Origin of the sequence: Paenibacillus sp. FSL K6-2524, assembly GCF_038005525.1 — a bacterium.
In the GTDB taxonomy this organism is placed as follows: domain Bacteria; phylum Bacillota; class Bacilli; order Paenibacillales; family Paenibacillaceae; genus Fontibacillus; species Fontibacillus anaericanus.
In genome coordinates this window covers 177,501-235,171 of record NZ_JBBOSP010000001.1, presented here as the reverse complement: position 1 = coordinate 235,171, position 57,671 = coordinate 177,501, and the positions used below count along the sequence as shown (strand labels likewise).

Genomic DNA, 57,671 nt, shown 5'->3' with positions numbered 1-57,671 from the left:
TTTCGTTGATAATGGCGTTAACCACCGAGAGAGATGCCGTATAGGAATCCAGGAACCCCGTAGATTTGCATTGCGCCAATAACGTCAGATCAGCTAACTTCGCAAAAGGTGAGAGAATGGAGTCGGTAAGCACGATAACCGTCGCCCCTTGCTCCTTCGCTAATTTGGATACTTTCAATGTTCTAGTACAATATCTTGGGAATCCGCATGCAAACACGACATCATTCTTTTGAATATAAGATGCGTATTCCGCAACCCCTCCTTGAGGAATCAATTCACAGTTCCCTAACATGTATTTCAGAACAAAACTGAAAAAGGAAGTTACGGATAAACCCATTCTCCACCCAGCAACCCATATCCGATCAGCTTGCAGTAGCGACTTGACCACCTGATGAATCTGCGCCTTATCCACCTGCAGCATCGTTTCACGAATATTCTCAATCTCCTGTGTGAAGTGCTTCTCTAACCACGTTTCCTCTTGCTGACTTGTTGATTGGACAAAATTGTTAACAGCACGTTGATCCCTAAGGACAAATTGCTGGATATCTTGATGCATTCCAGAAAAGCTTGGGTACGAAAGGGCTTGGGCTAACCGATGAACTGTAGCCTCACTAACCCCCGATTTCATCGCGATCTTATGTGCTGATTGCAACGCGACTTCCTGCATATGATTTTGAATATAATGAGCTACTCTTTTTTGCCCCGAACTTAAAGTTTCAAATTGCTCTTGTATCCTATCCTTAATCGTCGCCATCCTGACTGCTCCAAACTATTTAATTTCAAGGGGAACCTGAGAGTGCCCCAAGTAAGAGACCACGTCTTGGATGTTAGGAATTACATGCTGGTAGTCTAGTTCTTCGATACCCTGTTTCTCATAAGGATTAATCAGCAGACAGTTCATGCCAACCTTCTGACAACCCCTAACGTCATCGTAATAATTGTCACCTATATACAAGGACTGTTCCGCTGTTACCTTGCCTTTAGCGAAAGCCAATTCAAATATCGCCGAATCAGGCTTCTCAATCCCTACTTCCGAAGAGATAATAATTTCATCGAATTCCTCTAAAAGTCCGTTTCGCGCAAGTACTTCACGTGCTGTATGATTCCAGTTAGAAATCAAACCCAGTTTGTAACCCAGTTCTCTTAAATGATGAAGCGTTGATTTGGTAAAATCGAAAGCTTGCCACTGTACCGGTTGTTCCTTTGCCACAGCCAGCTGAACCCGGATTACCTCTTCAATTGGTAGCGAAAGCTGTAAGAAGTAATTTAAAGTTCCCGTGTACCAGGGCATAAACACCTTGCTGTCCTTGCCCAGAACTCCTTGATACTCCCTCATAAATAATTTATCTGCCCGATGATATGCCATCGTAATTTCATCCAATGTTCTGATGGCGTCAAACCTTTCCAGCGTCTTCTGATAGACCTCTTCCCGATTTGTCTTGACCAAGGTGTAGCCTAGGTCGAACCATAAGTACTGAATCATAGCTGCGTCCACTTCTCCCATTCGTAGGATTTCCTTCATACTTATCAAAATGTTATTTTCCCTTCACATTCATCTTAGATATAAAATATTTGTCGAAAATTAAATTAATTTGTGCTTTTCGTAAAGCTCTTAAAATTCAAAATAAATAAAAAAACATTAAATCTACATGAGATTTAATGTTTGAATTATGAATATTCAGTGCGAGAAAGCAACCGTGCATAATAATAAAGAAGCTGCCTCCATGTAGAAAGTCTACTTAGAGCACAGCTTCTGTCGTTTTTATCTACTTGCGTTTTCCGTCAGTAGGGTCAGACTTTAAAGTCAAATGGATTAGCCCCTGCGGGTAGCAACTCTGTAAACGGGAAGTAAAATTCAGCGAAACCGTTAACGTAAGGTACATACTCATACAACTGGAAGAAGATGACGACGCCATTGTCCTTCAAGTAGTAAGATGGGTTAGGACCAATCGTGGTGAAGTTGCCAAAATAACCTTCGGTTTGCTCAAACTGTTTCTTAATTGAAGGATCCACGATATTCCGATACTGCGGGTTCGCACGAAGCAGTTCATCAAGTGGCACTAGCTTGCCATCACTCAGACGGAAGTTAAGCCCTTCCCGGACGCTATTGCCATGTGCTCCTCCGGTGTAGGCATAAGTCTGCTCCAAAATGCTCAGCATGCCATCTCTATTGTAAGTTACGGTGTAGTTGCCCAGATACTCATACTTGCTCCCATTGGGCGAAGGCTGGCTCGCCTTGGCCTCCTTAAGCGCATTTTCCACAAAAGTGTCCGCCTTAGACTTTAGTAACGTATTTATTCGTTTTTCGGCTGCCTTGTTCCGCAAACCGCTAACCTGCGGATACTGTACATTAATTGTTGCCTCAGGAATTGATTTAATAATCGATACAGTGCTCACCTTAATATCGTTCATACGGTGTGGCACTAAATCCAATGTCTTTGTCGCCGCGTTCCACTGAGAAGTATATCCTAGATGGTCGGTCAGCACCTTAACCGAAACATAGGGCTTGCCGCCAATTTCCTTCCACTCATACGGGAAAATTTGCGTACTTCCGTTGACCGTTGCTTTCGCCCCGCCCTCTCCAGGTTGAAGTTGCACGGTTACATTTTGTCTTCTAATCGTATAAGCCTTGTTGTTAGCATCATATTTAACCGGGAGCTTTAATCCTTTATGGATTAACTCCAGCGGAACCAGCACCCCTTCTTCACCTTGAATTCCACGCTGCTTCAGTGGCTTACCTTTTACAGTGACGTTCACTGTCTGGGTTGCACCAGGCTCCTGCTGCTCCGTTCCCACTGTCGGTGAAGCTCCCGCAGGAATAACTAACAAACTTCCTAGCAACAAAACTGCCATCCAGATCGCTAACAATCTATAGATCATCGTAGTCCTCAACTTCATTCTCTTCGTTGTCCCCCTTCAATTGTATACTCCAATTATTTCCCGTCCTTCATAAAATAATGCTTCCTACAGCCGGAAGTGGCAATTCGTAAGCATGTACTCATCACTAAAATCCTTACAACTTAACAAAAAACCGACTTTGCCATCCCTTTAAGGACGGCGAAGCCGGTTCTATTCAGTGAAATATTAAATTACTCTCGACCGCTCTTTAGTTCAGTCCAGAAGCGATCATAGACTTGTAGCATCTCGCCTACATCACCTAGCCATTCGGTGCGAGAAAGTTCCTCTTCCGATAGGTTAATCATCTTGTCATTATTGTATTCTTCAGTGTGAAACGGTGTTGCCTTCGTATTAGGGTCACTGTATCCGATGGATTCATAATTTTTCGCGCTGACTTCAGGGTCAAGCATGTAATTAATGAATTTCTCTGCTAGTTCTTTATGTTTCGAACCTTTAGGAATAGCGTAGTTATCTGACCAGATTGTTCCACCCTCTTTAGGGATCACAAAAGCAACATCAGGGTTGTTCTGGGCTATGACTGAAGCATCCCCGGACCATACCGTAGCAATCCAACCCTCTTCTTGAATCATTTTCTGCTTGATGTTATCTGTATCAAAAGCTAATACACTCGGCAGTAAAGTTTTCAAGTCGTCTACAGCCGCAGTAATTTGTGCCTCATCAGTAGTACTGTTCGACAGTCCTGCTTTTTTAAGCGCCATACCAATCATCTCACGGTTATCATCCAGTAAAATGACTTTGCCCTTATATTCAGGATTCCAGAGATCTGCCCAACTACTGATTTCTTCCTTCACATACTTCGTATTGTAAGCAATTCCTGTCACACCTGACATGTATACAAGAGAGTATTTATTATCAGGGTCAAAAGAAGGATTCTTATACGTGTCTGAGATATTCGTCCAATTCGGAATATTGTCCTTATTCAGCGGCTCCAGAAGATCCTGCTTAATCATCGTTGCCACCATATAATCGGACGGCTGGATCAAATCATAGCCATTACCTCCGGCTTTGATCTTAGCTAGCAAATCTTCGTTGTTGGCAAATACGTCATAATTAATCTTTACATCAAACTGTTTCTCAAATTCCTTGAGAACTTCCTCGTCAAAGTTATCAGCCCAACTGTAAATATTTAGCGTCTCTTTAGACGATCCACAACCAGACAACAACGTAAGCACCATCATTACTGCTAGCATAAGGCCAGCCCATCTCATTTTTTTCAATTCTTTATCTTCCTCTCTTTCCTAAGCGTGTCCCTTTAAAAAGGAAGCACGGATTGTTTTTTCTGCCCTTTACCTCTATTTAACATAAATTGTGCCAAGAAAATCAAGGTTACGCTAACTAATATTAGGATTGTACACAATGCGTTAATTTCCGGGGAAATACCTCTCTTCACCTGGCCATAAATATAAATTGGCAATGTAGTTGAACTAGGTCCACTTACAAAGAAACTGACCATAAAGTCATCTAACGACAAGGTGAACGCGATGAGTGCCCCAGCAATAATCCCAGGGAATATCTGCGGTAGTGTTACATAGCGAAAAGTCTGCCATGCCCCTGCGCCTAAATCACTCGCTGCCTCTTCCAACTGATTGCCCATTCCGATCAACCGAGTGGTGATAACAACGTGCACGTATGACATGCTAAATGTTATATGGGCGATGATAATTGTAATTTTGCCAAGTGGCATTTGAAATTGGTTAAACAATACTAACAAAGACAAACCCATTATAATGTCGGGGATAATAATCGGCAGATATAGCAGACCGCCAAATCCCACCTTCATCTTTTTACCCAATTTTCGTATAGCTAACGCAGAGATCGTACCCAGTACTGTAGAGACTAAGGTCGAAACAACAGCAATGATCAAACTATTGCTAAGCGCCTCCATCACATGTCGATTGCCGAACAAAGAGATATACCAATCGAATGTGAACCCGCTCCAATCAGCAGCAAGCCGAGAACTATTAAAAGAATAGGCGATAATAAAAGCAATCGGTACATAAATGAACACCATCATGATTAAGGAATGAATTCCAAGAAGTGGGTGATTTTTACTCTTCATTACCGCCCCTCCTTTGTTTTCATATGTTTAGATGTCAAAGCCCGATTAAATAAGGCAATCATAATAAGCGACGTAATGACGAAAATCACAGAAAGCGCGGACCCAAACGGCCAGTTCCTCGCTCCTAGAAATTGACTTTGAATAATGTTACTAATCATGGAGGACTTGGATCCGCCCAAAATATCAGTAACAACAAACATACCTGTAGTTGATACATACACCAGTACCGAACCCGTCATAATACCTGACTTGGTTTGGGGAAGTGTAATATGCCAGAACGATTTCCATCTTGACGCTCCAAGGTCGCTTGCTGCCTCGAGCAACTTCTTATCCATCTGATCCAGTGCCACATAAAGAGGCAACACCATAAATGGAATAAAAGTATAGACCATTCCGAGTAGAACTGCGCCCTTCGTATACAACATCTGCAGCGGCTCTTGGATTAGACCAAAGTCGAGCAATACATTGTTCACGACTCCTTGTGTACGTAACAATAGCACCCAAGCATAAGTGCGGATCAGGAAATTGATCCAGAAAGGAATCGTAATCAACACGAGTCCCCATGTTTGCATTTTGGGTCCAGCATTTGCAATGTAATAAGCCAGCGGATAACTGAGTAGAAGACATAGACCCGTCGTTAACACTGACAATACGATAGTATCCCAATAAATACCCAGATACAACGGATCAAAGAACCTGGAATATGATTCCAGATTGAAATCTAACACCACATTGCCGAGGTCGTCACGCCCCATGAAGGAGATTCCCACTACGATTAACATAGGAACGACCAGAAACAGGCACAGCCATAAGATTACCGGCAATACACTCAGGTTCGATTTCTTCATGATCCGATAATCACCTCGTCTTCCGACTTCCAATCCACCCCAACTCTTTCTCCAACTTCCCATGGGCGATTGTCATTGAAGTCAAATAGTATCGAGACCGTCATCGGTTCATTATCGAGTTGTACGACTAACTTATGGACACTTCCTAGGTAATGCACGTCAAGCACTTCACCGGTGCGTTTAGCACCCTCAACATCACGTAGTGCCCGCAGCTTCTCTGGCCGAATCGCAAACATCTTACCGTCACGAGAGAAAATATTATTCTCCCCTACAAATGTAGCTGAGAACAGCGTAGTTGGATTTGCGTAGATCTGGCGTGGTGTGCCGATCTGCTCCACTTGTCCGCTATTCATAATTACGATCCGGTCGGATAGCATCATCGCTTCCTCTTGATCATGCGTAACATATACAAAAGTAATACCTAGACTCCGCTGTAATTGCTTCAACTCGGATTGTAAGTTCTTCCGTAATTGCAGATCTAACGCACCAAGCGGCTCATCTAACAGTAAAACCTTAGGTTTATTCGCAATTGCACGAGCAATTGCCACACGTTGTTGTTGTCCACCGGACAATTGGTGTGGGTAACGTTTTGTAAGTGAATTTAACTGTGTCATCGTGACAGCTTCCTGAATACGCTCCTGTTGTTCCTTCACGGGCATCTTCTTCATCTTTAGTCCGAAGGCAATATTATCTTCAACCGTCATATGCGGAAATAAGGCATAATGTTGAAAGACCAAGTTCAGATCCCGACGATTCGGAGGTAGGTCTGTCAAATCTGTACCATCTAGTAGGATTTTTCCATCTGTCGGTTGCTCAAATCCCGCAATCATACGAAGAATCGTAGTCTTGCCGCAGCCGCTTGGACCCAGTAAGGTTAGGAATTCCCCTTCCTTTATGGTAAGTGATAGTGGATGCACAACGACTTGTCCCGCAAATCGCTTCTCAACCTGGACGAGTTCAATCATGTATGCCCCAACTCCTTTGAATGTATTTGATGTGTGTTTTAAATTATTTATATGAACATCCATACTATGATCTATTTTAAGAAAAAAAAACCATATCCATTGGTATGGCTTTTGCATGTCGTAGGTTTCATTTTTTGCATATTTACTATACCTTGTTTCGGCACGGGTTACAACACTTTTCTAGGTACTTCGACATGAATAGGGAGGTATTTGGACATGATGTGAAATAAAAAACAGAACACTCTCCCATTTTATTCAAATGAGGGTTCTTATTATACATTTTATTCCCCAATTAATCGATTGCGGCCGGAAGCAATACCCGAAATGAGTAAGAAACAGGTTATAACCAGTAATACGATCAGCGGTACATTCCATCCATTACTCAAATCGTGCAAATAACCGAATAATGTAGGACCTAGTGCGGCTAATAGATAACCTACAGATTGGGACATACCCGATAACTCTGCGGCATCACGCGCATTAGAAGTTCGCAGTCCGAATAATGTCATCGCTAGGCTGAATGAACAACCTGCACCGATCCCGATTAAAATCGCCCAAAGAAGAACTAAATGATTTCCCGAAAGCAGCCCAACAATACCAGTAAAAAAGAAAAGCCACGTCACGATCATTAGAGAAACTTGATTTTTCATGCGTGCAGCCACAATAGGCATAATAAAAGTAACAGGAAGTAAAGCGAGTTGCATCAAGGAAAGTATCCAGCCGGAGGAATCCGCGCTTATCCCTTGAGTTTTCAAAATATCCGGAAGCCAAGCAATAACCACATAGAAAATCATTGATTGCAGTCCCATAAATACAGTCACTTGCCAAGCAAGCGGAGACTTCCATAAATTCGTTTGTTTTTCGTTCGAGGTCATGATCTTCGCTTTTTGTTGCTGACCCCTTAGTTGGGGAATCCAAAAGAGAAGGGTTACAAATGCTAAGATCCCCCATATCCCCAAAGAACCCTTCCAACCTAATCCCATTTGGTTAGCAAACGGTACACTGATCCCAGATGCAATAGCACCACTAAGATTCATCGCAACCGAATAAACGCCAATCATTATGCCAATTTTCAAGGGATACTTTGCTTTGATTAAACTAGGCATTAATACATTGCAAATAGATATCGCTAACCCCAAAATAAATGTCCCGAGCAATAATGATCCAATATTCCATGCCGAACGAATCACAATACCTATAATCAACAACACTAACGCTCCAAACAAAACAGGAGACATTCCAAACCGGCGTGCTAATTTGGGGACCAGCGGTGAGAGTAATGCGAATGCGATTAGCGGAATCGTCGTAATCAATCCAGCTAATGTATTCGATATACTTAAGTCAGCCCGAATCGTCTCAATCAGAGGGCCTACTGAAGTCAAAGGGGCTCGTAAATTCGCTGCAATTAAAATAACCCCAATGAGCAGTAGCCATCCTGTAGAAGTTGAAGTTGCTCCTCCTTTAGGCGCAAGCTTATTATATATAGAATTCATTAAACTTCCTCCATCTCAGTTGCTCTTTTCAGCTCATCTATAAAAAACTGTACAACCCTTACTGCCGTATCAGCATCTTGTGCGACTATGGCATCTACTAGCTCATCATGCTGTTTCGGTGGGAGGTTGCCCGCAAATTGCTTCTTTAAAATAGCAGTAATCGAATCCTGCATGGCATCCGTTATATGCTCATATAAGTCAATTAGCATTTGGTTTCTGGTTGATTCAACAATGGTCTGATGCAGCTTAATGTCTGCAGCTACATATCGCTTTAAGTCTCCATTTACGCTAGAAGAATTGCACTCCTGTTGATAAAAGCGAATTCTCTCTACATCCTCTTCCGTCCGCCGTTCAGCAGATAACTTCGCAGCCTCTCGCTCCAGAGCACCCCGAACCTCAAGCGTATCCAACAAGCTTGATTTGCGGGCACGTCGTTGAATAGCCACCCCAAGTGTGCTGTTAGAAGATACATAAGTACCGTCTCCCTGCTTCGTCACTAACACTCCGGCATGACATAACGCCCGTATCCCTTCACGTAATGTATTACGGCTAACTTGCAAATCATTGACTAAATCCGGCTCAGGCGGAATTTTTGCTCCTACCATCCAAGAGCCCGATTCAATCAAAGATTCAATTTGTATGATGACTTGATCAACAAGGCTAAGACGCGTCGTTTTTTGTAACATGATTCAAACCTCCAAACATAGGATGACTGGCGAGGTAGTTATCTTATCATAGTTTATTTAATTTGGAAACCGTAAGGTATTGGAAGATCTTGCAACATAAACATACAAAAAGACCAAGATCACCGCCATTGAACATGTTAGCGATGTCTCAGTCTCACTTTTGTGCCTATAAGTAGGCTACTTCATTTCATAAGTTACACTTAAAGTCGTATTTACTTTGATTTCGCCTGCCTCAATCTGAGTGCTTGCACCCCCGGTATCCATTGCCATCTCTTTCATCACATAATTCTGATTGTATACCGCTGGTCCACTACTCGATTGAGTCACAGTCAGTACGATACCCACTTGGCGATTTGCAGCCTTGGCAATAGCAGATGCTTTCATATTGGCATTAGCCATCGCTTTCTGAATCACTTGCTCTTCAAACTGATCTGGATTCTCCGTAGCAAACTGTATGTTATTAATCACATTGGCCCCTGCAGTCGAAGCGGCGTCAAGCAATTGCCCAATTTTATCGAGATCACGGTAAGAAACTTGAAGTGTATGCTGGGCAGTGTAACCCTTCACCTTCTGTCCTTCCTTTTCGGTATATGTGTAATTTGGCTGCACATAGAATTGTCCTGTTTGAATGTCCTTCGCATTGATTTTCCATGTATCTTTGAGCAATGTGTTCAGCTTAGCGATTTTAGCCGCATTGGCACTTTGTGCTTCCTTTGCAGTTGCAGCTTCTGTCTGTACACCAATGGATAGGTAGGCAATATCAGGTTTAACAGATATCTCTCCGCTTCCTACAACATTAATTACATTCTTCTGTACCTCATCGGCATACACTGCATTGGACAAATTAGACGACCCCATTAGTACTGTTCCTCCAACAAGCATAGTACCTGCAATTAGAACTGCGCCAACAGGCTTTAGCCAGGTTTTCATTGGTCATACCCTCCATTTATTGATAAGTTTAACTTCTAAACGAAAACGCTGGACAAATGTTGCAACACTGGTTCTAAAATTTTAAATAAATTAAAAAGGAATAGCTCCAGTTGATAAATCAACCGGAACTATCCCCTTATAATACCTGCAAAGAGAACGATTATTGGTTCTCCAATTCCTCTTTGCTGACTAAACTTATTAAAGCGTTTGCAGCCTGTTCCGCATCCGCGCCTTCTGCACTGATATAAATTTCAGTTCCAGTGCTAATAGCAAGGCTCATAATTCCCATGATGCTCTTGGCATTAACTTTTTTATCATCTTTCTCAACGAAAATCTCAGATGAGTATTTATTCGCTTCTTGTACGAAAAGCGCCGCCGGCCGGGCGTGAAGTCCCGTCTTTAAACGAACGGTTACCGGGTTTTTAACCATGAAACCTTACCCCCTATTACTAATTCAATGAAATCAAAATTCACATCATAGACACTATTATTTATATCAGTATAACATACACAGACAGTAACACACTAGCAAAAGAGATTAGACGCCGCGAATTTTTTCCGCAAGCTCATCTATTTTGCGTAGTCGGTGATTGACTCCTGACTTACTAACCGTTCCCTTCAGTAGCTCGCCGACTTCCTTGAGATTCATATCAGGATTCGCCAGCCGCACCTCAGCTACCTCTCTGAGTTTATCGGGTAAATTTTGCAGACCCATTTGTTGCTGAAGTAACTTGATGTTGTCAATCTGCCGAACCGCTGCACCGATGGTCTTATTCAGGTTAGCTGTCTCACAGTTAACAATTCGATTCACGGAGTTGCGCATATCACGCATGATTCGTACATCCTCAAACTTAAACAATGCTTGATGGGCTCCGATAATGCTCAGCAACTCGATGATCTTCTCGCCTTCCTTGATATAGAAAATAAAGCCCTTCTTACGCTCAATACAACGAGCATTCAGATGAAATTCATTAGCTAGATCAACTAGAGCCTTACAGTGTTCTTCATACATCGAGGCGATCTCTAAATGATAAGAAGAACCCTCTGGATTATTAACAGACCCCCCCGCCATAAACGCACCCCGAAGATATGCCCGCTTACAACAGTTTCTCCGGGTCATCTCGCTATTAATCCCAGATGTAAAAATAAATCCTTCCGATACGATGTCCAGTTGTTTAAGGATCTCCTGAACACGAACCGGAATCCGCACAATATATACATTATTCTTCTTCAAGCGCATCTTCTTACGGACTAGTAGTTCGGTATGAACCTGAAAATGTTTCTTGAGTAACGAATATATTCGCCTTGCAATCGCGGCATTTTCCGTAGAGATGTCCAAGATAACCTTCTTGTTCGACACTTGAACCGAACCGTTCATCCGAATGAGTGCGGACAACTCGGCTTGCTCACAGCAAGGCTCAGCTTCGACCATGGTTAATTCTTTTTTGGTTTGCGCCGCAAATGACAAGGAACTCACCTCTTTCGTAAAATCCAGTTGTCCACCAATTGATAAATGTGATGGCTTAGTTTGTCAGCATCATGTCTTAAATACCGACGGAATAGCACTAACGTATCAGCGATAACTTTATAGCCTCGGCTTGTAACCACATCCAAATCATTTTGGACAGGTTTCGCGCCCTTTTCCGCATAAAAATCCTGAACCTGCGGTGGAATTTCGCCATCATTGACGATGACATAATCAAACAAATGATGTCCTACATGATCATAAACCGCCTGCAAGTGATCACTGACGGTATAATCATCTGTCTCTCCCGGCTGGGTCATCACATTACACACAAAAATCTTGATTGCTTCCGTATTCTCTAGAACGGCCTCTGCCAACTTGGGTACCAGCAAATTCGGAATAATACTAGTATACAGGCTACCGGGCCCAATTAGAATCGCATCGGCATCACGAATCGCTTCAACCGCCTCCGGTAAGGGCTCGACTTCCTTCGGTTCTAGAAAGATCCGTTTGATCTTGCCTTGAGCTTCCGGTATTTTTGATTCGCCCGTGATAATACTTCCGTCTTCCATCTCTGCATGTAGCACGACTGCCTGACCTGCCGCTGGGAGGACACGCCCACGAACGGCAAAGACGCGGCTAAGCTCCCGGACTGCCGTGACGAAATCGCCTGAAATATCCGTGATTGCCGCTAAAATTAAATTACCCAAACTGTGTCCTGCTAGTCCAGAACCGGTTGAAAAACGGTAACTTAGCATATCGGACAATAGTGGCTCAACGTCCGCAAGCGCAGTTAGCACGTTGCGGATATCACCAGGAGGCGGCATCTGTAGCTCATTCCGCAGTATCCCAGAACTACCACCATCATCAGCTACTGTGACAATGGCTGTAATATCAAGTGGTTTTTCTTTGAGGCCGCGTAACATGACAGATAGGCCTGTTCCCCCACCCATCACAACAATTCGTGGAATTCTTCCTTCTTTTGTCCGATTCATGAATTAATAATTCACCTCTTAGTGCCGGTCTCGATCGGAATCCCTATGACTTACTCGAACCGTTTCCGTTTCGCTTGTTCCGAGCATCCGGCCTAAATATTCGGCGACCGCTACTGAACGGTGTTTACCTCCCGTACAACCGATCCCAATAATGACCTGGCTTTTACCCTCTTTATGATACTGGGGCAGTAGAAAATGCAGCATGTCGAGTAACTTAATTAAGAATGCCTGCGTCTCTGGCCACTTCATAACATATTCATATACATCATTGTCTTGTCCTGTGTTTGGTCTTAGCTGTTCAATATAATGAGGGTTTGGCAAAAACCGGACATCAAACACTAAATCTGCGTCAATGGGAATACCATATTTGAACCCAAAGGAGGTAATATTGACTGATAAAGTGCTGCTCTCCAAATGCGAGAATCGGGAAATGATCTTTTCCTTGAGCTGAGCTGGCTTCATATTACTAGTATCAATCACCTGAGTAGCTGATACCTTAAGCTCATCCAGCAATTTACGCTCCAAAGTGATACCATCCAGCGGCATACCTTCCGGTGCAAGTGGATGCCGACGACGACTCTCCTTGTATCGTTGTACGAGGATCGAATCCATCGCATCAAGAAACAGAATTTCACAGTTAATTGTGAAGTGCTCCTTCACATACCCCAACGACTCCGACAAGGCCGTGAAGAACTCCCGACCGCGCAGATCGATGACCAATGCTACTTTTGCGATTTTCCCTTTGGATTGTTCAATCAGTTCAGCAAATTTAGGAATCAGTACCGGAGGTAGGTTGTCTACGCAAAAAAAACCAAGGTCTTCCAAGCTTCGTACAGCAAGAGATTTACCTGCACCTGACATCCCCGTAATAATAATAAGATTAGATACTGAAGAAACTGTAGTGTCTTCCTTATCCGGCATTCATTTCCCTCCTCGCAAAGTTCTCCTATTCCTATATATATCTATATCCTTCTACGAACGAATAAATAATCCAGCAGCGCCAACCATTCCGGCGTCGTTACCTAACATTGCAGGAACTATCTTCAAGCCCTTAAGAACGGGTTCCGGTGTAAGTTTCGCACACACACTACGGATCTCATCAAACAAGATGTCACCCGCTTTGGAAACCCCGCCACCGATAATGAAAATTTCTGGATTGAGCACGACAGCGACAGCCGCCAGTGACTTGCCGATATAGAATGCCGCACGGTTAACAATACGCACCGCTGCTTCATCGCCAGCTTTGGCTGCATCAAATACATCCTTCGCCATGATGTTCTCTACCTGTGCAAGCGAAGTACGATCACCACGTGCTACAGCGTCTTTGGCCATGCGAATAATACCGGTTGCCGAAGACACGGTCTCTAAACATCCCATTTGGCCACAGCCACATTGGATGGCTTCCAGATCAGGGACAACGGACATATGACCGAGCTCGCCAGCCAAACCAGAGAAACCTTGATATATGCTACCATTTATAATAATACCACCACCAACGCCAGTACCAAGCGTGTAGCACACACAATTGTCGATGCCTTTACCTGCACCACCCCAAGCTTCTCCAAGTGCTGCAACGTTAGCATCATTATCTATTTTGATGGGCTTGCCTAAACGTTCCTCCAGAATCTTACGAATGTGAAGATCTCGCAAACCTACATTCGGCGCTAAGATAATTATCCCTTCGCGTACGTTAGTAAAGCCGGCAACACCAGCACCGACGCCTGCCACTTGCTCCCAATCAAACGGAGATTGTTCCACAATGAGACGGACATATCGCTCGATATTGTTAACGATCGCGTCAGGACCCTTCTCGGTCTCGGTTGGTCCCTCATAGGTATGAAGAAGATGTCCTTCTTCATCACAAATACCGACTTTAATCGCTGTCCCGCCTAGGTCAACGCCAATGTAGATTTTTTCAGACATTTCACAAGCCACCTTTTTCATTAATAATTTGTTTATTCCTACGTACCAACTATAAGCGAACCCTCCCATTCGGTCAATAGAAGACGACAATCAGAAACCCAGTAATCATAAGGCTTTAAGGGAATGATCTAGATCACATATAGGCAAAAAAACACCCCCTAAATCTCGCAAAGAGCGAGCATAAAGGCGGTGTATTCGGTGCTTAAGACATGATCCGTTTCTGTCCTTCTAGTGCGCGAATTGGGGCGATGTTCTGTGTAAATTCCAAGGTCCCCATATATTGGTCGTCTTCGCCACGAATAGCAAAATATCGGATATAGATAAATTTATCCCCCATCGCGATCCAGAAGTCTTCCGCATCTTTTTTGCCTGACTTAAAGTCAGCCAGCAACTCATTGACGATATGCACACTTTGAGGTGGGTGGCAATTCTGAACCGTCCGTCCGATCACCGCTTTAGTACGAGCGAAAATCCGTTCTTTACCATGTGAGAAATAACGAACTACATCATTCTCGTCGATAAACGTCAAATCTATCGGTAGGTGATTCATTATTCCTTCCAACTGCGCTAAGGATAATATTCCCGTATCAAACTTGATGAAGCCTTGGCGTAACTGATCAGCGTCACCCGCTTGTTCTGCTTCCTCTGAGCTCACTGTTCCGAGATCAGGCGAAGAGGCGCGCTCTGGAACCCATTTCGCCTCTGGAGTTGTTAGGCAAAAGCCAATTTCGTCGCTCTCCTCTGCAATCTTTACCCACTCGTCCTCAGTCAATTTACCTAGCGCCATCGGAATTAGAATATTCTCTTCTTTAAAGACCATTTCATTTACTTCCGAAATAATCCGAGTCAAGTCCATACTAAGGGTCTCTTTGTCACCATCATATTTCATTAGTTTACCTTTGACTTCCTTAATCATCGCGCGGATCGCATCATCGACACCCCACATGACCTTCGTCGGACCGTATATACCGTACTTCTCCAAATAAGGGAACAATAAGTTTTCTTTGCGGCTATAGTGCTTGTCGATATCCAATAGTAGATTTAAATCCTCTATCAATTTATAAATGATTTCGGCATTATCATCCTCACGGAACTTGTCGCTATGCAGTTCTAGCTTGAAGTTGACCAGTCGCTCAAGCTCACGGTTCTCCAACTTAAATGTGTGCACTGGATGACCCGGTTGTTCCTCCGGCTTCGAAGGGCGATGAATCTCTTCAATCGATCCTTTGAAAATTGCGGTATGCACGGAGCAAAGTCGCTGCACTTCGGATACCGGAATCCCCTCTTCCTCCATCAGCATGTGCTCCATGGCCGATATTTCCTCGACTGTCACATCGCCTACAGCTTCCTGAAACCGCGCCTTCACCTCTTCAACGCTCTTCCCTGCATGCAGATCCTTCATAATTTCCTTCAACATCTCTTGGCGGCGTCCTTGTTCTGGCACCGTATATTCACGGTTATTAATTAATTCGCTCATGATTGTTCCTCCTAAAAGTTTTGTTAGCGTTACTTCTATGAATATGGTTCGGACAAAACTTACTTCGTAAGCATAAACCTAGTTTTGTTAGCGTTACTTCTATGAATATGGTTCGGACAAAACTTAAAAGCTCATTCCTCTATCTCATACCCTCGCACGCGAAATATCGATTTGATGTGTTCAAGATCTATTTTTTTAAGCTTAGCTCCTTTGGGAATGGTCATGAAACGTCCAGCGCTCTGCAGCATCCCCGGTTTGGCCAACTGTTCAAAACCCAGCTCCACCATGATGTTCATAATCTCAGGATCGGCTGAACACAGTTCATATACGGTTTTACGCAAATCAATGAGTTTAACCATAGAATCCCACCTGACTTTATTGATAATCTTTCTCAATCAAAAAGTAACACAGACAAGAACACGACCTTGTGATTACAGTCACAAGTATAAGAATGTTTGTAAAAGGGAGTTTATTTTTAGACATAAATTTGCAAGAATGATAGATGTGAAGAATCGGAGGGATCAAATTATGACTAATACAAGTTTGCTATATATTGAAGACGACCTTGAAATCGGTGACTGGGTCTGCAGGAATCTACAGGAACGTGGATACGGTGTAACTTGGCTAACCAGTGGGGAGCGTGCTTTGGAAGAGGCTTCTTCTAACCAGCTCGTCATCTTAGATGTCATGCTTCCAGGACTAGATGGATTCACTGTAGGGCAACGACTTAAGAAACAGTATCCTTTGCTTCCCATTCTGATGCTATCCGCCCGAACTTCTATAGATGATAAGTTACAGGGGCTGCAATTCGCAGATGATTATTTAACCAAGCCTTTTCATCCTGATGAATTGATTGCACGCATTGAGGTGTTACTAAGGAGAACAGGATCTCCATCACCTGAACCGCTCAAAATCAAACATCTACTTTTTCATGAGAAGGAGAATAGGATTGTAAATCAAGATACGGGCGAAGAGATCATTTTGACGGGTAAGCAATTTAATATTTTCAACTATCTACTACGTCATTTGGGACAAATTATGACGAAGGAGCAAATTTACGAGGCAGTATGGGGAGACACTTATCTGGACGGAGACAAAACTTTGATGGTACATATTCGCCATTTGCGAGAAAAGCTTGAACACGATCCCGCTGTTCCCGAGATTATTGAGACTATCCGGGGTATCGGCTATCGGGTAAGACCATGAGATTAAGACCATTTCAAAAGTACCGAAGCTCACTGCTAACCAGGTTTATCCTAATTATTGCTGTAGCCCTACTGTTCATACCTGTACTCATTCCGATCAGCCTTATTGCCTCTTGGGGAGTGAATCGTATCCTTTATCCCATGCCCAAGGTCGAAAGAAACCCTGTCTATCAATCCGGGAAAGAATTGGAGTCTCTATGGCACAAGGAAGCCCTAGCGCTCTCCACATCGACACCTGAAGAAATAAATAAACGGTTAGAAGAACTAAAGACCATGTACCCCGACGCATCTCTCTTCTGGGTCGATCAGACAGGAACAACTCGCCTTCAATTACCACAACAAGAAACGTTACCTTTGAAATGGTCCATATCGGATGCAATCACCTTTATGAAACAACGAGTTGACGCCGATCCATTTACAATCGTGGCCTTTATCGATGGAGAAGAAGAACCTGGGCGAGGGTTCATGGTGTTTGAACTGCCTCGTAAGTTTATGAATATAGTTTCTGAGGATCGGCCAAGTGATACCCGTTTCTTATTTGGTTTCTTCTCATTAATGCTCATATTCTTCATTCTCTTATCGTACTTCTTCTTCCGAGACATCCGGCTCCGACTACTGCGACTCGAAGCCGCTATGACGCATACTGGGGAGAACGGGGTTCCCGCTCTGATTCAGGAGGGAAGACCCGATGAAATTGGGCGCTTAGAGACTGCATTTAACCACATGGTTGACGAACTGAATGACAGCCAGAAACGGGAGCAAGAGGAAGAAAATCTTCGCAAAAGCTTAATCAGTAATCTATCACATGACCTGCGGACGCCACTTACGGTGCTGGCCAGCCATCTTTATTCCATTTCCAAAGAACCACTGTCAGAGCAGGGACGACACTCTCTCTTCCTCATGGAGACGAAGATTGGAGATCTGGATGGTCTGATCGACCACCTACTTTCCTATAACTTACTCGCCAGTGGCCGATACGCCTTGTCACTAGAGAGGCAAGATATACTGCGAATCGTACGAGAAAGTGCAGCAGCCTGGTATCCTGTATGGGAGAAGGCGGGCATCGGGGCCGATATCAACCTCCCCGATGAACCTCTACATTGGAACGTAGATGGACAAGGACTACGCCGCGTACTGGATAACTTGTTTCAGAATCTCGTTCGCCATGCTAGCGGTGGTTGTTATGTCGGAATTAGCTTGACCAAGTGGCGAGGAACAGTAGCACTCGTTATATCCGACCAGGGTCCAGGTATGAGAAGTACTTCCCCTGCTAAGGGCGCTGGGCTGGGGCTTCCCATCGTCGACCTTCTACTGCAGGAGATGGGGCTTATCCGGGACACAGAGTCTTCGAGTGAGGGGACAACGATCTATATTTATCCAGTCTAGCGATTAATAGTTGCCGACGTTCTATTTTGTCTGATTACTCTGTTTTAGAGGGAAAAACTTCCGTTAATTTTTGCGGAACTCTGCTCCCTTCCACTTTAGCTGGAAATCGTCCATCTATTTTTACTGGATTCGAAGATTGTTGCTCCCAAGCACCAAATCAGAAGGATAAATTCCAGTTAAGTTATCACAAAGTGGTCTGTATATCTCGTTTACTGGAGAAATTCCTGTTATTTTCATTTCCCCACTATACCGTGGGATACAAACCAATAAAGTCACGATTACCTACAGTAGAAACCTGTAGGAATCGTGGCTTTTTTACGATTTGGCAAGATTCGGTACGATTTTCTTACTTCGCACCTACGCTGACACGCTAGAGTTTTTTAAACTAAATTTAAACTTGGGCTACCCTTGTTTTTAAACTTAGGACGATATGATGCTTATCGAGGTGATAAATTGTGAGTGAAATAATCATTCAAACTGAGAATTTAACCAAAAAATATCGCGGACGCGCCGCAGTAAACAATTTGAATCTACAAATCTCCCAAAGTGATATTTATGGATTCCTCGGACCCAACGGAGCTGGTAAAACAACTACTATCCGCATGCTGCTTGGCCTAATCCAACCCACAGAAGGATCAATACGAATTTTTGGTCGTGAACTGCGCAAAGACAAGCTTGAGATCCTTAGAAAAATTGGCTCTCTAGTGGAATACCCTTCGTACTATGGACATCTGAGCGCAATCGACAATTTGGAGGCTATTCGCCGAATTCTGGGTACGCAAAAGTCACGAATTGATGAAGTATTAGAGATCGTCTCTTTAAGTAAGGAGGCTCGCCGTCCAGTCAAAGGGTTCTCTCTCGGCATGAAACAGCGGTTAGGCATTGCCGCCTCCCTGCTAGGTAATCCAGAACTCCTTATATTGGATGAACCAACAAATGGCCTTGACCCTTCGGGTATTCAAGAAATCCGCGAGCTTATCAAGAGTCTACCAGGACAACACGGTATCACCGTGTTAATCTCCAGCCACTTACTTGGAGAAATAGAGCAAATGGCAAATACGGTAGGTATTATCTCCGAAGGAGAGATGGTATTCCAAGATACGATTCAGAACCTACTCCTCCAATCCCAACACAATATGGATCTGGTCGTCTCGGAACCGGAATCAGCCCTATGGTTGGCTCGTGATCTTGGATTCGGAGCAACTGGGACACTGCGGGCAGGTGCGCTAACCTTCCCTGGTATGCAAGACCCAGAAGTCGCTCTTCTAGTCAAACGGTTAGTAGAGAATGGACATGAAATCTATCGAGTCGAGCAAAAGAAGAAATCGCTGGAGGACATCTTCATGCGGGTAATTGGGGAGGGGAAGACGGGATGATGATTCGCTCATTATCAGCGGACTTCCTGAAGATTCGTAGGAAAGGAATTTGGTTCCTAGTCTTTCTAGCCCCACTTGGTCTCGTAGCCATGCAGGCGCTCAATTTCGGACTCCGCTTCGATTATATGAAGAAGCAATATGCTGATGATCTCTGGGGAGGATTAATTGATAATATTTCATTTTTCGTTCCCATCACTCTTTATCTCGGTTGTACACTCATCGCTTCGCTAGTAGCAAATGTCGAGCATCAAATGAGCTCTTGGAAACAACTGCTTGCCCTGCCGATTTCGCGAAGTGCAGTCTTCAGCGCCAAGTTCACCCTATGCTTTATTCTACTATCTATGTCCTGTATACTCCTGTCACTTGCAACGATTATACTCGGCCTAGTCTTTGGCTTTGGGTCCTCCTTCCCGCTGACAGATACGATCAAACTGGGTTTCTTCCCTTATTTCGCGGCGCTACCCATGCTAGCCCTACAGCTCTGGCTGTCGCTAAGCTTCCGCAATCAAGCCTTGCCTGTCTCATTAGGAGTAACTGTTGCCCTTGTGTCCCCATTCGCCGGCAACTTGTCTGAATGGTTCCCGCTCAATTGGCCAGTAATGGGTTATGCGAGCCCCGACAAGGCATGGTTTATTTCAGCCGGACTTTGTCTTGGATTCATCATTATGTTAATCGGATTGGTTCACTTCAATCGAAAGGATGTGGATTAAGTTGAGGACTTTTCTAAGAATACTGTCTGCTGAATCGTTGAAAATGTCCAAGTCACATCTTTGGCTCGTGACCATCGTCAGTCCCCTGATCGCTATGTTTGCAGGGTTCCTGCAGGAACAGATGCCCCCCGAAGGGATGGATCCATGGCCGAATCTAGTCGCTAGTATGTCATTCGTCCATGGCATGTTCTTCTTGCCAATTATGGCTGGTTTGTTCTCGGCATTTATTTGCCGTTATGAGCACACGGGTGGAGGTTGGAAGCAACTACTTGTCCTACCCGTCTCACGTACTGCTGTATATTTGGCCAAATTCACCGTTGTCATGACTTTGCTAGCCCTATGCCAACTGTTCCTTCTGATCTGTATGTTATTTGTAAGCTGGTCTTTAGCCATTTCTTATCCGATACCATGGAGCATGATCTCCATTAGTATCATTGGCGGCTGGATCGCCTGTATGCCGCTTGCAGCACTTCAACTTGGTGTCTCACTGGGTTGGGCCAGTTTCGCGGCCCCGTTAGCACTCAATGTTTCGCTAACTATTCCCAATATGCTAATCCTAAACTCAGATAAAATTGGGCCATTCTATCCATGGGCACAGCCCCTTCTTGCGATGTTACCACACGGACAAATGGATTTTGGAGCCTTTAATATTCCACTTGAAAGTCTAACTATCACCATACTTGGCAGCTTTACGCTATTCTTTACCGCGGGTCTCGTTTACTTTCGTCGCAAAGAGATCTAGGACTTCACACTTCATCATGGGAAAAGGAGAGGTCATTCCGTGCTGAATGACCTCTCTTATTTCACCTGACCTATGGACAGGCTAACTTTATAATTTCCAAACTGCAGCAAGCCGTCTAGAAGTTCGTTTAACCGGGCCAGCGTGTCCACTCGGACTGACATCCAGTAGCACCCTTCCCCACTAACACGATGCACTTCTGTCACACTATCTTTGTCGGCGATATAGTCCTGAAACGCTTGATGGGCCAAGCCTGACTTCATGAATACCGTCACAAAAGCACGAACCACTAACCCAAGACGCTCAGGATTCCAACGCAAAGTATATCCTTCAATTACGCCTAGATCCTCCAACTTACGCACACGTGCCCCCACCGCCTGACCCGTCAAGTGAACACCTTGTCCGATTTCTTTATATGAAAGATTTGCATCCTTCAGCAATAACTGCAAAATAGCCAAGTCCGTCTCGTCAATCATGGGATGATTCATCATTTAAGTAATACTCCTTTCATGACGTAAGCAAATCGCCGTTTTTCTTTTCAATAGGTTACTTTAGCCATATTACTATTCTGTTATGATTGTAGCATACAGTTTTTAGGAGAATAGGAGTGTGTATTCAGTGAAATTTCAACTTGTAAGGCACGCTACACTTTGGCTCAATTATGGTGGTTATAATATCCTCGTTGACCCGATGCTCGGAGAAGCCGGAGTATAACCTCCGATCGTAAAAACGCCAAATAATAAACGAAATCCGCTCATCTCACTGCCCTTTCCCATCGATTATTGGTTGAAGCCTGATATTATAATCGTAACTCATCTACATAACGACCATTGGGATCCAGAAGCAGTTGATAAATTACCCAAATCAACCCCGATCCTATGCCAGCCCGGTAATGAGAAGGCGCTTCAAGCTGTTGGATTTCAAAGTGTTACTCCGATTACTGATAAGCTGAAAGTTCATAGTATTCTTCTGACTCGCACTAACGGGAAGCACGGAAAAGGAGTAATCAGGAAGCTCACGGGTAATGTTTCAGGGTTTATTCTACAAGCAGAGGGCGAACCTAAGTTATATATTGCCGGAGACACCGTTTGGTGTAGCGATGTTCGCGAAGCTTTGGATGCCCATCACCCAGACATCACAGTAGTTAACGCTGGTGGTGCACGATTTGTAATGGGTGAGCCCATTACAATGGATGATCATGATGTAGTAACCCTATGTCGTTACGCACCGGACACAAAAGTTATCGCCGTACATATGGATGCCATCAATCACTGTCTTGTCACACGTTCTGATTTGCGTGAGCGCCTTGAAATGGAGAAGCTAGCCGATCAGGTATTCATTCCTGAAGATGGGCAATGGATAGATTTTATGTAAATTGTTATCTGTGAAGAATCCCATACCCCCGTATGTGCAGGAATGTTACTGTATATATGGGGGTTATTTCCATGTGTTTTTATGACAGTTGTCACCTTCATTTCATGACAGTCCTTACTAACGTCATACCTTCTATTCATATATCTTTAAGGAAGAGCAAAACACGTTGTTAATAAATGGAGGCGAAACTTCGATGGAAGTCATTGTAGAGATGAACCAGATCAGCAAATCATTCAAGGAAAAAAAAGCTGTAGATCATATCAGTTTCAACATTCATAAAGGCTCGATTGTCGCTATTCTCGGCCCGAACGGAGCCGGTAAAACCACAACCCTGTCCATGATGTTAGGCATGCTGGAACCCACACAAGGCACCGTAAAGATTTTTGGGCAACATCCCAAAGATATAAAGGTACGAGAAAAGATCGGCGCCATGCTACAACAAGTTAGTGTCATTGATCGCCTCAAGGTACGTGAAGTAATCGAACTGTTTCGCAGCTATTACCCGAATCCCATGGAAATGGAGTTTCTGATCAACCTAACCGGACTGACTCCAAGCGACTTGAACCGCTATGCAGAGAAGTTATCCGGCGGACAGAAGCGTTGTTTAAGCTTTGCACTCGCACTAGCCGGTAACCCTGAATTACTATTCCTCGATGAACCTACGGTTGGCCTAGACACAACTGCACGACGTAAATTCTGGGCGAGCATTCGTGAACTATCCAAACAAGGTAAAACGGTCGTATTCACGACCCACTATTTACAGGAAGCCGATGATGCCGCTGACCGCATTCTTCTAATCAGCCAGGGTGCTCTCGTAGCAGACGGAACACCTGAAGAGATCAAATCCCGCATTGTGAAACGTTCACTGTCATTCCTCTCCGATCAAGATAGCCCTGAATTCCGGCAAAGGCTGATCGCTCTACCTTCAATAGCGGAATGTTATGACAAGGACGGTAGAATTTGCGTAACGACGGACAATACGGACTCCGTTCTAGCAGCTATTTTTACCGGAGGATTACCTGTACGCGATGTGAGAATTGATCAGGGACGTCTCGATGAGGCTTTTGAACAATTGACCCAGAACCATGAGGAGGCAGTCTAACTATGAAAAAAAAGGTACTGATGCAATGTAAAGCGGAGTTACTGCGGATATTTCGGAATCCTTACTATGTATTCTGGTCTCTGTTGATGCCGATCATGTTCTACTTTATCTTCACCCGAGTCGTAAATACAGGAGGCGATGATTCCAAGCTATGGGAGGCGCATTACCTGATGTCTATGACTACGTTCAGTGTCATGGGCTCATCGATTATGACCTTCGGAATTAGGCTCGTCGAGGAACGGACGCAAGGCTGGGCTACCTTTATGCGGATTACTCCACTACCAGGTCAAATCTATTTTCTAGGTAAAATGTTCGGTCAAACCATGATGCATATCTTCTCGATTACTTTGATATTCCTTGCAGGTTATTTAATGAACGGTGTCTCATTGTCAGCTTCTCAGTGGATATCTTCTGGTCTATGGATCCTCATCGGTTCCCTCCCCTTCCTCGCCATCGGCACGCTCGTTGGAGCGATGAAACGCGTGGATACTGCCAGCGGTGTCAGCAACGCAGTCTATATGGCCTTGGCTGTAGCAGGCGGTATGTGGATGCCCATCGAGGTATTACCAAAAATCATGCAGCATATTAGTAAATGGCTTCCCTCCTACAATTATGGAAATGGAGCATGGCAAATTGTTCGTGGGCATTCCCCAGAATGGAGTAACATCATCATTTCACTGGGCTACCTCGTTATATTTATGATATTATCCACGTATGTCCGGAAAAAACAGGAAGTGGTGTAATATGAGATGACGCGTAAGAGATTTCAACTTTTCCCTAGCAGGTTAGGATTCTACCCTTTCATTTGGTTAGTTTATATTATCCTACCGATCTTTAATATCCGTAGCGAAACCGGGGTTAAGCTATTTCTAGGGTACGCACTCATCGCGCTGTTTGTAGTGACTTACCGTCAGTTGTACTGGGCTACGTCTACTTTCTCGACCTGGCTTGGAATACAAATGCTGATTATCGTCATCATGAGTGTGTTCTATAATCCATATAACTTGTACATGGGGTTCTTCACCGCCAATTTTATCGGTTATTTTACGGAGAAACGTAGATTTAATATTGCTATGATCGTATTTGCTGCAGTGGAGCTTTTACCGCTGGTATTTCTTCGGAATCAATTAGATGGTACAGATCTACTGTTTATTCTCCCCTTCTACCTCATCATGATGATTTCCCCATTTGGAATCCGCTCCATGAATCAACGTCAGAATCTAGAGAAGGAACTGGATCAAGCGAATGCCCAGATCAAGGAATTGATCAAGCGAGAAGAACGGATGCGGATTGCCCGGGATCTACACGATACGCTCGGACACACCTTGTCCCTCATCACTTTAAAAAGTCAGCTTGTTGAGAAGCTCGCCCTTAAAGATCCCCAGCGGGCTCAATTTGAAGCAGGGGAAATCCAACGGACCTCAAGAGCGGCACTTCGCCAAGTTCGGGAATTAGTATCCGATATGCGTGCTATTACCGTGGCCGAGGAGCTTGCCGGAGCTGGAGAGATACTAAAATCAGCGGATATCGCTCTTGAAGTAGAAGGGGATGCAAATCTGGAGGGAGTATCCGATCTAACTCAGAATATCCTTAGCTTATGTATCAAGGAAGCCATGACGAATATTGTGAAGCATAGCCAAGCTGAGCATTGTCTGATCCGAATTGGAGTCACCGATGCGGATGTGAGGGTTGATATTGAAGATGATGGCGTTGGACTGAAACATGAGGGAGATGAATCCCTTCAAGGTAACGGACTAAAGGGCATGGCTGAGCGCCTCTCCCTCATTGAGGGCTCCTTAAGATTATCTCCGGGTAAAAAAGGGGGAACCAGGCTCCTTGTTACAGTCCCCCTCATCGTTAAGGAACGGAAGGAAGGTGAGACCGCATGATTCGTATTATCATCGCTGAAGACCAGCGACTCCTACGAGGAGCGCTCGCTTCCCTACTAGATCTGGAAGATGACATCGAGGTCATCGGACAGGCAGCAGACGGAGCAGAAGCACTCTCTCTAATCGAGCGGATACAGCCGGACGTATGTCTAATGGATATCGAGATGCCTTTGAAGAGCGGTCTAGATGTCGCTGAAATTTTAAAAGAGAACTCATGCCCCTGTCGAATCATCATTCTGACAACATTCGCTCGTCCCGGTTATTTCGAGCGTGCCATCAAAACGGGAGTCCATGGTTATCTACTCAAAGACGAATCCAGTGATAAGCTAGCTGAATCGATCCGTCGTGTCATGGCAGGGCACCGAGAAATATCTCCAGAACTTATTTTCGGTAGCATCAAAGAGAATAATCCACTAACGGAGCGGGAGAGAGAAATTCTGAAGCTCGCCGCTGGCGGCAAGACCGCTAATCAGATCGCCGACTCTCTACATCTCTCTTATGGGACGGTCCGCAACTATATTTCGGAGATCATGAACAAACTGCAAGTGAAAAGCCGTATCGAGGCCGTTCGTCTTGCCGAAGAGAAAGGCTGGATTTAGCAGCTTCAATATACATAAAGGCTGTCTCACGGGTCGTCTACTCGACCTACATGGGACAGCCTTTATTCTAATTCTTGCTCCAATCGTGAACCATGCTGCCTTCCAAGTACTTCTCACAATCCATCGCAGCCATGCATCCAGATCCTGCAGCCGTAATCGCCTGACGGTAGCGCGTGTCCTGCACATCTCCACATGCGAAGACACCGGGTATGTTCGTCTCACTTGTTCCAGGTCTGACTACAATGTAGCCATGCTCATCGATCTCAATCTGATTCCCCAGAAATTTCGTGTTCGGCGTATGCCCTATAGCGACAAAGACTCCATCTGCCTCTACTAGTTCTTCCTGATTGCTTATGTTATTGCGAACTTTCAAACCTATGACAGCACCTTTTTCACCCGTAGCAACTTCTAGCGGCGTACGCCCCAGTGCCCAGTGTACCTTCTCATTGTTTTTGGCACGTTCCTGCATAATCTTAGATGCCCTCAGCTCTTCCCGCCGATGGACCACCGTCACGCTGGACGCAAAACGCGTCAAGAAGCTAGCTTCCTCCATCGCAGAGTCCCCGCCTCCGACTACGATAAGTTTCTTCCCTCGGAAGAAAAATCCATCACAGGTCGCGCAGGTGCTAACCCCTCGTCCAATATTGTCCTGCTCACCAGGGATATCTAGATATTTGGCCGAAGCTCCTGTCGACAGAATGACGGTTTCTGCTTCCAGCTCATATCCACCTTCAACCTTCACTTTGAAAGGATGTTTAGTGAAGTCGACTTCTTCAGCCCATCCGCTCCTAAATTCAGCACCAAAGCGTTCGGCTTGTTTACGCATATTGTCCATGAGCTCTGGGCCCATAATCCCCTGTGGAAACCCAGGAAAATTCTCTACCTCGGTGGTCGTAGTTAATTGTCCTCCCGGCTGAATTCCCTCAATAACGATCGGATTCAGATCAGCCCTTGCTAGATAAATGGCAGCCGTTAAACCTGCTGGACCCGTTCCAATAACAATAGATTTATACATGGATTTAACTTAAACCTCCCGCTTGAAAATAAGAGTTTGATCACAAAGTAACGCGCGCGCTCGGTACTGAGTAGCCGACTTTTTGAACATACACTTATAACAAGTTTTGCCCAAAAGGGTCCTATCTTACCCTCTTTCAAGCAAAGATGGAGGTTCTTGCTCACTTCACATTATAACCCTAATACTACTGAACTGATGGAAATAAAGACTCCATCTTATCCTTAACCCCGCACACTTCATTCACACGATTAACGCATCTACGGGCAGTTGATACCGAAATACCATATTGTTTGGCTACATCCTCGTAAGTGACTGACAAGTCGTGCATTTTCGCTGTTAAATATTCTAACGCCGCAGCCCAGCCTTCAGCATGACGAATAACGGGAGTCTCCGGATATAATCGAGTCAAAAAATCAACCCACAACGTTTCCAGATCATGCCGCTGCTGAAGATCATAGTTTTTTCTCATATTTGATAACGCCAGATCCACAACAGACTGCCACTCACTCTTCCATTCTGGTAACTCAGAGGGCACCTTACTTGGATCGACCATTATCGTTATGCCATCCGATATCATCGGTAATAGTTTCTTAACACCCAAGCTACGGAGTACAAAAAGGGCCATATCCTTCAAATACTGATCCTCTTCCGGCTCAAGTAGAAATGCCTGCAACGCTTCCTCTACTTCCTTATCAGCGATCCGGCCAAAGGCCTGAATAACTTGCAGTTTTGTATTGTAATCGCCATGGCGAAGTGCCCAGAAGAAAGAAGAACGAATCATCGGATTCTCTCCCATATCACTAGGGAGCCATTCCTTCGACTTCTCCCATAACCTGAACTGCTCCTCATATGGAAGATGATAATTATAACTAATCGGTAAAGCCTGCTCTCCGGCTGCTATCCCCTCGATCCGGCTTAAATAGAACATGGGGATAACGGAATCAGGATCAAGTTTCTTCACTTGATGCCACAATCTCTTAGCTTCCGTATAGCGACCTAAATGGTATGCCGCCACTGCAGCATAATGATATAGACAAGGATCATAATTAACTTCCTCATCTTGCAGTAATCTTTTGAAATGAGAGTAAGCTGCCTCATGTTCGCCCAAGATTCCCATAGTCGTTGCTAGTTTAAAAACATGCTCCTGATGGAACGGTACCACTTTACGTAAGCGTCCAGTAAGCTCCTGAAGCAACTCTTCTTGTCCTTCATATTGGTAGAATATCGCGAGGTTACAAAGAGCATGCAAATTACCTGGCTCCTGTTCTAGCACCCCATAGATCGTATCCTTCGACTTCGCGAACCGACCAAGATAATAATATCCCAGTGCCAAATTGTTATGCGCAGCAAGGAAATCAGGATGTTTCTCGGCAACTCCCTCCAGTAGCTTCACCGCTTGGATGAACTTACCTTCTTCTAGCAGTTCCCGAGCCTGATCATGCTCTACAAAACCTTCTCTGGATTTAATACTTTTCAGTTTGGTAGGTCGATCAAGTTCATATTGTAATAGATCCATCATCTCTTCGGCTTCCCCTAGAAACTGACCATTGGGATCTTCCTCCAAATACTTCACCAAAGCCTCTTCAGCCGCTTCAAACAAGTCCATATTCGCATAATTGTTCGCCATATAGAAATAGCATTCCGTCATAGACGGATCGATCTCCTTCAGAACGACAGATAGTGCGGCATTTGAAGCCTCATAATCTCCCATTTCTGACAGGATCCCCGCCATATTGCAATGATTAACCGGGTTCTCTGGTTCATATTCCACTGCTTTGCGAAAATATTTCAATGCCTTGTCATAGTGATAGCGGTCCAATGAAGAGACGGCTCTCTGGAAGAAAAAGCCCGCATCCATGGAGATGGGTAGCACATTAGATCCCGCGCTCTCCGCCGGCTGATTTTTCTCTTTCATGCAAGGCACCTCCTTCATATCTTCTAAGTCTTTAATCCTACCTATCTCTCCAAACAGTATACCATAGTGAAAGCGCTCCTCCCATCCTGTATGCAAGTGGTTATTATCGACATGTAGGGCAATACTTAACTGCTAATTACTAGTTTTATATGATCCTTAATTGCAAGGCTCTATTGGTTGCGGACCCTGAATCCGCTATTCGTGAATTTTGTGTCAGAAAATATCGCAATTCCGCGGGGATTCTGGCGTATAAGGTCTACAATATCTGTAACGTCTCTTCAGAAACATGTTGCGTACAAATACACCTCTTTAACATAAAAACACACACCAAATCGTAAGCGCTATTATCCTAAGATGGTAGGGAAGTCCAAATTATAAAGGAGGTCTCGAGTATGAAACGATTCAGGCCACTTTTTGCGAGCCTGATGTCCCTACTGCTCATCTTGTCAGTCATTCCTTCGTATTCGGCTCAAGCAGCATCTGGAGGTAGTGGTGCGACAAAGATTCCTTCAGGCACCGTAATGATTATGAACAAATGGAAAAACAACTACCTGTACGAAGCCTCAAACGGCACAGTCAGGTACGGCATGACAAATCCACATGACGAATCAGCACATTGGATTGTAGACTCGGCAAATGGATTGTCCCGAATCAAAAACGTCAAAACAGGTAATTACATCACGATTGCGCAGACATCCCAGCGTCATCAAGCACTGACGACTACGTCATCTGGTGACTCTAGCGATGTACAGTGGATCATCGACCAATCCACTCGTGAAGGTTTTATGGTGATTAGTAGTGCAACAATGCCGCAAGGTAACCTAGTCATTCATGAGGAAGATCAGCTTGGTTTTGCCGAAGCCAGCTCGGATATCAACATCACCTTCGAGAGTCCACAATGGGCATTCATTGCGGTCGATGCTACTCCCCCGGTGCGGATTCAAAGTAATATGCGTCCTAATGAAGTCATCTATGAAGATAAAGATACCGGTGCAGTAATGCGCGGCGTTAGAGATGCAGGTGATATGTACTCTCAATGGTATATAGATAGTGTAGAAAACAGTAATCAGATTAGTATACGAAACGCAGCAACAGGTAATCTGATTACACAAAATGAAGAAGAACGATCCTGGGCAGGGATATTTGCCACGAAAAACTCCGACAATTCCGATTTTAGCCATTGGCTACAGGAAGCTGCAGTAAAACAGGGATACGTGGTATTCCAAAATGTAGGTCTCCCTGGAAACTGGATAAATCCACAATACGGAGACGACAACAATATTCGCTCAAATAATTGGGCAGGAGGAGCAGACGGAGTTAATGCACTCTGGAAGATTGTTTCCATTTCTGAGTTACCCTCCGTTCGGATCGGGGCCTATACGGATGGTAAGGTGGCTACCGACTTCTTATATGATGATAACGGAAATATTAAATATGGAGCAATCAGTGAAAACTCCACCAATGACCCCAAATACTCCTGGGTTGTGGAGGACTACGATCTCAGCAAACGTATTCGCAACGTAGGTAGCAATGATTACTTGATGCTCGATGAGGGAGGTTTGCTCAAAGCTGGACCCGCAACCGTTACGGAAGCGACTTACCAATGGTCCTTAACAGAGTCTGATAGCTATGACGGTTACAAGACCATTCAGAACGTGGGTAACCCTGACCTATATATTTCAACAGGAGCGGGAGGTTCCGCAATTGCTTCATCCGATGCAAATAGCCTTGGGGCTCAATGGGAATTAATCGATCCTTCCACTCCTATAGACGGTTCCGATCAATTTATTCGTATCCAGAACAACTGGCAGCCATTTTATTTATATGAGAATCTGGACGGAACGTTGAAATACGGAAATATACGCCAGGAAGATCAGCGCGACCAATGGCTTGTGGTGAAGCATAATGGACGGAAGCTGTTCCAAAACCGTGAAACAGGCCACTATATGAACATTGCCGATATGCCTGACGGCCATATCCAGGTCACTCCAATAGACGATTTAACAAACGTGGATGCGGCATACATCTGGAGCGGTAAAAACCTAGGCGGTAACTTGTATTTGATTAGCAATATAAGCGATAGCGTGCCTGGACAGTTTATTTCACTGCAAAATCTAACTAAGTATGCAGAGTATAGTGTAATAAATCCGAATTGGGGAAGCCCACAGTGGAAGTTCATCCCTGTAACAAAAGATAAAAACCCACTTTATCGATTCAAACTTAAAGGCTCGTCTGATCAATACCTTAACGATGATCGCAACACAGGTGCTATCGGTACAGCAATCTATGGGTCAGCCGATGGGGATTATTCCATTTGGTTCCTCAAGGAAAGTAGCCCTAACGGTCCTGTAACGATGAAGAACCAAGGTAGTGGCAGAACTCTATCCATTGAGAATCTTGCAGGAATCGAAGGAAATGAAGAACCTGCACTAGCCGTAGAAACACGGACTGAAGTGGGTGACGGCTGGGCCAGTATCAAATGGGTGCTTATGAAGCGATCCGCAGCGGAGGAAGTTAACATCAAGAGTGGATGGACGAATGAACATTATATATACGCCACGTTCGATGATCAGGACAGACCTGTCTTTAAAGTAAGTAAGGCGACCGGAGCAGCTGATCGGACAGAATCTATCTTTATAGCAGAATCAGTACAAATTGACCCGCAACCTATTCCGCAGACACCAGTACGAATTAAGAGTGTAACAGGTCCATCCTATCTTTATGAAAATAGCAGCGGAGTCGTGTTGTATGGTGATCTTACGGAGGACAACGGATATGCTCATTGGCTCATTTCAACAGGGCCCGATGGCAAGCAGTTGATCCAGAATCGTGCTACTGGACACTATTTAACATTAACCGAGGACTACACCTTCATAGAAAGTAAGGAAGGACCTCCTGCTGATAGCGGCGCTTCATCCTGGTCCGTCAAACGGGCACTAGATGGAGAAAAGGTAACCTTACGCAGCCAGTATACTGGCTACGATGATGAGTTCATTAACATTCAAAATAATACTGGCTATGCAGAACGCGGCTTATTCCCGGATTCATGGGGTTCTGTGCAATGGGAGCTTCAACCGGCTCCTCAGCTATTCACAACACCAAACATGCAAGAGTATCGGAATTTGAATACAACAACTCCGCTTCAAGATGATACCAACATGGTTGTTATATCCGTTCCAGGTACACAAGATAAAGTACTAGCAGAGCGTGGTGGAAAAATTGTATTAGCTGATGCAAGCGAAAGCAATATTTCTTCTAAGTGGTTAGTAGAGGATTATAATGGACGTTATCTGCTCAAAAATACATCAACCAATCATTACTTGGCTTTAAATGACAAGCTGGAACCAATAGCCTCCAGTTCTAAGGTGGATTTAAGCACTCAATGGACGATGGAGGATAAATTGGGGTATCGTATACTTTCCAATGCCAAGGGATCAAACGGATTATTGTTGCATAAAGCAGCCGGAATCAGCTTCGTTGCACCACCTTCCCTTGAGGAAGCATTATGGAGCTTCAAGCCGGTAACTTCAGATGTTACCTATCCAGCAAAAGATGCATTTAAGAGTGATACGGTCATCCATTTCGCAGTGAATGCGGAAACGGAAGGTGTATATTCAGGGCTGATCCGTTATAGAAATAGCGCTGATGTAGAACAACTATTGCATCTGTCAGTAAACGGATTGCAACAAGATGACCTAACTATTCAGCGCTCATCCAGCTGGGGTACAGCTGAGATAACGCTGAATCTTCGAGCAGGCATGAACTCCGTTTCGTTAAGCGGATCGAGCGAAGCTATGGCTAAGGCGGAAGTTGACAGCCTAACCGTCAAGAGCAGCGTGAACAAGGCTTACCGGGGAGCTACGGTTCCTTATATTAGCTATGAAGCGGAAGACATGAAGACCAACGGAACGCTAATAGGTCCATCCCGCAAATATCGTAGTATCGCTTCCGAGGCTTCCGGCCGCAAGGCTGTAAGCTTGGAAAATAGCGGTGATTATGTGGAATTTACGCTGGCTAAACCAGCAAACTCTCTTGTACTCCGGTACTCGATACCGGATAGCAAGGATGGATTAGGTGCTGATGAGACCCTATCCCTTTATATCGATGGAGTCTTTAAGCAAACACTGAACCTAACATCGAAATATGCATGGGAATACGGAAGCTATCCATGGTCCAACGATCCACGCCAAGGAAGTGGACATCGCTTCTTTGATGAAATCCATACACTGATCGGGGACGTTCCGCAAGGTGCAACCATCCAGTTGAAGAAGGACTCAGGCAATCATTCAGAGTTCTATGTTATCGATTTGGTCGATATGGAACAAGTCGCACCCGCTAATGAGATGCCGGATGGCTTCATCTCGGTGACCGAGTTTGGCGCGGTAGCTAATGATGGAATTGATGATACTGAGGAATTCAATATGGCCCTACAGGCTGCGAATAATCGAGGTGCTGGGGTTTGGTTCCCAGTAGGCACCTTCGACTTCGGCGATGAACTGCTGAATTTGGACAATGCAGTAATCCGTGGTGCCGGCATGTGGTATACAACGCTAAATGGCGCCAAATTCTTTGGTCATGGTGGCCGGATCGAAGTATATGATCTGCTGATTGACGGAGGGATTAATGAGCGGGACGATGAAGGTTTCACCAATGCTTTTCACGGAGCATTTGGTCCGGAGTCGGTCATTCAACAAGTATGGATTGAGCATACCAAAGCAGGACTATGGTTGACGCAGCCGATTGGTGAGACAGCACGTACTAACGGACTCTATATGATGGGACTGCGTATCCGTAATTTGATGGCTGATGGAATCAATTTTGCCGTTGGTACCCATAACAGCATGATGGAGCAGAGCGATATTCGATACCCAGGTGATGACGGAATCGCCATGTGGTCCTTTACAGATCCGAAGCTTAAGGATGTAAACGGTACGGAAAGAACACCTAGTGTGAATAATACCGCTCGCTTTAACACTGTATCGATTCCGTGGCTTGCGGATAACATTGTCGTATTTGGCGGCAAGGATAACAAAATTCAGGATAATATTGTGAAGGATACGGTAACCAATGGCGCAGGGATTGCAGTTTCAACCCGTTTCAGCGCAGAGCCATTTGAGGGAACTACTGTAGTGGAACGAAACACGCTAACAAGAACTGGCAGTTATGACACTGGATACGGGGTCAGTCTAGGGGCCTTGTGGTTATTTGCCGGAGAAAGCGATATGACAGGCACAATCATAGTGCGTAACAATGTCGCAAATGACAGTACCTACGCCGGGCTCATCGCCCACGGTGACTTTACGATGAAGGATGTTCTTTTGCAAAATATCGTCATCGACGGTACTGGCACGAACGGAATTGACGTGACACCTCAAGTGAAGGGCTCTGCAACAGTAGATAATGTAATCGTTCGCGGAGATCGGATGAAGATGGTGTCCAATCCTGCAGCACAATTCCGTTTCAATGAAATTAACCAAGGCTTTGCCTCTCTCAAGAACCCACCGATTGTCGATCCCGGTGATCCGGGTGAACCAGGTTCGGGTGGAGGCCAAGGAGGTAATGGTAGCGGTGGTTCGTCCGGAACAACCCCATCCAGTTCTCCTACAACCACATTTGATGCTGCGCTGAAGGTAGGGCTTGAAGCTGGCCAGACAACGATTGAGCTTAAGGTTGGCGCTGATGGAAACGTCAATCTAACTGCATCTGCGCTAGTGGCTGCAGCTACTACTAACCCTGATACAATTATTGCAGTTGTCGGCAATGGGGCAGAGTATCTCTTCCCGCTGTCATTGACCGAACAAATATTGAAGCAAGCCGGTGTTATTGATTCTAATAAGGTGGTTATATCTATTCATGTATCGCCAATTACAGAATCAGAGCAAGCCGGGTTAGCGCAACAAGCCAAGAAGCAAGGTATAGAACTCATTGGCGACGCCAAGAAATTTACTGTAAGCGTGACTGAAGGTAGTAAAACAACTGAGATTACTCATTATGATGGTACAACATACGTTGAACGTCAGATGACTGTAAATCGAAAGGTAGATCCTGCGACTACGGTTGTACTACTCTATGATCCAATATCAGGCACGTTGAGCTATGTACCCGCATTGTTCGAGGTGAATGCTGACGGAACAACGACTGTTACCATTAAGAGCACGACCAATGGGATCTTTACCGTTGCTAGCAACCCATTGACTTTCTCCGATATTACCGCTCACTGGGCTAAAAAGGAGATTGAGCAACTAGCTTCTCGTTACATTGTGAGAGGTATGTCTTCGGATCAGTTTGCACCAGGGAAATCGGTAAGTCGCGCCGAATTTGCAGCCATGCTTGTTAGAGCTCTAGATCTGCATAGCAATGGCAACAATATTACGTACCAAGATGTGAAGTCGAACGCTTGGTATAGTGAAGCTATTGCAGCGGCAGCCCATTATGGACTAGTGAATGGCTACCAGGAAGGTTCCTTCCGTCCAGATGCCAAAGTCAGCAGAGAAGAAATGGCTGTGATGACAGCTCGGGCGCTGAAGCTGCTGCAAATTGCGGTCGCTCAAGAATCTTCTCAGCTTGGCGCGTATAAAGACGCTAACCAAGTACATGAGTGGGCACTTGCGGATGTAGAATTGCTGCTTGGGGTAGGCATCATGAAGGGGCAAAACGAAGCAAGTTTTGCTCCTGGCAGTCATACAACTCGGGCGGAGGCAGCCGTTATCTTATCCAGATTACTTGTATTAGGTAAGTTGCTTAACCCATAGGATTAGACATACTTTTCAAAACAGGCTGATCAAGGGCAGTTGCCCGCGATCAACCTGTTTTTATGATAAACAAAGCAAAAACCGCCCCAGAAGGACGGCGCTCTACGCCTATAGATTTAACAGTTATCTTTATTATACCTACTCATCGCCAATCCAGATTACAAATCCAGGTTAAATCCCACGGTCCTTAAACAGTGCTGCGATAGATCCGCCCTCCATAATAAACTGCGTAGCCTGTGCCAGCATAGGCGCAACAGACAATACTTTAAATCTGGAGGCATGAATTTCTGGCAGTGCAATGGAGTCCGTAGTGACGACTTCCCGAATATTCGGATGATCCAGTCTCTCAAGAGCATCACCGGAGAATAACCCATGTGTCGCACAGACGAATGAATCCTCTGCTCCCCGCTCTTTAAGTGCCTCGACCACATTGATGATTGTCGATCCCGTATCAATGAGATCTTCAATAATAATCGGTGTATGGCCCTCCACATCCCCAATGACATGCGTGATGGAAGACTCGTTATGAGCAGTACGCTTCTTGATCATGATGGCAAATGGAGAATCCAGACCACTCGCGAGCTTCTCAGCCATAGAGGCCCTTCCTGCGTCGGGTGATACTACTACGGGATTTCTGATATCCTTGGATTTCAAATAATCCGTCATTAAGTCGAGCGCAGTGAGATGATCCACAGGGATATTAAAGAACCCCTGGATGGCCGGAGCATGCAAATCAATCGTTACCACCCGGCTTGCGCCTGCGGTTGTCAGCACATCGGCTAGCAATTTTGCCGAAATGGGCTCCCTTGGAGCAGACTTTCGCTCCTGACGAGCGTATCCGTAATAGGGCATAATAATGTTGACTGTTCGGGCTGAGGCTCGTTTTGCAGCGTCAATCATGACCAGTAGCTCCACAAATAGCTCATTGATCGGATGAGAGAGTGACTGCACAATGAACACATCGGAATTCCGAATGCTTTCCTCATAATGCACGTAAATCTCTCCACTTTTAAAGCGTGACAGCGTAACTTGCCCCGGCTCTACACCTAACGTCCTACAAATTTGCCCTACTAACTTCGGATTCGATGAGCCGGAAAAGATTCGCAGCTTGGATTCCATAACATCCTCCCAGGATTGCATAGTAAGTTTCATTATCAGTTATTTACGAGTGGAATCATAATCCGTTTCCGTCCTTGGAAAGTAGCTAGCTCAGTTACCCCAATTTCAAGCAGCGTTTGGCGAGCTACATCCAAGTTATCACCCAGTTTCAGCGGATCATGGGCATCTGAACCCACGGTAAGTGGGATTCTAAGTTCTAACGCTGATTCGAGGATTCGCCGGCTAGGAAAGGCCTCTGCACAAGGCTTAGACCATCCCGAAGCATTCAGTTCCATCGCTACACCTGCCCCAGCGATCGTCGACAGCACGCCCTGCTCCAACTGAATAACTTCGTTATCCCGCACCGGATCTGGCTTTTGACCGAAACGTTTGATCACATCCAAATGCCCCATAATGTCGTAGAACCCAGTCTTTGCAGCTTTTTGTACGGCATTATAATACCGTTCATACACTGCAAAAATGTCCTGACCTTCCCAATTATGTACTTGGCGGAAGTCAGAAACATCCCATTCTCCCAAGAAATGAACGGATCCGATCACATAATCCCATGGATAGCCTTGTACGATGGCTTCAATTTCAGCTTCCCAGCCCTCGATATAATCGCCTTCCAAACCTAGTCTCACTTCGATTTGGCCACGATACTTCTCCTTCAGTTCCAGAACTTCCTCCACATAGCGTGGTAGTTCCTCTTTGGCCATCGCCATTTCTGGATAATATGTAGCTGGATCGACATGTAGCAATGGCATATGGTCCGACAAGCCGATTTGAGACAAGCCGATCTCTATTCCACGGCGCACATAATCCTCCAGATTGCCCACGGCATGCCCGCAGCGTGCATGGTGAGTATGATAGTCGATTAGCATCGTTTCTTCACCTCGTCCTAATCACGGCGCGGACGTTCATGACGCCGCTCCAGTTCCTGCATGATTTCGTCCAATGATAATCCCCGTTCTCTCAGCAATACAAGCAAGTGATAGATCAAATCACTTACCTCATACCGAAGTTCGTCATTATCCCCATTTTTAGCCGCAATAATGGACTCAGCGGTCTCTTCGCCCACTTTTTTGAGAATCTTATCAAGACCTTTTTCAAATAAATAGGTCGTATAAGCCCCTTCTGGACGACTTTCATAACGCTCTGCAATCAGTTGCTCCAGTTCAGTAAGCACCGCGAAACGGTCGCTTTGACGTGGGGCATCTTCAGTAGTCGAAGTTTGGGCTGACCCTTGCTCACCCGCTGTTGCCACCGTACGAAAAAAACAACTCTCAGCGCCCGTATGACAAGCAGGTCCTTTGCGATCTACTAGGAATAACAGTGTATCTCCATCGCAATCATAACGCATCGAAATGATCTGCTGCGTGTTACCTGAAGTTGCGCCCTTGTTCCAAAGTTCCGCGCGGGATCTGCTCCAGAACCAAGTTTGCCCTGTTTCAACGGATTTGCCCAGCGATTCACGATTCACGTAAGCAAGCGTAAGTACCTCTTTGGTATCCACATCCTGTACTATTGCCGGAACCAGACCGTTCTCATCCCATTTAATACTGTCCGCAAGATCTGCGAGCGGAAGTGATAGCTCTAATGACTGACTCATCGTATCTCCACCCCTTTTAATTTTAAACCTTGTTTCAGGTCGGGTATCGCAATCTCTTTATAATGAAAAATAGTCGCTGCCAAAGCGGCATCTGCCTGACCCTCTGTAAATACGTCGTAAAAGTCTGACGTTTTCCCCGCTCCGCCGGAAGCGATGACTGGAATTCCTATGGTACTGCTTACCGCCTTTGTCAGTGGAAGATCAAAACCATCCTTGGTACCATCGGCGTCCATGCTCGTTAGGAGTATCTCTCCTGCCCCACGGGATTCCGCATCTTTTACCCAAGCGAGAGCACGAATGCCTGTTGGTTTACGACCTCCATGTGTATATACTTCCCATTCGCCCCATATCTCATTGTATTTAGCATCAACGGCTACTACAATGCACTGGGAACCAAACCGACGTGCTCCGTCACTAATCAGATCAGGATTGAGTACAGCAGCCGTGTTAATGCCAATCTTATCTGCTCCTGCACGTAGGATACGTTTCATATCATCCACTTGAGAAATGCCTCCGCCTACTGTGAAGGGAATTGCAATTTCTCCTGCTGTTTGTTTCACAACTTCAATCATCGTCGCACGGCCCTCATTTGAAGCCGAGATGTCGAGAAAGACAAGTTCATCTGCACCTTCTTGGTCATACAGCGCTGCCAGTTCCACCGGATCGCCAGCGTCACGTAGATTGACAAAGTTCACGCCTTTCACAACCCGCCCATCCTTCACATCCAAACAGGGGATAATTCGCTTAGCCAGCACGGTCATCGACTTCCTTTCATCTCTAAAGTAGAGATTTATTATTTATCGCGAGAAGAGCCTGAGCAAGATCAATACTTCCTGTATAAAGGGCTTTGCCCACGATGGCCCCACCTACGCCCTGATCCGCATGCGCTGCTAGACTTAGCAGATCATCTTGAACAGTAACGCCACCAGAGGCGATAACCGTTCTACCTGATGCTTTGGCAAGCGAGACAATGGCCTCCACATTAGGTCCTTGCATCATACCGTCACGAGAAATATCGGTGAAGATAAACGTCTCAGCCCCCTTCGCAGCAAGCTGTTTAGCTAACTCCTCCGCCTGAACCTCGGAGGTCTCGAGCCAACCACGTGTGGCAACGAAGCCGTTCCGGGCATCAATACCTATGGCTACTTTATCGCCGTAAGTACCAAGTACAGCTTCGGTAAACTCGCGGTCTTCAATTGCCGCCGTTCCAATAATAACCCGACTAACGCCGAGAGATAGCAGTCTCTTCACGTCCTCCAGAGTCCGTAAACCACCGCCCACTTGTACAGGAACCTGCACGCTACGGGCAATTTGACCAATTAGTTCATCATTAACAGGATGACCAGCTTTGGCTCCGTCCAGATCAACTAAGTGGATAAAGCTCCCGCCTTGGACTTCCCAGGATTTAGCCACTTCTAGTGGATTTTCATTATAGACCGTCTCACGGCCATAGTCGCCCTGAACAAGACGAACGCATTTTCCTCCCCGGATATCAATTGCAGGGTAGATTACGAATGAAGACATAGTTTGTTTCCTCCGCTCAAATTAATCAAAATTTATCTGTAGATGACCGCTACGCGGACGGATTGTCCTTACGATCGCTGTTGCCTCCAAATTTTTTTGAATACGTCACTGTTAACAGTGAAAATTCGGAGGCAAAGGCGACCGCTTCTCTTCTTCAGGACAATTCCGCCCTCTCCGCTACGATCTGCATATATCTTCTACTGTCAGAAAACACTATTTACTCTTTCAGCTAATCAGCTCCGCTCCTTACGTCCCTCAGCGAGGGAGAGGAAGTTACCGAGCAGCGCCATGCCAAGCTCGCTACTCTTCTCGGGATGGAACTGCATGCCGTACACATTGTCACGGCCTACAATAGCCGTCACCGGATGGCCGTAATCGGTCACGGCCAGCAGATCATCCCCGCGCTCTGGCAGTACATGATAGGAATGGACAAAGTATACGTGTCCTTCCGTAAGCCCTGCCAGAAGCGGACTATCCGGCTGCTTAAACTCCAGCCGGTTCCAGCCCATATGCGGCACCTTATAGTTGCCGCCTTGAAACCGTACTACACGGCCCGGTAGAATACCGAGGCCCGTGTTGCGGCCATGCTCTTCACTCTCGTCGAAGAGCAGCTGCATACCAAGGCAAATGCCAAGCAGCGGCTTGCCACTTGCCGCGGCCTTCCGCACCACCGCGTCCAATCCGGTTTCGCGCAGATGTTCCATCGCATCGCCGAAGGCGCCCACGCCTGGCAATATGACGCCATCCGCCTCCAGAATCACCCGCTCATCGCCAGTCACAATACCTTCAAACCCCAAACGTTCGACGGCTTTGCCAACGCTGTGCAAATTGCCCATTCCGTAATCAACGATGGCTATGCCCACGATCTATAGCACTCCCTTCGTCGACGGCACACCGCTTACACGCGGATCAATACTCGTCGCTTCATCGAGCGCTCTTCCTAGCGCCTTAAATACCGCTTCGACCATGTGATGCGTGTTCTGACCGTAATGTACAATCACATGGAGCGTAATCCGTGCTTCAAGCGCTAACTTCCAGAGGAATTCATGGACAAGCTGTACATCAAAGCTGCCTACCCGGTCCGATGGATATTCTGCACGGTATTCAAAGTGAGGACGGTTACTAACATCTATCACTACCTGAGCCAGCGCTTCATCCATCGGGACAAAGACACTCGCATAACGTTTTATTCCTCTTTTGTCACCCAATGCTTCGCGCAAAGTCTGCCCGAGACAAATCCCGATATCCTCAACTGTATGGTGATCGTCAATTTCTATATCCCCATGCGCCTCAACTGACAGGTCAAATTGGCCATGCTTCGTAAACAGATCAAGCATATGATTCAGAAACGGTACATCCGTTTCGAGTGAAGACTTCCCTGTACCATCTACCGCAAATTGAAGTTTGATATCTGTCTCATTCGTTTTACGGTTAACACTTGCACTACGTCCCTTTACTTCCTCATTACTTGCTGTCATTGCCTATTCCACCTTTCCTTCTTTGCGAAGCCGAATTTCTATTGCTCGGGCGTGACCTTCCAGCCCTTCTTTTCGTGCTAGCTCCATAATGGTCTCACCGTTCTCCAGCAACGCTTGCTTACTGTAATAGATCACACTTGATTTCTTAATGAAATCATCTACATCCACCGGCGATGAGAAACGCGCCGTTCCATTGGTCGGAATAATGTGATTAGGTCCGGCAAAATAATCCCCTACGGGCTCTGAACTATAGGGACCGAGGAATATTGCTCCCGCATTCTGAATCATGCCGAGATAACCCATAGGATTCTCCACAATTAACTCAAAATGCTCTGGTGCCAATCGGTTAATGACATCGATGCCTTCTTCAATCGAATTCACAAGGAGAATAACCCCGTAATTTTCAATCGACGCCCCCGCAATTACCTTCCGCGGTAGCTCCGCCAGTTGTTGTTCCACTTCTCTTTGACAAGCCTTAGCAAAATCCGGTGAGGTTGTTACCAAGATGGCAGATGCCATCTCATCATGTTCTGCTTGGGATAACAGATCCGCTGCCACGTAGGCAGGATCCGCAACATCATCAGCTAAAATAGCAATTTCACTAGGTCCGGCGATACTATCGATGTCCACTACCCCGTATACTTCACGTTTCGCTAGAGCGACGTAGATATTACCTGGACCGCAGATTTTGTCCACGGGAGTAATACTCTCCGTGCCGTAAGCGAGCGCCGCGATGGCTTGCGCCCCGCCGACACGGTAAATCTCATTGACTCCGGCTTCCGCCGCAGCTACTAGTATGTAGGGGTCAATTCCCTCTTGCCCACCTGTTGCTGGTGGTGTCACCATTACAATCTCCGGCACACCAGCTACCTGTGCTGGAATTACATTCATTAGTACAGAGGAAGGATATGCAGCCTTCCCTCCAGGAACATATACACCGACCCGTTTAAGAGGACGAATAATTTGTCCTAGTAAACTGCCGTCAGGTTGCACATCCATCCAAGAATTTCGTTTCTGTCTAGAGTGAAAAGCCCGAATGTTAACCGCTGCAGCCGCTATCGCAGTCACAAATGATGGTTCCACACGTTCATAAGCTGCCTTAAGCTCCTCCTGCGTTACCCGTAGCGCCCCTGCTTCCAGCTTTGTTCCATCAAATTTCTCCGTAAAACGCAGTAGGGCAGCGTCACCCTCTTGCTTCACAGCCGCCACAATATGTTTAACAGCTTCATTCTGCTCAGGAGATCCGTACTCTACTTCCCGACGCAAATCATAATCCTGTGCCGCAACTATTCTCATCCCTGCACGCCTCCTTGAATCACACGGCTTAGTGCATCGCAAACCGCTTGAATTTCTGCGTTCTTCATCCTATAACTTACACGGTTGGCAACCAACCGACTCGTAATTTCAAAAATGCTCTCCATTTCCACTAAACCATTCTCCCGCAGGGTCTGGCCAGTCTCCACCATATCAACGATCCGATCAGCTAATCCAATTAATGGCGCAAGCTCAATGGATCCATTCAGCTTAATAACCTCAACCTGCTGACCTTGTTCGCGAAAATATTGTGAAGCCACATTGGGATACTTCGTCGCCACGCGCTGATGTATGCCGGGCTCCCAATCTGGCAGAGCGATGACTGACATACGACAACGGGCAATTCCCAAGTCAAGCAGTTCATATACATCTCGGTTCTCTTCCATGAGTACGTCTTTACCGACAATGCCGATATCTGCAACTCCATATTCCACATAGGTTGGCACATCGACCGGTTTGGCCATAATAAATTCCATACCAATCTCCGGAAGTGAGATGACCAGTTTACGGGATTCATCGACATCCACTGGAATTTGTAGACCTGCCGCGCGAAATAATTCCGCAGCTTTTTTATAAATACGCCCTTTTGGCATAGCTACTTTAATAATTTCTCCCAAGGTTCAGTCCCCCTCAACAAAACTGACTATCTCGCCGTAAGCTGGTCCCAATGGCCCTTTACGTTTACCCTTACCCGCGGTATCACAGATCAGGTCGTCAGGTCCATCGCTATGCTTCATCACAACACTACGACCTTCACTCCGTAATCTCTTCGCCTCAGCAAAAGCTTCTTTGCGATGGGCAACATCGTATTGCAGAAGAATCGGTAGCGCTGGTTCAACCTGAATTCCATTTACACCGTCTAAGATCCGATTCGTCTTTAGTGAGAAGCCCGTTGCCGGCGCTGGACGCCCGAACTGCTGTAATAATTTATTATAACGACCGCCACTACATACTGGGAAGCCGAGTTCAGCCGCATAACCTTCAAATGTCATTCCTGTATAGTAAGAAAAATCTCCGATCATGGTAAGGTCGATCATTACATGCTGAGCAACGCCGTAATCCTCTAATGCGTCCCAAACTTGACTAAGATGTTCTACCGACGCCTGAGCGAGCGGATTCTGACTTAGTTCTCGCGCTTGAGAGCAGATCTCTTTGCCTCCACGAAGCCTCAGGATCCCTTCCAGTTCATCCCGCTGTTCCGCAGCAAGGGATAGTTGCGCCAGTGTTTCGCGGTAACCCACATAATCGCGATGTAGTAGACCTTCCTTGAGTGCCTCCCGAACATCTTCCCTTCCCGGAACCGCATCTTCCAGAAGCCCATTCAGAAATCCCACATGTCCCAGCGCGATTTTGAATGAAGTCACTCCAGCAGCCTGCAACGAAGCAACGGCAAGTGCTACGACCTCGGCATCCGCCTCTGGTGAATCATCTCCAACAAGCTCCACCCCGGTTTGAAAAAATTCAGCTTCCCGCCCTGCTTCTTCTTCAATGGCCCGAAATACATTCGCATGATAAGACAGGCGAAGTGGTAGTGGCTCCTCCCGCAATAGAGAAGATACAACCCGAGCAATTGGAGTCGTCATATCCGAACGTAGAACCATCGAGGTTCCCCGGTTGTTAAGCAACTTGAACAACTTATGGTCCGATGTAGAGCTTGCCACGCCTACCGTTTCATAATATTCCATTGTTGGGGTCATAATTTGACGGTATCCCCAGCCCGCCATACAATCTAGCACACTGCGCTCAATCGCCCGAAGTTTCTCCACTGCATAAGGAAGATAGTCACGAACGCCGGACGGTTTTTCAAATCCTTTGGGTTTCGACAAGACCTTCACCTCTCAAATTCACTTTATCATATTAAAGTGCTACCATACTACCTAATTAAAGAATATGGGATATCTTATCATACTTTTTCCTGAATCGTCAACGCACCAAAGCTTGCTTGTTACCCATAATATGTACTCAAATAAATCGACTATTTACGATAGTACTATTAGTATAGTGGTAAAATCTGCACATGTCATGAGTGCGTCTTTATTAGTGGAAATTAAGTATGTCATGGTGCTATCCGTATATGGAAAGTATCCATTTCTACGAGAAAAAACCGACTTGATATCCAAGTCGGCGATTAAACGTTACATATTAGCTTGAGCTGGTTGGTTGTGATCTGAGTTCTTTCCGGTAGGGCTTTTCTTCTTTCTTAAAGAGGCAGGAATACTTCCTAGGAATAGAGATGCGAACGGCAGTCTCTTGAAACAGAACTGTACGAAAATCCATGAGATGATTAGAGCACAAAGTGATCCACCAACAATAAAGGGAAAATATCGCAAAGACTCACCAGGAAGATAGATATGATTTCTTATCTTACGATAATATAACAGCACAACAGGATGAAATAAATAAATGGCAAAAGACACCTCACCCATACGAGTAAAAAGTTTAACCCAAAATGCTGGAGCCTTACGGTGAATTATAAAGGCAGCCTTCATGAGCACAATAGCTGAGAACAATGTATGAACGTTCCACAGTAATTCAAACCAGAACGTATTCGGTCTGCTCAGACCCAAACGATAGGAGTACCACAATTGAACATGAACGAAGGCAATAATTAACCAACTAGACCACAAAACTACCGTATACAACTTGTAGTTCTTCGACATCTCTTTCCAATCCGTCTTCAGCCAGCCCTTAATCTGCTCGAAGTAGATAGCAAACGCCGCACCCATCATGTAATAAGCCATGTAGGATAAAGCGTAGCTCCCTTTATTCGGAAGATGTAATTGATATTTGTTCAAGAATACGAAACCCCATTGCAGCGCAAGCCCAAGCGGCAGGATAAGGGCCAACAACACCTTATGCTTACGGAATGACTGGAACAACCATAGCAATAACGGAAATAGAATGTAGAATTGGATACTAATAAATACGAAATATAAATGGGTATACGCTGTACCCGTTAACAACTTCAAGCCGAGCGTCTGTAAATGCTCCAGAATCGGCGTCGAGCCTAGAATACCACGTTCATGTGCGAGCACGATGTAATAGCAACAAGAGACTAATATATACGGCAATATGATGTACGTTAACCGTTTCTTGTAGAATCTACGAACCAGCGCACCATTTACCGGTTGATCGAAATAATTATAGAATAAAACAAAACTACTGAGAAAAATAAAAGAAGGCGTGCCGACCTTAAAGAAAATATTCATCCAATTATAGAAATAAAAAATCGGTGAATTTAACGCTTGCTCCGCAGCCGCAAACGAAGAGGAATGGACCTGAATAACACAAAAGATAGCAAACGCCCGAAACAGGTCTAATTGTGGCAAACGTTCCTTCACAATCCGACTCACTATACCAGCTCCCTGCTGTTAATTTACAACACAAATATTATCTCCTATAAATTGGGGAATTGTCCACCTTAGACCCTACAACTCTTATTCAAAATTGAACGCTATGTGAAAAAAATTAATATTACATAACAATAAAAAACCGTTTGCTTCCCCCCGCCGTCTTTATATGTAAAGAGTGAATAGATTCTACTATGTTGTACTTATCTCGATAATTTGGCGCCAAGTTAGTTACCTTAGAGTTACCTATCAGTTATCTTTTCAACTACGGTTTACACGGAAAGGAGCCCGTACAAATGATAGAGAAAGGATGGGCTGCCGCTGCATGCAGGGGAGACGAAGATGCCTTTTACCAATTGATATCGATACATAAGAGGAAATTGTTTGGCATCGCCTACAGCTATTTAAGAAATGAAGCCGACGCCTTAGAAGTAGTACAAGAGACGGTATGCCGTGCCTGGAGTAAATGTACTCAGCTTAAAGACCCCGATTCCTTTATGCCTTGGCTTATTCGAATTCTTATTAACTGCAGCATAGATGAACAGAAACGTCGTAGAAGAATTACTCCTGAAGTGTCGATGGATACAACAACAGGTACTGCGGAAATGATCAGTGTGGTGCGTATGGACTTAGAAATGGCTCTGGAGCAAATGAAACCGAAGTACCGTCATGTGCTCATGTTGAAATACTATCAGGACATGACACTTACGGATATCGCAAAAGTCCTTGACCGTCCCGAGGGTACCATCAAAACTTGGCTGCATCAAGGGTTGAAGCAAATTCGGAAACAGATGGACTGGGGAGGTGAACGGTATTATGGCTGAGCGTGAAGAAATCGATTTGATCCAGTTATATGAGAACAGTAAACTGGCCGAGAAGCTTGTAGATGTGAGTAAATTGGACATCGCACTACGGAGCGGAATGGAGAGTGGACGAATGAAACGAAGAAGTTCTTCTCTTAGACGAAGATGGGTAATCCCTGCAGGGGCTCTAGCCTGTTGTTTATTGTTGATCCTAGTTTTGCAAATTCGAGGTTCGATACATTCCCAAGATAAAGATGTTCTTGGAAGTCATATGGATATCCCAGACTATGTGACCTCTATGTTTACACCAGAAATGAAGGAAGCCGCAGATCACGGATTATACCAACCTTTGAATCAAACTGTTACACATGGCGCCTTAAAGGTGACCATTGACGGTGTTCTCGCTGATAGCCGGACCATGGTCGTATTCTATACTTCGGAGAATCTACCTGCTAACGTGCCGATTCATACAAACAACGCCAGTTTTGTTGATGCCGAAGGCAACTATTTGGAGGCTGGGATTCAATTCTCGGATCCACTGAAGAATCCCCCTGGAAGTCCAACCAACTTTGAGCACGGTTACTATACACTCGAGTTCTATAATGGCCATACTCCTGAGCAATTCACATTTTCCGGGAAGTGGGGCATGGGCGAGCAATCAGACGACAAACGAGTACAATTTGATATCCCTGTCACGTTAGATTCCAGTCTTTATGCTGACTTAGAACAGACTTCAGAGATAAACCAAAAGGCTTCCATAGGCGACCATGAGATCACGATCACAGAAGCAACGATAAGACCACTTAGCACGGAAATCCAACTGCAGTATAACGAGGTCCCTAATAAAAAAATACAAAACTACTTCGCTCCCCAGCTAAATATAAAGGGTCAAGATGGAGACCGGATTATAGATTCAACAGGCTCAACCACTAGCTCAGTTAACGGGAGAGCCCTTATCTCTTCGATGTATTTTAGAAGCCTATATTACACTAGCTTAGACGAGTTAACTTTTCAATTCTCCGGTATTGAAGAATCCATCGGTAGTAATTTGAAGCTCGTTATCGACACGGAGGCTAAGAAATTAATTAGCGTACCTGATTCCTCGGTGCAATTTGTTGATGTTACCGCAGGCAAAGACTCAACTGAGCTCCAATTAAAAGTATTTCGAGACTCTGAATATGGCTCTTCATTATACTTAAGCTACGAATTTACGGATGCTGATGGGATGACACATACATTTCAAGCTGGACGTTCTGGAATTGGTTTTGCCGGTGACGATTTTGAAACGATAACCTATCGCTTAAAACAAGAAAGCTACCCGCAACCACTAACATTTGATATCACAACGTATCCAGGCAAAATAATTAAAGAGAATGTCAGTATCAAACTTAAGTAACCGGAGAATGTAGTTAACCGCTAAACGTGAAAAAGAACGGATCGTCCACCTCGGAACGATCCGTTCTTCAATTTAATCATTATATTTCATCATAGGCTTTGATAGCTACTGGTAGGCTTTGAATAACTGTATTACCAACCGCGGGAAGTCCCACCAATATAGCGCTGATAATTTCCTCTCGCGTTGCTCCAAGCGACTTGGCGTGTTTCACATGGAAGGAAAGACCACTTTCCATCCTCGTAGCTGCAAGAACAGCTATATAGGCCAGTTCTTCCGTTTTGGGATCGAGTTTGCTGCTCGCACCCAATCTCTTCACAGTTTCCATCCAGATTTGCTGTTGTTCGGGTGCTTCTTTGATAAAGGTATGAAATGCATTACTAACGTTGGACATGTCACTCATTTCAAGGACTCCTTTAATGGATTAATGACTTCAATATTATCATTTCGCTATCAACGCAGGAATCGCCTTCTTAAGTAATACCCTTTATCTCCAAAACCGTCGAACTTCACCTTTTTTATGGAGCACTGCATGAATGGTTTTCTCTCGATTAAAAGACAAAAAGGCCACCTATAAATTAGATGACCTCTCTTCCTGACTGTGGCGCTCCAGAACGCGTAGTGGATTACCACCCACAAACGTACCCGCTGCCACATCCTTATGCACAATAGAGCCTGCTGCGATCACCGCGCCGTCCCCTATCGTTATCCCCGGTAAAATTGTAGTATTGGCTCCAATCATCACTTCCGAGCCAATATTCACTTCGCCAAGCCGATACTCCTTGATCAGATACTCGTGTGCAAGAATCGTTGTATTATAACCAATCACCGAATTACGACCAATCGTAATCAACTCAGGAAAAAATACATCGACCATCACCATCAGGCCGAAGGCGGTATGATCTCCAACCTTCATGCCTAAGATATGACGGTAAATCCAGTTTTTCAGTGACAACACCGGGCAATAACGTGCAATCTGGATAAAGATGAAATTCTTTACACCCTTCCAAGGACTCACTGTACGGTACAATTGCCACAATGCGTTTGGACCTTCAACTGGATAACGCCGCATATTTCTCACTTTTTCTCTGGCTCCCATCCCAACACATCGTATATATCAGTCATGTCATTTAGGATATAATCCGGGTCGTACTTCTGCAGTACTTCCACACCCTTAAGCGACCAAGCCACTGCGACCGACTTCACGCCAGCTGCATTCGCTGATTGTATATCTGCCGCGCTGTCACCTACCATAAGCGTGCGCTGCGGATCAGCCTTCAATCTTTCTAGCGCCGTTAAAACCGGTTCAGGATGAGGCTTCGGATGTTCAACATCATTTACAGTGACAATAGTGTCCATATACTCTAACAACCCGAACATTTCTAACGCCTTCAAAGTAGAAGGTCTAATCTTCGTCGTCACCACGCCGAGCTTGATACCTCGTTCATGCAAAGCTGCTATTACTTCTTTAACATGCGGAAATTCCTTGACCATATTATCATGATGTATAGCGTTATGTGCACGATAGTCAACGACCATTTCCGCGACGTCATCATTCCCCGTAAAAATCTGTAGCTGTTGCTCCAAAGTCATCCCCATATGCGGAATAATCTGTTCCCTAGTGAATGACTGTGACATGTGCTTATCCAGAACATGTTGGAAGCTCGAAATGATTAATTCATTCGTATTAATAATCGTTCCATCAAGATCAAATAACACTGTATCTATCATTTATATCTTTACTCCTTCTTTTCTGTCTCATCTAGATGATCTGCCATCGTACCCTTTGCTGGTGTAGTGCCCTTCTCCTGTGAAGCCGCAGCAGGTAGACTGTCTACCTCACTAATCTTCGTGGAAACAATCGGATCACTGTAATACGGCAGATTCGCAATCAATTTGCGTCTCAGCACCATTGCCACAATTGCTCCAATAACGATTAATATAGGCAATAATTGAGATATTCTTATATTTCCGTAAGATGGATCCAGTGCCCCCTGCTCGAAGCCGAACCAAGTCATTGGAGACCATAACCCATTAATAAATGAGGCTAGCCACGCAGGACCTTGGAACGCCAAGCTGTCTGTACGCAGTGCTTCGATGAAGAAGCGACCGATGGAGTAGAGAATGAAGTAAGAGAAGAATAACTCTCCTGAACGTAGGAATTTAGCTCTTCTAAGAATAAAGAGCAGAATTAGAACTCCCAGACTCCACACAGATTCATACAGGAACGTTGGATGATGGAGAACGCCATCTATATACATCTGATCGATGATAAATGAAGGCAAATGCAATCGATCTCTAAGGAAGGTCAGCGTAGTCTCGCCGCCATAGGCTTCTTGGTTAACAAAGTTACCCCAGCGACCAATCATCTGACCGACGATGAGGCCCGGTGCACAAATATCTGCAATACGCCAGAAATTATATCCCCTACGACGAACTAAGATGACCGCACATATAATCGCACCGATTAAGGCGCCATAAATAGCGATACCACCTTCCCATATTGCAAATACCTTCCATAAATCATTCTTATATTGATCCCATGTAAAGGCAACATAATAAATTCTAGCGGCTACAATTGCGGAAGGAGCACCGAATAGCAGCACATCCATGAAAAACTCCGAAGGAATACCGAAACGTTTCCCCTCACGAATCGCAAGCAGCAATCCTACTAATGCTCCGGCTCCCAGTATCAAACCATACCAACGTACACTCAAACTACCAATTGAGAAAACAATCGGATTTAATAACAAAGTGCCCATTATTCACGCTCCTAATCCAAATCATCTACATCTTCTGCAATTGTCTCCGTCAGCTTCGTAGTAAATTGTAGTGCGGCATTATATCCCATCCGTTTGAGACGGAAATTCATTGCGGCTACTTCGATAATAACAGCAAGGTTTCGTCCAGGACGGACAGGAATCGTTGCTAGTGGCACATCTGTATCAATAATCCGAGTGGTCTCTTCATCAAGTCCAAGGCGGTCATATTGCTTCTCTTGCTGCCATGCTTCAAGCTTCACAACTAGAGAGATCCGTTTGTTGTTACGGATTGCACCTGCCCCAAAGAGTGTCATTACATTTATGATACCGACTCCACGAATTTCTAGCAAATGCCGAATCAACTCCGGCGCTGTACCATGTAACTGGTTGTCCGAAGTCTGGCGAATTTCTACTGCATCATCGGCAATGAGACGATGACTACGCTTAACCAATTCCAGTGCTGTTTCACTTTTCCCGATCCCGCTGGTTCCGGTAATAAGCATACCCACCCCGTACACATCAACTAGTACACCGTGAATGGTCGCCGTAGGAGCCAGTTTCCGCTCCAGGAAGCTCGTAATCCGGCTGGACAGAATCGTGGTTGCCATACTACTGCGTAGAATTGGAATGTTGTTCTTCTTACTGATTTCAATCAGTTCGTCAGGAACCTCCCATGATCTCGTTACAATAATACACGGTGTCTCCTCATTACTACATAAACGCTCCATCCGATCCTTACGTTGATCAGGTGGAAGCATTTCAATGAAGGCAAGCTCCGTCTTCCCTAAGATCTGTACACGTTCAGGTGGATGATACTCAAAGTAACCGGCCATTTCCAGACCTGGTCTATATAGATCATCTACTGTAATCGGCCGTTTCAGGCCCTCTTCTCCAGAGACAACCTCTAGTCCGAATTGGTTAACCATTTCTGACACTTTCACTTTTTTAACCATGATGTTCTCCCTTTCTCATCTGGTCATCCAGATCACGAAGCGACGAATTGAGCTCTCTCGTCCTAGCTCCTGAATGAGCCTGCGAATATTATGTAAATATGTGTTCCATACCCATACTTTAATTCAATGTAATCATCGTAAATGAAAATGCCTCTTAAATCAATCACGGGTGCTATTTCTAATACAAAAAAACCGCCCCGAAGGGCGGTTTCGGATTAATCGTTACCGATTAATTGTAGAATACATTCAATTCAGTCTCTTTATCAAAGACATGGACTTTGTTCATGTCGATAGCTAATTTCACGCTATCACCTTCACGAGTGTTGGAACGTCCATCTACACGAGCGATCAATGGAGTTGCATTGTTCAAGTACAATAGCATTTCATGACCAAGATTTTCAGTCACATCAACAGTTGTTGTGAAGATGCTGTTAGGGGAACCTTCCAAGAAGATTGGCTCTTCATGAATATCTTCAGGGCGAATACCCATGATAACTTCTTTACCACCAAGGTATCCTTTTTCTTTCAGGATAGTAGCTTTGCCTTGTGGGATTTCAACTTTGAAACGATCGGATTGGAAGTAAACCGCTCCGCCTTGTTCTACAATAGAACCAGTTACAAAGTTCATAGTAGGGGATCCAATGAATCCAGCTACGAAAATGTTTTGTGGTTGGTTGTACAACTCTTCAGGAGATGCAACTTGTTGAATAAAGCCATCTTGCATAACAACGATGCGATCACCCATCGTCATAGCTTCTGTTTGGTCATGCGTTACGTAGATACAAGTAGTTTCCAAACGTTTAACCAGCTTCGTGATTTCAGCACGCATTTGTCCACGAAGTTTAGCATCCAAGTTTGAAAGTGGCTCATCCATAAGGAAGACTTGTGGATCGCGGACAATCGCGCGTCCCAAGGCAACACGTTGACGTTGACCACCGGAAAGTGCTTTTGGTTTACGATCAAGCAAGTGAGTGATATCGAGAATTTTCGCAGCATCGCGAACGCGTTGATCGATTTCTTCTTTCTTCACTTTACGTAGTTTCAAACCAAATGCCATGTTTTGATATACGTTCATATGTGGGTACAAAGCGTATGATTGGAATACCATCGCGATGTCACGGTCTTTAGGAGCTACATCATTAACGACACGGTCGCCAATGTACAATTTACCTTCAGAAATTTCTTCAAGACCAGCGATCATACGAAGAGTTGTGGATTTACCGCAACCGGAAGGACCAACCAATACTAGAAATTCCTTGTCTTGAATATCAAGATTGATATCTACTACTGTTGCTTTGTCTGATCCTGCATATTTCTTGTAAATGTGTTCTAAGCGTACGCCTGCCATGTGTTTTTCCTCCTAGGAATAATTATTGTAAGTTTCAATGACTTAAATGTAATCGGATACAATTTCTATATTTATATTAACCTATGGAGCCTAAACACCGCCATACACAAACTGCACAAAAAAATTAAGTCCTTTTCGTAACTTTGTACAGCAACAGCCCAAGCTTAACTAAAACCGCATCCTGAAACGTTCTTACATCAAGTCCTGTCTCTTGTTTGAACTTGTCCATCCGATATATTAATGTATTGCGATGAACGTAAAGTCGCTTAGCCGTCTCACTCATATTGCAATCTAGTTGAAAAAAAGTTTCGAGCGTTGTCCGCGTCTCCTCATCCTTCAACACACTTAAGTGAATACCATTCTCTTCAATAAACTGTGAACGTTGGATTTCAGGAATGCTATATATCAAACGCTCCAATTGCAGTTCCCAAGGCAAATAAATATGCTCTGTCACATAGAACATCCGGCCTAGTAGCAGTGTCTCGCTCAGTGACACAACAGAACCAACAATCAATTCATCACTTGTCACAAGGTCACCCACAGCCAAATAAAAGCCGCCACCGACCCATTCATTCGTTATCAGTTCATACAATCCCTGACACAATTCGCCAAGCATTTCACGTTCTGCCGACATACCTTCCTTACTCTCTTCACGGAGATCCTCCAGCAATTCCTCACTCACCAGGATCAACCAGTCTTCTTTGAGCGGAAGTAACACAATATCTCCACCAAAATAACTGCGCAGTAATTTATTCAACTTCGAGAATTGAATCACGAGTCCCAAGCTTTTCTCTCCACTTAGCAAAAAGGGAAGCATAGGTACTTTCAAAAGAGGCTTTACTGCCATTCTATCTGGAACTGGACATCCCAGTTCCTTACGCTCCACTCGTTCCTGTATCCATTCACCGAGCTCGATACTTCGGAGTTCATCCTCCCGCTTGGAAGGCACCAACGGTTTCGCACCCTCATTTGCCGCAGTAAGCAGCAATTCGATTAGTTGCACTTCCCTATCCGTCAGCTGCGTAACTTCAGACCGGGTGACCTGAACGGCAGAGGAATGTTTCTTCAGTGATAACGGAGCCCCGATAATATTCTCAACCTGTTGCTTCAGCAAGTTTATATCCATAGCGGGTTGCCTTTCCTTCTAATCAATTTTTGTTGGCTTTAACTTAGCTTATTGTATCACATCAAAGCGATAATTTAATTTTCTCATGTTGCTAAGCCCATCCCTAATAATGAACAATTTGTGATCCAACTACACATCAGACAAGGTTCCGCTCTTTGATAACACAAAAATGCCGTCAATCCTAAGGATTAACGGCATTTGAGATGAGCCATGAAGGACTCGAACCTTCGACACCCTGATTAAAAGTCAGGTGCTCTACCAACTGAGCTAATGGCTCGTACTAAAAATAAAAATGGTGGAGGCTGATGGATTCGAACCACCGAACTCGAAGAGAGCAGATTTACAGTCTGCCGTGTTTAGCCACTTCACTAAGCCTCCAGGTTGTATGCCCAATCAAATCTCAATGATTTGAAAGACATAAAGTGGCTCGGGACGGAATCGAACCGCCGACACGAGGATTTTCAGTCCTCTGCTCTACCGACTGAGCTACCGAGCCATATAAAATTGTCCAAAAAAATAAAGTGGAGCAGTGTTAGCCTTCCCACTTTCTTGTGGAAACATGTGTTTTAATAAAAATGGCGGAGCCGACGGGATTCGAACCCGCGGTCTCCTGCGTGACAGGCAGGCATGTTAGGCCTCTACACCACGGCTCCGCAGTAATACGTGTAGAATGTTGTAAAAAATGGTGCCGGCGAGAGGACTTGAACCCCCAACCTACTGATTACAAGTCAGTTGCTCTACCAGTTGAGCTACACCGGCAAGTGTAAGATCTTCATTAAATATGAAGTAATGTAATAATGGTGGAGGCTGAGGGGTTCGAACCCCCGACCCTCTGCTTGTAAGGCAGATGCTCTCCCAGCTGAGCTAAGCCTCCAGGGAAATATGGTAGCGGCGAAGGGGATCGAACCCCCGACCTCACGGGTATGAACCGTACGCTCTAGCCAGCTGAGCTACACCGCCACATTAAGAAATACATATTTTCTTTAAAACAATAAGCTTGTACTAATGGCGGAGAGAGAGGGATTCGAACCCTCGCACCGCTTACGCAGTCTAACCCCTTAGCAGAGGGTCCCCTTATAGCCACTTGGGTATCTCTCCAAGCTATAATTTCAAGGCTTAATCCTTGAAAACCGGATACGAAACAAAATTGTGTGTAAGTGTGTGTACACCCGTATGTCTGCGAAGATGAATCTTCGTAACATGTAGGATAAGCCCTCGACCGATTAGTACTTGTCAGCTCCATACATTACTGTACTTCCACCTCAAGCCTATCAACCTCGTCGTCTTCAAGGGGTCTTACTAATTGGGAAATCTCATCTTGAGGGGGGCTTCACGCTTAGATGCTTTCAGCGCTTATCCCTTCCGCACGTAGCTACCCAGCTATGCTCCTGGCGGAACAACTGGTACACCAGCGGTGCGTCCATCCCGGTCCTCTCGTACTAAGGACAGCTCCTCTCAAATTTCCTACGCCCACGACAGATAGGGACCGAACTGTCTCACGACGTTCTGAACCCAGCTCGCGTACCGCTTTAATGGGCGAACAGCCCAACCCTTGGGACCTACTTCAGCCCCAGGATGCGATGAGCCGACATCGAGGTGCCAAACCTCCCCGTCGATGTGGACTCTTGGGGGAGATAAGCCTGTTATCCCCAGGGTAGCTTTTATCCGTTGAGCGATGGCCCTTCCATGCGGTACCACCGGATCACTAAGCCCGACTTTCGTCCCTGCTCGACTTGTCAGTCTCGCAGTCAAGCTCCCTTTTGCCTTTGCACTCTTCGAATGATTTCCAACCATTCTGAGGGAACCTTTGGGCGCCTCCGTTACACTTTAGGAGGCGACCGCCCCAGTCAAACTGCCCACCTGACACTGTCCCCGAACCGGGTCACGGTCCTAGGTTAGAACTCCGATACGATCAGGGTGGTATCCCAACATTGCCTCCATAGAAGCTGGCGCTCCTACTTCTTAGGCTCCCACCTATCCTGTACAAATCGTATCAAAGTCCAATATCAAGCTGCAGTAAAGCTCCATGGGGTCTTTCCGTCTTGTCGCGGGTAACCTGCATCTTCACAGGTATTAAAATTTCACCGGATCTCTCGTTGAGACAGCGCCCAAGTCGTTACGCCATTCGTGCGGGTCAGAATTTACCTGACAAGGAATTTCGCTACCTTAGGACCGTTATAGTTACGGCCGCCGTTTACTGGGGCTTCGGTTCATAGCTTCGCTTTGCAGCTAACCACTCCCCTTAACCTTCCAGCACCGGGCAGGCGTCAGCCCGTATACTTCGCCTTACGGCTTCGCACAGACCTGTGTTTTTGCTAAACAGTCGCTTGGGCCTTTTCACTGCGGCCCCCTCGTGCTATTCACACTACCGGGGCACCCCTTCTCCCGAAGTTACGGGGTCATTTTGCCGAGTTCCTTAACGAGAGTTCTTCCGCGCGCCTTAGAATTCTCTTCTCGCCTACCTGTGTCGGTTTGCGGTACGGGCACCTTCTCCTGGTTAGAGGCTTTTCTTGGCAGTCTGAGATCATGACCTTCGCTACTATAAATTTTCGCTCCCCATCACAGCCCAGCCTTTAGTGTGCGGATTTGCCTACACACAAGCCTCACTGCTTAGACGGACACATCCATCAGTCCGCGTCACTACCCTACTGCGTCACCCCATTACTCATAACGGATTACGGTGGTACAGGAATTTCTACCTGTTGTCCTTCGACTACGCCTTTCGGCCTCGCCTTAGGTCCCGACTTACCCTGAGTGGACGAGCCTTCCTCAGGAACCCTTAGGCTTTCGGCGGATCAGATTCTCACTGATCTTTTCGTTACTTATACCGGCATTCTCACTTGTATACTCTCCAGCACTCCTTACGGTATACCTTCAACGTATATACAACGCTCCCCTACCCCTGATACTAATGTATCAAGCCATAGCTTCGGTGGTGTGTTTAGCCCCGTTACATTTTCGGCGCAGAGTCACTCGACCAGTGAGCTATTACGCACTCTTTAAATGGTGGCTGCTTCTAAGCCAACATCCTGGTTGTCTGTGCAACTCCACATCCTTTCCCACTTAACACACACTTGGGGACCTTAGC

51 protein-coding genes, 8 tRNA genes and 1 rRNA gene (2 of these 60 cut by a window edge) are annotated in these 57,671 nt (G+C 45.3%); 13 read left to right on the top strand and 47 right to left on the bottom strand.

Going from position 1 to position 57,671, the window contains the following annotated elements:
- The 17 genes from NST85_RS01085 to NST85_RS01005 form a co-directional block, all read right to left on the bottom strand.
- Positions 1-754 carry the 5' portion of a MurR/RpiR family transcriptional regulator gene (locus tag NST85_RS01085; RefSeq protein WP_341188291.1) on the bottom strand. Its footprint begins 104 nt before the window's first position, so 754 of the gene's 858 nt are visible here — the first part of the coding sequence; it begins with the start codon at positions 752-754; the stop codon falls past the left edge of the window.
- 15 nt (positions 755-769) lie between these two features.
- Positions 770-1,504 (bottom strand): HAD family hydrolase, encoded by a 735-nt coding sequence (locus tag NST85_RS01080; protein ID WP_307400719.1) that lies wholly within the window; start codon positions 1,502-1,504, stop codon positions 770-772.
- A 287-nt stretch (positions 1,505-1,791) separates the two neighbouring features.
- Positions 1,792-2,898 carry a PdaC/SigV domain-containing protein gene (locus NST85_RS01075; protein WP_341188290.1) on the bottom strand — a complete coding sequence of 369 codons (1,107 nt, stop codon included), beginning with the start codon at positions 2,896-2,898 and terminating at the stop codon, positions 1,792-1,794.
- 191 nt (positions 2,899-3,089) lie between these two features.
- On the bottom strand, positions 3,090-4,136 hold the full coding sequence (locus NST85_RS01070) for an ABC transporter substrate-binding protein (RefSeq protein ID WP_127193207.1): 1,047 nt from the start codon (positions 4,134-4,136) through the stop codon (positions 3,090-3,092).
- A 35-nt stretch (positions 4,137-4,171) separates the two neighbouring features.
- Entirely contained in the window at positions 4,172-4,978 is an 807-nt protein-coding gene (locus NST85_RS01065) for an ABC transporter permease (RefSeq protein WP_127193206.1), read from the bottom strand.
- Positions 4,978-5,826, bottom strand: a complete 849-nt coding sequence (locus tag NST85_RS01060; RefSeq protein ID WP_127193205.1) for an ABC transporter permease — start codon at positions 5,824-5,826, stop codon at positions 4,978-4,980. The genes NST85_RS01065 and NST85_RS01060 overlap by 1 nt, the downstream gene beginning before the upstream one ends.
- Entirely contained in the window at positions 5,823-6,791 is a 969-nt protein-coding gene (locus NST85_RS01055) for an ABC transporter ATP-binding protein (protein ID WP_127193204.1), read from the bottom strand. Before NST85_RS01055 ends, NST85_RS01060 begins: the two co-directional genes overlap by 4 nt.
- A 281-nt stretch (positions 6,792-7,072) precedes the next feature.
- A complete protein-coding gene (locus tag NST85_RS01050; protein WP_341188289.1) occupies positions 7,073-8,284 on the bottom strand; it encodes a CynX/NimT family MFS transporter in 1,212 nt (403 codons plus the stop codon).
- The gene (locus NST85_RS01045) at positions 8,284-8,973 is read right to left on the bottom strand and encodes a FadR/GntR family transcriptional regulator (RefSeq protein ID WP_445671169.1); all 690 of its coding nucleotides are present in this window, start codon (positions 8,971-8,973) and stop codon (positions 8,284-8,286) included. Before NST85_RS01045 ends, NST85_RS01050 begins: the two co-directional genes overlap by 1 nt.
- Before the next feature lie 174 nt (positions 8,974-9,147).
- Positions 9,148-9,900: an SIMPL domain-containing protein gene (locus NST85_RS01040; RefSeq protein WP_341188288.1), complete on the bottom strand. Its 753-nt coding sequence runs from the start codon at positions 9,898-9,900 to the stop codon at positions 9,148-9,150.
- A gap of 160 nt (positions 9,901-10,060) precedes the next feature.
- Positions 10,061-10,330: an HPr family phosphocarrier protein gene (locus NST85_RS01035; protein ID WP_091235902.1), complete on the bottom strand. Its 270-nt coding sequence runs from the start codon at positions 10,328-10,330 to the stop codon at positions 10,061-10,063.
- Positions 10,331-10,438: 108 nt separating this feature from the next.
- Positions 10,439-11,368, bottom strand: coding sequence for a DNA-binding protein WhiA (gene whiA, locus NST85_RS01030; protein WP_127193200.1), 930 nt, complete (start codon positions 11,366-11,368; stop codon positions 10,439-10,441).
- 5 nt (positions 11,369-11,373) lie between these two features.
- A complete protein-coding gene (locus NST85_RS01025; protein ID WP_307400693.1) occupies positions 11,374-12,360 on the bottom strand; it encodes a gluconeogenesis factor YvcK family protein in 987 nt (328 codons plus the stop codon).
- A gap of 18 nt (positions 12,361-12,378) precedes the next feature.
- Positions 12,379-13,281, bottom strand: coding sequence for an RNase adapter RapZ (gene rapZ, locus NST85_RS01020; RefSeq protein WP_307400689.1), 903 nt, complete (start codon positions 13,279-13,281; stop codon positions 12,379-12,381).
- A gap of 51 nt (positions 13,282-13,332) precedes the next feature.
- Positions 13,333-14,283 (bottom strand): ROK family glucokinase, encoded by a 951-nt coding sequence (locus tag NST85_RS01015; RefSeq protein WP_127193197.1) that lies wholly within the window; start codon positions 14,281-14,283, stop codon positions 13,333-13,335.
- 202 nt (positions 14,284-14,485) lie between these two features.
- Positions 14,486-15,760 (bottom strand): DUF438 domain-containing protein, encoded by a 1,275-nt coding sequence (locus NST85_RS01010; protein WP_341188287.1) that lies wholly within the window; start codon positions 15,758-15,760, stop codon positions 14,486-14,488.
- Positions 15,761-15,891: 131 nt separating this feature from the next.
- Positions 15,892-16,119, bottom strand: coding sequence for a DUF1858 domain-containing protein (locus NST85_RS01005; RefSeq protein WP_341188286.1), 228 nt, complete (start codon positions 16,117-16,119; stop codon positions 15,892-15,894).
- Between the two features lie 169 nt (positions 16,120-16,288).
- Here NST85_RS01005 and NST85_RS01000 point away from each other — a divergent pair, with 169 nt between their 5' ends.
- From NST85_RS01000 to NST85_RS00980, 5 genes are all read left to right on the top strand, one after another.
- Positions 16,289-16,966, top strand: coding sequence for a response regulator transcription factor (locus NST85_RS01000; RefSeq protein ID WP_341188285.1), 678 nt, complete (start codon positions 16,289-16,291; stop codon positions 16,964-16,966).
- Positions 16,963-18,351: a sensor histidine kinase gene (locus tag NST85_RS00995; RefSeq protein ID WP_341188284.1), complete on the top strand. Its 1,389-nt coding sequence runs from the start codon at positions 16,963-16,965 to the stop codon at positions 18,349-18,351. The genes NST85_RS01000 and NST85_RS00995 overlap by 4 nt, the downstream gene beginning before the upstream one ends.
- A 455-nt stretch (positions 18,352-18,806) precedes the next feature.
- A complete protein-coding gene (locus NST85_RS00990; RefSeq protein ID WP_341188283.1) occupies positions 18,807-19,727 on the top strand; it encodes an ABC transporter ATP-binding protein in 921 nt (306 codons plus the stop codon).
- Positions 19,724-20,437 carry an ABC transporter permease gene (locus NST85_RS00985; RefSeq protein WP_341188282.1) on the top strand — a complete coding sequence of 238 codons (714 nt, stop codon included), beginning with the start codon at positions 19,724-19,726 and terminating at the stop codon, positions 20,435-20,437. The genes NST85_RS00990 and NST85_RS00985 overlap by 4 nt, the downstream gene beginning before the upstream one ends.
- Before the next feature lies 1 nt (position 20,438).
- Entirely contained in the window at positions 20,439-21,179 is a 741-nt protein-coding gene (locus NST85_RS00980) for an ABC transporter permease (protein ID WP_127193190.1), read from the top strand.
- 56 nt (positions 21,180-21,235) lie between these two features.
- Here NST85_RS00980 and NST85_RS00975 read toward each other — a convergent pair whose 3' ends face one another.
- Positions 21,236-21,664 carry an Lrp/AsnC family transcriptional regulator gene (locus NST85_RS00975; protein WP_307400979.1) on the bottom strand — a complete coding sequence of 143 codons (429 nt, stop codon included), beginning with the start codon at positions 21,662-21,664 and terminating at the stop codon, positions 21,236-21,238.
- A gap of 298 nt (positions 21,665-21,962) precedes the next feature.
- On the opposite strand from NST85_RS00975, the gene NST85_RS00970 reads away from it, so the two are divergent.
- From NST85_RS00970 to NST85_RS00950, 5 genes are all read left to right on the top strand, one after another.
- Positions 21,963-22,550, top strand: coding sequence for an MBL fold metallo-hydrolase (locus tag NST85_RS00970; RefSeq protein ID WP_341188281.1), 588 nt, complete (start codon positions 21,963-21,965; stop codon positions 22,548-22,550).
- A 193-nt stretch (positions 22,551-22,743) separates the two neighbouring features.
- Positions 22,744-23,652 (top strand): ABC transporter ATP-binding protein, encoded by a 909-nt coding sequence (locus NST85_RS00965; protein WP_127193188.1) that lies wholly within the window; start codon positions 22,744-22,746, stop codon positions 23,650-23,652.
- Positions 23,653-23,654: 2 nt separating this feature from the next.
- A complete protein-coding gene (locus tag NST85_RS00960) occupies positions 23,655-24,395 on the top strand; it encodes an ABC transporter permease (RefSeq protein ID WP_341188280.1) in 741 nt (246 codons plus the stop codon).
- A 6-nt stretch (positions 24,396-24,401) separates the two neighbouring features.
- Positions 24,402-25,541, top strand: coding sequence for a sensor histidine kinase (locus tag NST85_RS00955; RefSeq protein ID WP_341188279.1), 1,140 nt, complete (start codon positions 24,402-24,404; stop codon positions 25,539-25,541).
- A complete protein-coding gene (locus NST85_RS00950) occupies positions 25,538-26,140 on the top strand; it encodes a response regulator transcription factor (protein ID WP_341188278.1) in 603 nt (200 codons plus the stop codon). The genes NST85_RS00955 and NST85_RS00950 overlap by 4 nt, the downstream gene beginning before the upstream one ends.
- A 67-nt stretch (positions 26,141-26,207) precedes the next feature.
- Here the strand turns inward: NST85_RS00950 and trxB are convergent, their stop codons facing one another.
- Positions 26,208-27,155, bottom strand: a complete 948-nt coding sequence (gene trxB / locus NST85_RS00945) for a thioredoxin-disulfide reductase (RefSeq protein ID WP_341188277.1) — start codon at positions 27,153-27,155, stop codon at positions 26,208-26,210.
- Between the two features lie 184 nt (positions 27,156-27,339).
- Positions 27,340-29,070, bottom strand: a complete 1,731-nt coding sequence (locus NST85_RS00940) for a tetratricopeptide repeat protein (RefSeq protein ID WP_341188276.1) — start codon at positions 29,068-29,070, stop codon at positions 27,340-27,342.
- Positions 29,071-29,462: 392 nt separating this feature from the next.
- On the opposite strand from NST85_RS00940, the gene NST85_RS00935 reads away from it, so the two are divergent.
- Positions 29,463-35,822 carry an S-layer homology domain-containing protein gene (locus NST85_RS00935; protein WP_341188275.1) on the top strand — a complete coding sequence of 2,120 codons (6,360 nt, stop codon included), beginning with the start codon at positions 29,463-29,465 and terminating at the stop codon, positions 35,820-35,822.
- 171 nt (positions 35,823-35,993) lie between these two features.
- Here NST85_RS00935 and NST85_RS00930 read toward each other — a convergent pair whose 3' ends face one another.
- The 11 genes from NST85_RS00930 to NST85_RS00880 all read right to left on the bottom strand — a co-directional run bounded on the left by NST85_RS00930 (position 35,994) and on the right by NST85_RS00880 (position 46,201).
- A complete protein-coding gene (locus tag NST85_RS00930; RefSeq protein WP_127193181.1) occupies positions 35,994-36,941 on the bottom strand; it encodes a ribose-phosphate diphosphokinase in 948 nt (315 codons plus the stop codon).
- Between the two features lie 35 nt (positions 36,942-36,976).
- On the bottom strand, positions 36,977-37,804 hold the full coding sequence (gene hisJ / locus NST85_RS00925; RefSeq protein WP_127193180.1) for a histidinol-phosphatase HisJ: 828 nt from the start codon (positions 37,802-37,804) through the stop codon (positions 36,977-36,979).
- A 17-nt stretch (positions 37,805-37,821) separates the two neighbouring features.
- Complete coding sequence (gene hisIE, locus NST85_RS00920; protein WP_127193179.1) at positions 37,822-38,532, bottom strand: bifunctional phosphoribosyl-AMP cyclohydrolase/phosphoribosyl-ATP diphosphatase HisIE; 711 nt, start codon at positions 38,530-38,532, stop codon at positions 37,822-37,824.
- Positions 38,529-39,287 carry an imidazole glycerol phosphate synthase subunit HisF gene (gene hisF, locus NST85_RS00915; protein WP_127193178.1) on the bottom strand — a complete coding sequence of 253 codons (759 nt, stop codon included), beginning with the start codon at positions 39,285-39,287 and terminating at the stop codon, positions 38,529-38,531. Before hisF ends, hisIE begins: the two co-directional genes overlap by 4 nt.
- Before the next feature lie 22 nt (positions 39,288-39,309).
- Positions 39,310-40,056 (bottom strand): 1-(5-phosphoribosyl)-5-[(5-phosphoribosylamino)methylideneamino]imidazole-4-carboxamide isomerase, encoded by a 747-nt coding sequence (gene hisA, locus NST85_RS00910; protein WP_127193177.1) that lies wholly within the window; start codon positions 40,054-40,056, stop codon positions 39,310-39,312.
- Positions 40,057-40,289: 233 nt separating this feature from the next.
- A complete protein-coding gene (gene hisH / locus NST85_RS00905; protein WP_341188274.1) occupies positions 40,290-40,919 on the bottom strand; it encodes an imidazole glycerol phosphate synthase subunit HisH in 630 nt (209 codons plus the stop codon).
- 3 nt (positions 40,920-40,922) lie between these two features.
- Entirely contained in the window at positions 40,923-41,534 is a 612-nt protein-coding gene (gene hisB / locus NST85_RS00900; RefSeq protein WP_127193175.1) for an imidazoleglycerol-phosphate dehydratase HisB, read from the bottom strand.
- Between the two features lie 3 nt (positions 41,535-41,537).
- On the bottom strand, positions 41,538-42,830 hold the full coding sequence (gene hisD, locus NST85_RS00895; protein ID WP_127193174.1) for a histidinol dehydrogenase: 1,293 nt from the start codon (positions 42,828-42,830) through the stop codon (positions 41,538-41,540).
- Positions 42,827-43,465: an ATP phosphoribosyltransferase gene (gene hisG, locus NST85_RS00890; RefSeq protein ID WP_127193173.1), complete on the bottom strand. Its 639-nt coding sequence runs from the start codon at positions 43,463-43,465 to the stop codon at positions 42,827-42,829. Before hisG ends, hisD begins: the two co-directional genes overlap by 4 nt.
- A gap of 3 nt (positions 43,466-43,468) precedes the next feature.
- Positions 43,469-44,674 (bottom strand): ATP phosphoribosyltransferase regulatory subunit, encoded by a 1,206-nt coding sequence (locus NST85_RS00885; RefSeq protein ID WP_341188273.1) that lies wholly within the window; start codon positions 44,672-44,674, stop codon positions 43,469-43,471.
- A gap of 309 nt (positions 44,675-44,983) precedes the next feature.
- Positions 44,984-46,201: an acyltransferase gene (locus NST85_RS00880; RefSeq protein ID WP_341188272.1), complete on the bottom strand. Its 1,218-nt coding sequence runs from the start codon at positions 46,199-46,201 to the stop codon at positions 44,984-44,986.
- A gap of 293 nt (positions 46,202-46,494) precedes the next feature.
- On the opposite strand from NST85_RS00880, the gene NST85_RS00875 reads away from it, so the two are divergent.
- Together NST85_RS00875 and NST85_RS00870 are read left to right on the top strand one after the other, a co-directional pair.
- Complete coding sequence (locus NST85_RS00875; protein ID WP_127193170.1) at positions 46,495-47,022, top strand: sigma-70 family RNA polymerase sigma factor; 528 nt, start codon at positions 46,495-46,497, stop codon at positions 47,020-47,022.
- Complete coding sequence (locus tag NST85_RS00870; protein WP_127193169.1) at positions 47,015-48,397, top strand: DUF4179 domain-containing protein; 1,383 nt, start codon at positions 47,015-47,017, stop codon at positions 48,395-48,397. The genes NST85_RS00875 and NST85_RS00870 overlap by 8 nt, the downstream gene beginning before the upstream one ends.
- Before the next feature lie 79 nt (positions 48,398-48,476).
- On the opposite strand, the gene NST85_RS00865 is transcribed toward NST85_RS00870, so the two are convergent.
- From NST85_RS00865 to NST85_RS00790, 16 genes are all read right to left on the bottom strand, one after another.
- Positions 48,477-48,797, bottom strand: a complete 321-nt coding sequence (locus tag NST85_RS00865) for a carboxymuconolactone decarboxylase family protein (protein ID WP_127193168.1) — start codon at positions 48,795-48,797, stop codon at positions 48,477-48,479.
- 168 nt (positions 48,798-48,965) lie between these two features.
- Positions 48,966-49,475 carry an acyltransferase gene (locus tag NST85_RS00860; protein ID WP_211350149.1) on the bottom strand — a complete coding sequence of 170 codons (510 nt, stop codon included), beginning with the start codon at positions 49,473-49,475 and terminating at the stop codon, positions 48,966-48,968.
- The gene (gene ppaX / locus NST85_RS00855; RefSeq protein ID WP_127193166.1) at positions 49,472-50,125 is read right to left on the bottom strand and encodes a pyrophosphatase PpaX; all 654 of its coding nucleotides are present in this window, start codon (positions 50,123-50,125) and stop codon (positions 49,472-49,474) included. The genes NST85_RS00860 and ppaX overlap by 4 nt, the downstream gene beginning before the upstream one ends.
- 8 nt (positions 50,126-50,133) lie before the next feature.
- A complete protein-coding gene (gene lgt, locus NST85_RS00850; protein WP_127193165.1) occupies positions 50,134-51,156 on the bottom strand; it encodes a prolipoprotein diacylglyceryl transferase in 1,023 nt (340 codons plus the stop codon).
- Positions 51,157-51,167: 11 nt separating this feature from the next.
- Positions 51,168-52,109 (bottom strand): HPr(Ser) kinase/phosphatase, encoded by a 942-nt coding sequence (gene hprK / locus NST85_RS00845; RefSeq protein WP_127193164.1) that lies wholly within the window; start codon positions 52,107-52,109, stop codon positions 51,168-51,170.
- A 229-nt stretch (positions 52,110-52,338) separates the two neighbouring features.
- Complete coding sequence (locus tag NST85_RS00840) at positions 52,339-53,457, bottom strand: ABC transporter ATP-binding protein (RefSeq protein WP_127193163.1); 1,119 nt, start codon at positions 53,455-53,457, stop codon at positions 52,339-52,341.
- A 124-nt stretch (positions 53,458-53,581) separates the two neighbouring features.
- Positions 53,582-54,583, bottom strand: a complete 1,002-nt coding sequence (locus tag NST85_RS00835) for a PucR family transcriptional regulator (RefSeq protein WP_341188271.1) — start codon at positions 54,581-54,583, stop codon at positions 53,582-53,584.
- Between the two features lie 204 nt (positions 54,584-54,787).
- A tRNA-Lys gene (locus NST85_RS00830) sits at positions 54,788-54,860 on the bottom strand.
- Positions 54,861-54,876: 16 nt separating this feature from the next.
- Positions 54,877-54,961: transfer RNA gene (locus NST85_RS00825), tRNA-Tyr, on the bottom strand.
- Between the two features lie 45 nt (positions 54,962-55,006).
- Positions 55,007-55,079: transfer RNA gene (locus NST85_RS00820), tRNA-Phe, on the bottom strand.
- A gap of 80 nt (positions 55,080-55,159) precedes the next feature.
- A tRNA-Asp gene (locus NST85_RS00815) sits at positions 55,160-55,236 on the bottom strand.
- Positions 55,237-55,266: 30 nt separating this feature from the next.
- Positions 55,267-55,342 (bottom strand) — tRNA-Thr (locus NST85_RS00810).
- 39 nt (positions 55,343-55,381) lie between these two features.
- A tRNA-Val gene (locus NST85_RS00805) sits at positions 55,382-55,457 on the bottom strand.
- A gap of 9 nt (positions 55,458-55,466) precedes the next feature.
- A tRNA-Met gene (locus NST85_RS00800) sits at positions 55,467-55,543 on the bottom strand.
- A 46-nt stretch (positions 55,544-55,589) separates the two neighbouring features.
- Positions 55,590-55,681 (bottom strand) — tRNA-Ser (locus NST85_RS00795).
- 105 nt (positions 55,682-55,786) lie between these two features.
- Positions 55,787-57,671, bottom strand: a 23S ribosomal RNA gene (locus tag NST85_RS00790) (it continues 1,047 nt past the right edge of the window).

Excerpts from the sequence above, each read along its gene's own strand:
- NST85_RS01080 (WP_307400719.1), bottom strand. The coding sequence starts at position 1,504 with ATGGGAGAAGTGGACGCAGCTATGATTCAGTACTTATGGTTCGACCTA.
- NST85_RS01075 (WP_341188290.1), bottom strand. The coding sequence starts at position 2,898 with ATGAAGTTGAGGACTACGATGATCTATAGATTGTTAGCGATCTGGATG.
- NST85_RS01065 (WP_127193206.1), bottom strand. The coding sequence starts at position 4,978 with ATGAAGAGTAAAAATCACCCACTTCTTGGAATTCATTCCTTAATCATG.
- NST85_RS01060 (WP_127193205.1), bottom strand. The coding sequence starts at position 5,826 with ATGAAGAAATCGAACCTGAGTGTATTGCCGGTAATCTTATGGCTGTGC.
- NST85_RS01055 (WP_127193204.1), bottom strand. The coding sequence starts at position 6,791 with ATGATTGAACTCGTCCAGGTTGAGAAGCGATTTGCGGGACAAGTCGTT.
- NST85_RS01050 (WP_341188289.1), bottom strand. The coding sequence starts at position 8,284 with ATGAATTCTATATATAATAAGCTTGCGCCTAAAGGAGGAGCAACTTCA.
- NST85_RS01040 (WP_341188288.1), bottom strand. The coding sequence starts at position 9,900 with ATGAAAACCTGGCTAAAGCCTGTTGGCGCAGTTCTAATTGCAGGTACT.
- NST85_RS01035 (WP_091235902.1), bottom strand. The coding sequence starts at position 10,330 with ATGGTTAAAAACCCGGTAACCGTTCGTTTAAAGACGGGACTTCACGCC.
- NST85_RS01025 (WP_307400693.1), bottom strand. The coding sequence starts at position 12,360 with ATGAATCGGACAAAAGAAGGAAGAATTCCACGAATTGTTGTGATGGGT.
- rapZ (WP_307400689.1), bottom strand. The coding sequence starts at position 13,281 with ATGCCGGATAAGGAAGACACTACAGTTTCTTCAGTATCTAATCTTATT.
- NST85_RS01015 (WP_127193197.1), bottom strand. The coding sequence starts at position 14,283 with ATGTCTGAAAAAATCTACATTGGCGTTGACCTAGGCGGGACAGCGATT.
- NST85_RS01010 (WP_341188287.1), bottom strand. The coding sequence starts at position 15,760 with ATGAGCGAATTAATTAATAACCGTGAATATACGGTGCCAGAACAAGGA.
- NST85_RS01005 (WP_341188286.1), bottom strand. The coding sequence starts at position 16,119 with ATGGTTAAACTCATTGATTTGCGTAAAACCGTATATGAACTGTGTTCA.
- NST85_RS01000 (WP_341188285.1), top strand. The coding sequence starts at position 16,289 with ATGACTAATACAAGTTTGCTATATATTGAAGACGACCTTGAAATCGGT.
- NST85_RS00995 (WP_341188284.1), top strand. The coding sequence starts at position 16,963 with ATGAGATTAAGACCATTTCAAAAGTACCGAAGCTCACTGCTAACCAGG.
- NST85_RS00985 (WP_341188282.1), top strand. The coding sequence starts at position 19,724 with ATGATGATTCGCTCATTATCAGCGGACTTCCTGAAGATTCGTAGGAAA.
- NST85_RS00975 (WP_307400979.1), bottom strand. The coding sequence starts at position 21,664 with ATGAATCATCCCATGATTGACGAGACGGACTTGGCTATTTTGCAGTTA.
- NST85_RS00965 (WP_127193188.1), top strand. The coding sequence starts at position 22,744 with ATGGAAGTCATTGTAGAGATGAACCAGATCAGCAAATCATTCAAGGAA.
- NST85_RS00960 (WP_341188280.1), top strand. The coding sequence starts at position 23,655 with ATGAAAAAAAAGGTACTGATGCAATGTAAAGCGGAGTTACTGCGGATA.
- NST85_RS00955 (WP_341188279.1), top strand. The coding sequence starts at position 24,402 with ATGACGCGTAAGAGATTTCAACTTTTCCCTAGCAGGTTAGGATTCTAC.
- NST85_RS00950 (WP_341188278.1), top strand. The coding sequence starts at position 25,538 with ATGATTCGTATTATCATCGCTGAAGACCAGCGACTCCTACGAGGAGCG.
- trxB (WP_341188277.1), bottom strand. The coding sequence starts at position 27,155 with ATGTATAAATCTATTGTTATTGGAACGGGTCCAGCAGGTTTAACGGCT.
- NST85_RS00940 (WP_341188276.1), bottom strand. The coding sequence starts at position 29,070 with ATGAAAGAGAAAAATCAGCCGGCGGAGAGCGCGGGATCTAATGTGCTA.
- NST85_RS00935 (WP_341188275.1), top strand. The coding sequence starts at position 29,463 with ATGAAACGATTCAGGCCACTTTTTGCGAGCCTGATGTCCCTACTGCTC.
- NST85_RS00930 (WP_127193181.1), bottom strand. The coding sequence starts at position 36,941 with ATGGAATCCAAGCTGCGAATCTTTTCCGGCTCATCGAATCCGAAGTTA.
- hisJ (WP_127193180.1), bottom strand. The coding sequence starts at position 37,804 with ATGCTAATCGACTATCATACTCACCATGCACGCTGCGGGCATGCCGTG.
- hisIE (WP_127193179.1), bottom strand. The coding sequence starts at position 38,532 with ATGAGTCAGTCATTAGAGCTATCACTTCCGCTCGCAGATCTTGCGGAC.
- hisA (WP_127193177.1), bottom strand. The coding sequence starts at position 40,056 with ATGTCTTCATTCGTAATCTACCCTGCAATTGATATCCGGGGAGGAAAA.
- hisB (WP_127193175.1), bottom strand. The coding sequence starts at position 41,534 with ATGACAGCAAGTAATGAGGAAGTAAAGGGACGTAGTGCAAGTGTTAAC.
- hisD (WP_127193174.1), bottom strand. The coding sequence starts at position 42,830 with ATGAGAATAGTTGCGGCACAGGATTATGATTTGCGTCGGGAAGTAGAG.
- NST85_RS00875 (WP_127193170.1), top strand. The coding sequence starts at position 46,495 with ATGATAGAGAAAGGATGGGCTGCCGCTGCATGCAGGGGAGACGAAGAT.
- NST85_RS00870 (WP_127193169.1), top strand. The coding sequence starts at position 47,015 with ATGGCTGAGCGTGAAGAAATCGATTTGATCCAGTTATATGAGAACAGT.
- NST85_RS00865 (WP_127193168.1), bottom strand. The coding sequence starts at position 48,797 with ATGAGTGACATGTCCAACGTTAGTAATGCATTTCATACCTTTATCAAA.
- ppaX (WP_127193166.1), bottom strand. The coding sequence starts at position 50,125 with ATGATAGATACAGTGTTATTTGATCTTGATGGAACGATTATTAATACG.
- lgt (WP_127193165.1), bottom strand. The coding sequence starts at position 51,156 with ATGGGCACTTTGTTATTAAATCCGATTGTTTTCTCAATTGGTAGTTTG.
- hprK (WP_127193164.1), bottom strand. The coding sequence starts at position 52,109 with ATGGTTAAAAAAGTGAAAGTGTCAGAAATGGTTAACCAATTCGGACTA.
- NST85_RS00840 (WP_127193163.1), bottom strand. The coding sequence starts at position 53,457 with ATGGCAGGCGTACGCTTAGAACACATTTACAAGAAATATGCAGGATCA.
- NST85_RS00835 (WP_341188271.1), bottom strand. The coding sequence starts at position 54,583 with ATGGATATAAACTTGCTGAAGCAACAGGTTGAGAATATTATCGGGGCT.